General features: G+C 54.8%; 56 protein-coding genes (2 of these 56 cut by a window edge). 15 read left to right on the forward strand and 41 right to left on the reverse strand.

Going from position 1 to position 56327, the window contains the following annotated elements; translation table 11 throughout:
- The 10 genes from Q1A20_RS21715 to Q1A20_RS21760 form a co-directional block, all read right to left on the reverse strand.
- Positions 1-256 carry the 5' portion of a TRAP transporter small permease gene (locus Q1A20_RS21715; protein ID WP_299409910.1) on the reverse strand. The gene continues 248 nt to the left of window position 1, outside the view, so only the first 256 of its 504 coding nucleotides appear in the window; it begins with the start codon at positions 254-256; its stop codon lies off the left edge, out of view.
- A complete protein-coding gene (locus tag Q1A20_RS21720) occupies positions 253-1272 on the reverse strand; it encodes a TRAP transporter substrate-binding protein (protein WP_299409912.1) in 1020 nt (339 codons plus the stop codon). Before Q1A20_RS21720 ends, Q1A20_RS21715 begins: the two co-directional genes overlap by 4 nt.
- A gap of 143 nt (positions 1273-1415) precedes the next feature.
- Positions 1416-1916, reverse strand: a complete 501-nt coding sequence (locus Q1A20_RS21725) for a flavin reductase (protein WP_299918685.1) — start codon at positions 1914-1916, stop codon at positions 1416-1418.
- A gap of 11 nt (positions 1917-1927) precedes the next feature.
- Positions 1928-2884 carry a PDR/VanB family oxidoreductase gene (locus Q1A20_RS21730; RefSeq protein WP_299409917.1) on the reverse strand — a complete coding sequence of 319 codons (957 nt, stop codon included), beginning with the start codon at positions 2882-2884 and terminating at the stop codon, positions 1928-1930.
- 10 nt (positions 2885-2894) lie between these two features.
- Entirely contained in the window at positions 2895-3656 is a 762-nt protein-coding gene (locus Q1A20_RS21735; protein ID WP_299918687.1) for an SDR family oxidoreductase, read from the reverse strand.
- A complete protein-coding gene (locus Q1A20_RS21740; RefSeq protein WP_299409921.1) occupies positions 3656-4150 on the reverse strand; it encodes an aromatic-ring-hydroxylating dioxygenase subunit beta in 495 nt (164 codons plus the stop codon). Before Q1A20_RS21740 ends, Q1A20_RS21735 begins: the two co-directional genes overlap by 1 nt.
- Entirely contained in the window at positions 4143-5420 is a 1278-nt protein-coding gene (locus tag Q1A20_RS21745; RefSeq protein WP_299918690.1) for an aromatic ring-hydroxylating dioxygenase subunit alpha, read from the reverse strand. Before Q1A20_RS21745 ends, Q1A20_RS21740 begins: the two co-directional genes overlap by 8 nt.
- A 4-nt stretch (positions 5421-5424) precedes the next feature.
- Positions 5425-5796, reverse strand: a complete 372-nt coding sequence (locus Q1A20_RS21750) for a hypothetical protein (RefSeq protein WP_299409926.1) — start codon at positions 5794-5796, stop codon at positions 5425-5427.
- A gap of 12 nt (positions 5797-5808) precedes the next feature.
- Positions 5809-6948 (reverse strand): acyl-CoA dehydrogenase family protein, encoded by a 1140-nt coding sequence (locus Q1A20_RS21755; RefSeq protein WP_299918693.1) that lies wholly within the window; start codon positions 6946-6948, stop codon positions 5809-5811.
- Entirely contained in the window at positions 6945-8099 is a 1155-nt protein-coding gene (locus Q1A20_RS21760; RefSeq protein ID WP_299918695.1) for an amidase, read from the reverse strand. Before Q1A20_RS21760 ends, Q1A20_RS21755 begins: the two co-directional genes overlap by 4 nt.
- Before the next feature lie 189 nt (positions 8100-8288).
- Here Q1A20_RS21760 and Q1A20_RS21765 point away from each other — a divergent pair, with 189 nt between their 5' ends.
- The gene (locus Q1A20_RS21765; RefSeq protein ID WP_299918697.1) at positions 8289-8852 is read left to right on the forward strand and encodes a nuclear transport factor 2 family protein; all 564 of its coding nucleotides are present in this window, start codon (positions 8289-8291) and stop codon (positions 8850-8852) included.
- A gap of 36 nt (positions 8853-8888) precedes the next feature.
- On the opposite strand, the gene Q1A20_RS21770 is transcribed toward Q1A20_RS21765, so the two are convergent.
- Genes Q1A20_RS21770 through Q1A20_RS21780 form a run of 3 tightly spaced genes read right to left on the reverse strand, consistent with a single transcriptional unit; the run spans position 8889 to position 11818 of the window.
- Positions 8889-10217, reverse strand: a complete 1329-nt coding sequence (locus Q1A20_RS21770) for a TRAP transporter large permease subunit (RefSeq protein ID WP_299918699.1) — start codon at positions 10215-10217, stop codon at positions 8889-8891.
- A 2-nt stretch (positions 10218-10219) separates the two neighbouring features.
- Positions 10220-10738, reverse strand: coding sequence for a TRAP transporter small permease subunit (locus tag Q1A20_RS21775; RefSeq protein ID WP_299409933.1), 519 nt, complete (start codon positions 10736-10738; stop codon positions 10220-10222).
- A 54-nt stretch (positions 10739-10792) separates the two neighbouring features.
- Positions 10793-11818: a TRAP transporter substrate-binding protein gene (locus Q1A20_RS21780; protein WP_299409935.1), complete on the reverse strand. Its 1026-nt coding sequence runs from the start codon at positions 11816-11818 to the stop codon at positions 10793-10795.
- 260 nt (positions 11819-12078) lie between these two features.
- Here Q1A20_RS21780 and Q1A20_RS21785 point away from each other — a divergent pair, with 260 nt between their 5' ends.
- Complete coding sequence (locus Q1A20_RS21785) at positions 12079-13227, forward strand: muconate cycloisomerase family protein (protein WP_299409936.1); 1149 nt, start codon at positions 12079-12081, stop codon at positions 13225-13227.
- A 2-nt stretch (positions 13228-13229) separates the two neighbouring features.
- On the opposite strand, the gene Q1A20_RS21790 is transcribed toward Q1A20_RS21785, so the two are convergent.
- Positions 13230-14123 carry a LysR family transcriptional regulator gene (locus Q1A20_RS21790; RefSeq protein WP_299409938.1) on the reverse strand — a complete coding sequence of 298 codons (894 nt, stop codon included), beginning with the start codon at positions 14121-14123 and terminating at the stop codon, positions 13230-13232.
- 93 nt (positions 14124-14216) lie between these two features.
- A complete protein-coding gene (locus tag Q1A20_RS21795) occupies positions 14217-15086 on the reverse strand; it encodes a dioxygenase (RefSeq protein ID WP_299409939.1) in 870 nt (289 codons plus the stop codon).
- 262 nt (positions 15087-15348) lie between these two features.
- Here Q1A20_RS21795 and Q1A20_RS21800 point away from each other — a divergent pair, with 262 nt between their 5' ends.
- The 6 genes from Q1A20_RS21800 (at position 15349) to Q1A20_RS21825 (ending at position 22193) form a co-directional block, all read left to right on the forward strand.
- On the forward strand, positions 15349-15726 hold the full coding sequence (locus Q1A20_RS21800) for a hypothetical protein (RefSeq protein ID WP_299409941.1): 378 nt from the start codon (positions 15349-15351) through the stop codon (positions 15724-15726).
- Entirely contained in the window at positions 15716-16567 is an 852-nt protein-coding gene (locus Q1A20_RS21805; protein ID WP_299409942.1) for an alpha/beta hydrolase, read from the forward strand. The genes Q1A20_RS21800 and Q1A20_RS21805 overlap by 11 nt, the downstream gene beginning before the upstream one ends.
- Positions 16568-16570: 3 nt before the next feature.
- Positions 16571-17395: a 3-keto-5-aminohexanoate cleavage protein gene (locus tag Q1A20_RS21810; protein WP_299409943.1), complete on the forward strand. Its 825-nt coding sequence runs from the start codon at positions 16571-16573 to the stop codon at positions 17393-17395.
- Between the two features lie 575 nt (positions 17396-17970).
- The gene (locus Q1A20_RS21815; RefSeq protein ID WP_299918705.1) at positions 17971-18912 is read left to right on the forward strand and encodes a helix-turn-helix domain-containing protein; all 942 of its coding nucleotides are present in this window, start codon (positions 17971-17973) and stop codon (positions 18910-18912) included.
- Between the two features lie 138 nt (positions 18913-19050).
- On the forward strand, positions 19051-20460 hold the full coding sequence (locus Q1A20_RS21820) for an aldehyde dehydrogenase family protein (RefSeq protein ID WP_299918707.1): 1410 nt from the start codon (positions 19051-19053) through the stop codon (positions 20458-20460).
- Between the two features lie 89 nt (positions 20461-20549).
- Complete coding sequence (locus Q1A20_RS21825; protein WP_299918709.1) at positions 20550-22193, forward strand: GMC family oxidoreductase; 1644 nt, start codon at positions 20550-20552, stop codon at positions 22191-22193.
- A 224-nt stretch (positions 22194-22417) separates the two neighbouring features.
- Here the strand turns inward: Q1A20_RS21825 and Q1A20_RS21830 are convergent, their stop codons facing one another.
- The 3 genes from Q1A20_RS21830 to Q1A20_RS21840 all read right to left on the reverse strand — a co-directional run bounded on the left by Q1A20_RS21830 (position 22418) and on the right by Q1A20_RS21840 (position 24353).
- A complete protein-coding gene (locus Q1A20_RS21830) occupies positions 22418-23398 on the reverse strand; it encodes an NADPH:quinone reductase (RefSeq protein WP_299918711.1) in 981 nt (326 codons plus the stop codon).
- Positions 23399-23499: 101 nt separating this feature from the next.
- Entirely contained in the window at positions 23500-23904 is a 405-nt protein-coding gene (locus Q1A20_RS21835; RefSeq protein WP_299918713.1) for a nuclear transport factor 2 family protein, read from the reverse strand.
- 29 nt (positions 23905-23933) lie between these two features.
- Positions 23934-24353: a nuclear transport factor 2 family protein gene (locus tag Q1A20_RS21840; protein ID WP_299409952.1), complete on the reverse strand. Its 420-nt coding sequence runs from the start codon at positions 24351-24353 to the stop codon at positions 23934-23936.
- Between the two features lie 167 nt (positions 24354-24520).
- On the opposite strand from Q1A20_RS21840, the gene Q1A20_RS21845 reads away from it, so the two are divergent.
- The gene (locus Q1A20_RS21845) at positions 24521-24856 is read left to right on the forward strand and encodes a helix-turn-helix domain-containing protein (protein WP_299918715.1); all 336 of its coding nucleotides are present in this window, start codon (positions 24521-24523) and stop codon (positions 24854-24856) included.
- A 492-nt stretch (positions 24857-25348) separates the two neighbouring features.
- On the opposite strand, the gene Q1A20_RS21850 is transcribed toward Q1A20_RS21845, so the two are convergent.
- Positions 25349-25819 (reverse strand): hypothetical protein, encoded by a 471-nt coding sequence (locus Q1A20_RS21850; protein ID WP_299918717.1) that lies wholly within the window; start codon positions 25817-25819, stop codon positions 25349-25351.
- 98 nt (positions 25820-25917) lie between these two features.
- Positions 25918-26484 carry a carboxymuconolactone decarboxylase family protein gene (locus Q1A20_RS21855; protein WP_299409957.1) on the reverse strand — a complete coding sequence of 189 codons (567 nt, stop codon included), beginning with the start codon at positions 26482-26484 and terminating at the stop codon, positions 25918-25920.
- 101 nt (positions 26485-26585) lie between these two features.
- Between Q1A20_RS21855 and Q1A20_RS21860 the strand changes: the two genes are divergently transcribed.
- Entirely contained in the window at positions 26586-27179 is a 594-nt protein-coding gene (locus tag Q1A20_RS21860) for a TetR/AcrR family transcriptional regulator (RefSeq protein ID WP_299409958.1), read from the forward strand.
- A 253-nt stretch (positions 27180-27432) separates the two neighbouring features.
- Here the strand turns inward: Q1A20_RS21860 and Q1A20_RS21865 are convergent, their stop codons facing one another.
- The 3 genes from Q1A20_RS21865 to Q1A20_RS21875 form a co-directional block, all read right to left on the reverse strand.
- On the reverse strand, positions 27433-27648 hold the full coding sequence (locus Q1A20_RS21865) for a hypothetical protein (RefSeq protein WP_299409960.1): 216 nt from the start codon (positions 27646-27648) through the stop codon (positions 27433-27435).
- 370 nt (positions 27649-28018) lie between these two features.
- Positions 28019-28747, reverse strand: a complete 729-nt coding sequence (locus tag Q1A20_RS21870; RefSeq protein ID WP_299409962.1) for a hypothetical protein — start codon at positions 28745-28747, stop codon at positions 28019-28021.
- A gap of 579 nt (positions 28748-29326) precedes the next feature.
- Positions 29327-29854: a hypothetical protein gene (locus Q1A20_RS21875; RefSeq protein ID WP_299918720.1), complete on the reverse strand. Its 528-nt coding sequence runs from the start codon at positions 29852-29854 to the stop codon at positions 29327-29329.
- A 48-nt stretch (positions 29855-29902) separates the two neighbouring features.
- Between Q1A20_RS21875 and Q1A20_RS21880 the strand changes: the two genes are divergently transcribed.
- The 3 genes from Q1A20_RS21880 (at position 29903) to Q1A20_RS21890 (ending at position 32636) form a co-directional block, all read left to right on the forward strand.
- Positions 29903-31060 (forward strand): helix-turn-helix transcriptional regulator, encoded by a 1158-nt coding sequence (locus Q1A20_RS21880; protein ID WP_299409965.1) that lies wholly within the window; start codon positions 29903-29905, stop codon positions 31058-31060.
- A 188-nt stretch (positions 31061-31248) separates the two neighbouring features.
- Positions 31249-32031 (forward strand): DUF1403 family protein, encoded by a 783-nt coding sequence (locus Q1A20_RS21885; protein WP_299409967.1) that lies wholly within the window; start codon positions 31249-31251, stop codon positions 32029-32031.
- Positions 32028-32636, forward strand: coding sequence for an SMC-Scp complex subunit ScpB (locus Q1A20_RS21890; RefSeq protein WP_299409968.1), 609 nt, complete (start codon positions 32028-32030; stop codon positions 32634-32636). The genes Q1A20_RS21885 and Q1A20_RS21890 overlap by 4 nt, the downstream gene beginning before the upstream one ends.
- 193 nt (positions 32637-32829) lie before the next feature.
- Here the strand turns inward: Q1A20_RS21890 and Q1A20_RS21895 are convergent, their stop codons facing one another.
- Positions 32830-33981 carry a hypothetical protein gene (locus tag Q1A20_RS21895; RefSeq protein WP_299409970.1) on the reverse strand — a complete coding sequence of 384 codons (1152 nt, stop codon included), beginning with the start codon at positions 33979-33981 and terminating at the stop codon, positions 32830-32832.
- Between the two features lie 145 nt (positions 33982-34126).
- Between Q1A20_RS21895 and Q1A20_RS21900 the strand changes: the two genes are divergently transcribed.
- Positions 34127-35944, forward strand: a complete 1818-nt coding sequence (locus Q1A20_RS21900) for a PIN-like domain-containing protein (protein ID WP_299918725.1) — start codon at positions 34127-34129, stop codon at positions 35942-35944.
- Positions 35941-37590, forward strand: a complete 1650-nt coding sequence (locus Q1A20_RS21905) for an ATP-binding protein (RefSeq protein ID WP_299409973.1) — start codon at positions 35941-35943, stop codon at positions 37588-37590. The genes Q1A20_RS21900 and Q1A20_RS21905 overlap by 4 nt, the downstream gene beginning before the upstream one ends.
- Before the next feature lie 211 nt (positions 37591-37801).
- Here the strand turns inward: Q1A20_RS21905 and Q1A20_RS21910 are convergent, their stop codons facing one another.
- From Q1A20_RS21910 to Q1A20_RS21990, 17 genes are all read right to left on the reverse strand, one after another.
- Positions 37802-38422, reverse strand: coding sequence for a hypothetical protein (locus Q1A20_RS21910; RefSeq protein WP_299409974.1), 621 nt, complete (start codon positions 38420-38422; stop codon positions 37802-37804).
- Between the two features lie 35 nt (positions 38423-38457).
- Positions 38458-40005: an ATP-binding protein gene (locus Q1A20_RS21915; RefSeq protein ID WP_299409976.1), complete on the reverse strand. Its 1548-nt coding sequence runs from the start codon at positions 40003-40005 to the stop codon at positions 38458-38460.
- Positions 40006-40024: 19 nt separating this feature from the next.
- Positions 40025-41653 (reverse strand): radical SAM protein, encoded by a 1629-nt coding sequence (locus tag Q1A20_RS21920; RefSeq protein ID WP_299409977.1) that lies wholly within the window; start codon positions 41651-41653, stop codon positions 40025-40027.
- 154 nt (positions 41654-41807) lie between these two features.
- Positions 41808-42803 (reverse strand): ParB N-terminal domain-containing protein, encoded by a 996-nt coding sequence (locus Q1A20_RS21925; protein WP_299409979.1) that lies wholly within the window; start codon positions 42801-42803, stop codon positions 41808-41810.
- On the reverse strand, positions 42800-44278 hold the full coding sequence (locus Q1A20_RS21930) for a DEAD/DEAH box helicase (RefSeq protein ID WP_299409980.1): 1479 nt from the start codon (positions 44276-44278) through the stop codon (positions 42800-42802). Before Q1A20_RS21930 ends, Q1A20_RS21925 begins: the two co-directional genes overlap by 4 nt.
- A gap of 1 nt (position 44279) precedes the next feature.
- On the reverse strand, positions 44280-44687 hold the full coding sequence (locus Q1A20_RS21935) for a hypothetical protein (RefSeq protein WP_299409982.1): 408 nt from the start codon (positions 44685-44687) through the stop codon (positions 44280-44282).
- Positions 44687-45703 (reverse strand): ParB N-terminal domain-containing protein, encoded by a 1017-nt coding sequence (locus Q1A20_RS21940; protein ID WP_299409983.1) that lies wholly within the window; start codon positions 45701-45703, stop codon positions 44687-44689. Before Q1A20_RS21940 ends, Q1A20_RS21935 begins: the two co-directional genes overlap by 1 nt.
- 174 nt (positions 45704-45877) lie before the next feature.
- Positions 45878-46447, reverse strand: a complete 570-nt coding sequence (locus tag Q1A20_RS21945) for a PIN domain-containing protein (protein ID WP_299409985.1) — start codon at positions 46445-46447, stop codon at positions 45878-45880.
- Complete coding sequence (locus Q1A20_RS21950) at positions 46444-46908, reverse strand: helix-turn-helix domain-containing protein (protein ID WP_299409986.1); 465 nt, start codon at positions 46906-46908, stop codon at positions 46444-46446. Before Q1A20_RS21950 ends, Q1A20_RS21945 begins: the two co-directional genes overlap by 4 nt.
- A gap of 503 nt (positions 46909-47411) precedes the next feature.
- The gene (locus Q1A20_RS21955; protein WP_299918731.1) at positions 47412-47897 is read right to left on the reverse strand and encodes a hypothetical protein; all 486 of its coding nucleotides are present in this window, start codon (positions 47895-47897) and stop codon (positions 47412-47414) included.
- 20 nt (positions 47898-47917) lie between these two features.
- Positions 47918-49444, reverse strand: a complete 1527-nt coding sequence (locus Q1A20_RS21960) for a tyrosinase family protein (RefSeq protein WP_299409988.1) — start codon at positions 49442-49444, stop codon at positions 47918-47920.
- Positions 49434-50138, reverse strand: a complete 705-nt coding sequence (locus Q1A20_RS21965; RefSeq protein ID WP_299409989.1) for a hypothetical protein — start codon at positions 50136-50138, stop codon at positions 49434-49436. The genes Q1A20_RS21960 and Q1A20_RS21965 overlap by 11 nt, the downstream gene beginning before the upstream one ends.
- A 236-nt stretch (positions 50139-50374) precedes the next feature.
- Positions 50375-50758: a hypothetical protein gene (locus Q1A20_RS21970; RefSeq protein WP_299409990.1), complete on the reverse strand. Its 384-nt coding sequence runs from the start codon at positions 50756-50758 to the stop codon at positions 50375-50377.
- Positions 50759-50835: 77 nt separating this feature from the next.
- Entirely contained in the window at positions 50836-51258 is a 423-nt protein-coding gene (locus Q1A20_RS21975; RefSeq protein WP_299409991.1) for a hypothetical protein, read from the reverse strand.
- Between the two features lie 264 nt (positions 51259-51522).
- The gene (locus Q1A20_RS21980) at positions 51523-53799 is read right to left on the reverse strand and encodes a S8 family serine peptidase (protein ID WP_299409993.1); all 2277 of its coding nucleotides are present in this window, start codon (positions 53797-53799) and stop codon (positions 51523-51525) included.
- A gap of 11 nt (positions 53800-53810) precedes the next feature.
- Positions 53811-55037 carry a phosphatase PAP2 family protein gene (locus Q1A20_RS21985; protein ID WP_299409995.1) on the reverse strand — a complete coding sequence of 409 codons (1227 nt, stop codon included), beginning with the start codon at positions 55035-55037 and terminating at the stop codon, positions 53811-53813.
- Positions 55038-55062: 25 nt separating this feature from the next.
- Positions 55063-56327: the 3' portion of a hypothetical protein gene (locus Q1A20_RS21990; RefSeq protein ID WP_299409996.1), read on the reverse strand. 373 nt of this gene lie beyond the right edge of the window; only the last 1265 of its 1638 coding nucleotides appear in the window; the start codon falls outside the window, past its right edge; its stop codon occupies positions 55063-55065.

Genomic DNA, 56327 nt, shown 5'->3' on the forward strand with positions numbered 1-56327 from the left:
AGGTCAACACATCCACCGCGATATGATCATTGTCGATACTCGCGGCCGGTAGTCCCAAAAAGACGACCGCTGCCAGCAAAAGCTCAGTCAGTTCGGCAGCGCCGGGCACGGGAGCATTCATGATGTAGCGGCCCAGAACATCCGCAACTGTCAGGCACATCATGGCGATAAGACAGACCGCGCAAATACAGGCGATGACGATGCGCAACCGGTATGCATGCTTGCCGGTTGCGCCGTCCTGGACGAAAAGGCTCATTGAGCGCTCAGCTTCTCGATCTCAGCCAACAGCATGTCATAGGCTGCTTCTCCGTCAATGCCGGCCTCGCTTGCCAGTGCCACGTTGGCTTCGATTACAGGTGCAAAGCGGGATTTGAGCGCCGTGATATCCTCAGCCGTGGCCTTGTAAGTCTGCAACTGGCCGCCCAGAGTTTCGTTGGCGGACGCATCGGCGCGGTTCCACATCTCGCCCGCGCGTATGGCCAGTGCCTCGCCCAAAAGCGGTTCGATCAGGGCGCGATCTGCTTCGGAAATCTGGTTCCACTTGTTTTTGTTCATCACGACCATGAAGGCGGTGTTGTAGATGCCGCCATCCGCCATGAAGGCGGTGGACAGCAGATCGCCCAGACGGAAGAACTGCACCGACTCCGAAGGGAACATGATGCCGTCAGCGACTTTCTGGCTGAGCAACTCGTAGGATTTCGACGAGGGGCCTTCGACCGGTACAGCGTCAAAGGATTGGGCCAAATCATGCGCTACAACGGACCCGGTACGCAGCTTTTGGCCGCCCAGATCGTCAAGGCTGGAAATTTCGCGGGTCGAGAAGATATGCCCGGGGCCGTGCGTGTGCACGGCCATCACCTTGACACCTTGATATTCACCGGCCTCTTCCAACATGGCGTCGTGCACACGCTGAAACGCGACCGAGGTCACGACGGCGTCATCGCTCAGGAATGGCATTTCGGCGATGGCCGAGGTCTTGAAGCGGCCTGGGCTGTAGCCTTGAACAGTATAGCCGATGTCAGCGACGCCGTTCTTGACCAGATCAAAGGTCGCAGGCGGCGGACCAAGCGGAGCTGGCAGCATAGTTATGGTCACGCGGCCTTCCGTGGCCGCTTCGATGTCAGCCACGAGCGGTTCGATAAAGTCAGCCACATATGGGTGCGAGGGCGGCAGCCAACTGTTCAACGTCAAAGCCGTGTCCGCGAAGGCCGCACTGGCGGAAAGGACAGTGCACGCAACAGCACCGACAACTGCGTATGAGAAGTTTTTCATTGATATCTCCCTGTTGAATGGCAACCACGTTCGAAAAACGGCGGTTCGGCTGATTTTTGGTGTGGCTGAAGTGTGATTTTGGCCCGGCACCGGGACAAGACGCAGGCGGGTATCATCCGATACCGCGCTGTAAAGCCTGAATTTTAGGCGACTCCGATCTCCAGCTTGTGATAGTCGCGGCTGAAATAAACCAAGCCCCGATCAAGGTTCTGAGCCAAATGCACATCTTTGATTTCGCAGAACATGACCGAATGGGAACCCTGTTCCAGAACGGTCCCGATCCGGCAGTCAAAGGCGACATTGGCGTCACTGAGAACCGGGGATCCGGTCGAAAACGTCAGCCAATCGCCATGTGCAAACCGGTCTACGCCTTCGACATAGCGGGCGAAGACATCGCACAGGTCCTGATGATAGGCGGTCAAGACGTTGACGCAAAGCACGCCATTGCGCAGCAGCTTGTCATGTACAAACGCATTGCGGTTCACGCAGACCAGAAGCGTAGGTGGAGCATCCGTCACCGAGCAAACGGCTGAGGCCACAAGACCGTGTTTGCCCATCACACCATCGGTGGTGATCAGGTTCACGGCAGCCCCCATCCGGCTCATACCTTCGCGGAATTCCATCTGGATTTTCGACAGTTCCATTTGACACCCCTTTAGATATCCAGAACCAGCTTGCCCTTGCCGCGCGAGCAACAGGCACACATCTGATCCATGTCATTTCGTTCCTCTTCGGTCAGGAACTGGTCGCGGTGATCGATCTCGCCTTCAAGTACGTCGGTGATGCAGGTGCCACAGACGCCCTCCTCGCATTTGACCTCGATCCTGATACCTTGTTGCGCCAGCGCCTTGGCGATGGTGTCTGTGGGGCCGATTTGAACGGTGATGCCGCTTTGGGCACATTCGACCTCAAAGCTGTCGCCGACCGTATCCACATCGGACGAGAAGTATTCGCGGTGAACATTGGCGGTGGCATGGCCAGCAGCCTCGGCGGTGCCGATGACCCAATCCATGAAACCCTGCGGCCCGCAGACATAGAGGTGCGTGTTGGCATCCGGCGCAGGTATGTCGCGGGTCAGATCCAGCCGCTGCGCCTCGTCCAGATCGTCGTGATGGATCATGACCCGATCCGCGTACGGCGCCTGTGTCAGCTTGTCCTTGAAGGCGGTCACAGAGGCAGAGCGCGTGCAGTAGTGAAAGACGAAATCCTTACCTAAGGAGTGCAGCCGGTCAGCCATGGCGATCATGGGCGTCACACCGATACCGCCGCCCAGCAGGACAGTTTTTGTCGCTGTCTCGTCCAGCGGAAAGTGATTGCGTGGCCCTTCGATCTTGAGCTGCGCGCCCTCCACTGCCAGCCGGTGCACAGCCTTGGAACCGCCGCGCGAATTGGGATCCTTGAGCACGCCAATCTCGAAGTAATCGGTGTTGGCCGGGTCTGAGCACAGCGAATATTGCCGCCACATGTCCACATCCGGCAGGTAGATATCCAGATGCGCGCCTGCGGTGAAGGCAGGCAAGGCTGCGCCGTTTTCAGGCACCAGCTGGATGCGCGCAATGTCGCCGCGGTCGTTTTCGCGGCGGATCACCTTATAGGTCTGAGAGTCGCTCATCGGTCTTGCCTCATCGCATGTATAGGCCACCGTTCACGTCCCAGCATGCGCCGGTGACGAAAGCGGAGCGCGTCGTGCAGAGCATCGCGACCATCTCGGCTACGAACTCCGGATCACCAAGATTTCCGGTTGGAATGTTGGCCAGCGCCTTGTCGAGATCGTCGCCCAGAACCGCATGCACCATGGGGGTGTCCATTGGTCCTGGCGCAATGGCGTTGCAGGTTACGCCAAAAGGCGCGAGGTCGCGGGCGAAGACTTTGGTCAGGGTCAGGATTGCACCCTTGGACGCCGCATAGTGCGCGCCAGTCGCCGTACCACCGTTTTGACCCGCCAGAGAGGCAAGGTTGACGATGCGCCCATAGCCACGATCGCGAAAATGACGGCCAAAGATCTGGCACCCGGCAAAGGTGCCGCCGGCGTTGACGGCCATGATCTCGTTAAACTTGGCCGGGTCTATGTCCAGCACGGGCTGCGCTTCGGTGCAGGCAGCATTGTTGACCAGCACCTCGACAGAACCGTAACGCTCGGTGCATTCGTCTAGCACGTATTTCCAGTTCTGCGCGTCGGCGATATCCAGCGTTGCGGTCATGCAGGTCTTACCGGCAAGGTCCAGCTCGGATGCCAGCGCACTGGCTTCTGGCCCTGGGTCAACATCGGTGATTATGATCCGAAACCCCTCTTTGTGCAGGGCGCGGCAGATGGTGGCGCCGAATCCGCGCGCTCCACCTGTCACCACGGCTGTCTGGATGGCCTCGGGCAGAGGGGCGGCCATTAGAACAGATAGCTGAATGAATTCAGCGCCCCATCAGAGTTCAGGAGCCTCACCACCTTTTGGTGTAGCTTGAACCCGTCTTCTGTCTTGATCAGAGTGTAAAAAGCATTGCCTGCCCAGATCCGCTGACGGCCAAACTTGTCCTCAACCAGATGCTCTGCCGCTCGCACCTTGATCTCGTCGCCTTTGGCGCTGTCGATTACGATGCGGCTGATTGTGCGTACTGTGACCGCGGGCGGGGCCGAAGAGATCGAGAAACCGCGCTCGAACCGATCAACGCGCATACGGCGCATCTTGTCGTTGTCGTGGCACAGGTTGAGCTGGTTGGCGTAGTCATCGCCTTCGCCGATGGGCATGATGTAGAGACCTTCGGGATCCCATAGAGCAAGCCATGCCTGATACTCGCGAGCATCCAGGAGATCGGCTTCATGCCACAGGAATTCCGTGACATCGGCCAGAAGTGCTTTGGTGTCTATGTCAGTCATCTTATTCATCGCTCATCATCCGTTTCCACATCTGGTAGGCGGCGCGCATACCGGTTTCCGCACTGATGTGACCGCGAGGACCGGCGACGCCCGGCTCCTCATCCACCAGGCCGCGATTCACGAGGATTTTCAGATCTTCACCGCCCTGAGTGCCGCGCTGAACGCGTTCCCACACTTCTGCGTCGTCAGGCGAACCAAAGCCCATCGGGCCTTGGAAATGCTCGTGCAGACGCATGCGCGTCTGGTTGGCGATTTCCGGTCCGCCATCCATGCCAAGCGCAATGTGGCGGATATCTGTCTTGTCCACGGCTACTGGCGTCAGCACTCGGAAGAAAGACAGCGAAAGCGATACGTTTGGGAAGAGATTCATGTTGAAGCCGGGGCCACCCACGGCCAGCACGATTTTCTTGACCTGCTCTTCGCTGAAACCTTCCTCGCGGATCTCTTCGGCCAGCTCTTCAAAGCGCGGCTCGATGGGATCATCAAGACGCTCGTCCAGATCGGCACGGCTCGGCATCATCATCAAGATGGAGTGGCCGTTGCCCAGATCCTCGACCCAGCCTTCGTTCTTCTCCATGAAGTCGAACAGGTCTTCCGTCTTCTCATCCAGGGTCTGCATGAAGGACTTGTGCACCACCGGAAAGTGATACGCGTCAGTGGTGTTTTCCAGTTGCACTTTCCAGTTCATTGGCACCGAGAACTGGTGTTCGCCGAGCACCTTGACGGGGAAACCGCCGCCCTGCTTGTTGAACAGGTGGATGTATTTGCAGACCTCGGGGCCAAGGAAATCGACCAGTGGTTCGACATCGTCGTTGAAGGTGGCAAAAACCATGCCGCCATAGGCCTCGGTGCGTAGCTTCAGCAGACCGTGCTGCGATTTGTCGAAGTCGTCGCCGTATTGCTCGGGGTAGGGCAGGGCGCGTAACGATCCGTCGAGGCCATAACCCCAGCCGTGATAGGGGCATTGGAAGGAAGATGTCTTGCCCTTCTTCACCTCGCAAACTGTGGCGGCGCGGTGACGACAGCGGTTGACCATGCAGTGGAGCTTGCCCTTGCGATCGCGCACAACAATAACCGGGTCGAGCCCGACATTGGACAGCTTGAATGAGCCCTTGTCTGGCAATTCACTTTCGTGCGCGACAAACACCCAGGTGCGTTTGAAGATCTTTTCCATCTCTTCTTTGAAGAGCTCAGGATCTTCGTACATCGAGGTCGCAACTTCTGCATCGTCGCTGTAGAGCGCGTCGAGATCACTGAATCTTGGCGTATCGAGAGACATGTCTTCAGCTCCTGTGTTGTTGGGGGATTTCGAGAGCGCGGCCCATGCGGGCCTCGACTGTCATGTATTTCCAAAGGCGTTCGTTCTGATCGGCGACGGTAATGGTGCGCAGCAGGTTGCAGGCTGCCTGAACGGCCTCGCGATCAGGGAAGTCGGCCAGAATGTACCAGGTGAAGGGAAAGCCCTGCGAGGCGCCGACCATGGTCTGGTCATCGTCAAAGGTGCCGACGATCTCGACACCTTCCATCTGGTCGATGCCCATCATCAGCTCTTGTGTGGCTTTCCAGACCGTGCCGATCTGGTCAAAGGGCAGATCAAAGAATGTCTGGTGGTTGTTGAAGCACAGCAGCGTGCGCAGTGGCGTTTTGTCAGCCATTGTCATCGTTCCTTATGGGTAACCGGGCATCGTGGGTTCGTCGAAGAAGGCCGCGCCAGCGGCGGTCCATGTGCCTTCGGACAGGAAGGCATGCTGTGCGACGCCGGCCGCATCAAGCATGTGGCGCACCAGCGGGTGCCCCTCTTCGATCACGGTCGAGCCGCCAAGCGCAAAGGCCATGCGCGCGGCCTCGGCGCCGTCGCGCGCGGCCTTGGACGCCACAAGGCGCAGGCGAATGTGCGTGTCGCGCGAGACTTTGTCGTTGTGTTCTAGCTCCTCGTAGGCCTCTTCGAGCGTGTCGTAAAAAAGCGCCTGCGCACCGAGATAGACACCCTTGGCCTTGGCGTATTCGGTCTGCAAATAGGGGCGGGCACCGGGCTTGGGGGCGCCCGTGACCGATTTGCGCGAGCCGGACTCGTGCAGGAACTCCAGCGCCGCGCGCGCCGCACCCAACGCGACAACCGCGAGCACCTGCGACGCCAGCGCCATAGACGGGTAGCGGAAGACGCGGTCATCCATGGTGGGCTTGGAACCGCGGATAAAGGTCCATTCACGCGGTACGACAATCTTGTCGGCCTTGATGTCGTGCGATCCGGTGCCGCGGAGGCCAACCGTGTTCCATGTGTCGACAATCTCGATCTTGCTCTTGGGCATGACCGCGATTAGCGGCAGAGTGGTGCTTTGGTCTTCGACCTTGATGCCTGCGCCTGCCAGATCGGCGCCAACAACGCCGGACCCCCACGGCCACTGGCCCGAAACCTCGTAGCCGCCATCGACCGACTTCGCGGCTTGCGGCGGGAACATGGCGCCGGCAAAAACAGTGTCGGGGTTCTTGCCATAGATTTTGGCGTAGGTTTCCGGCGGCAGCGTGCTGAGATAGGTGGCCGAAACACCGAAGCTGGCCACCCAGCCAGCCGAGGCATCGGCGGTGGCGATGTCTTCGATCAGGCGGCAAAAGTCAGCGGGGCTTTTTTCGTCGCCGCCAAAGCGTTTGGGCACGAAAGCGCGATAGACGCCCAGCGTTTTGAACTGGTCGACCACATCCTGGGGGATATGGCGCAATTTCTGGAACTCGGGCGCGCGCTGTTTGATCTGCGCGAGCACATTATCTTTGGTTTCCGGCGCCATGGCCAGCGCGGCTTGAGCAGTCATGCGGTATCCTCCTTGGCAAATGCAGTTAGGGTTGAGCTCAGCCATTCGGCGACCTCGCAAAGCGCGGCATCCTCGTCCTTGCGGCCGATGATCTGGACGCCTGCAGGCAGACCCTCACAGCCCACCGGGATCGGAAGGACAATGGCTGGGTGTCCGCTCAGGTTGAACGGACGCAAAAACCGTGTGAGCGGCAGGAGGGTGGCGGGATTGCGCGCCTCAGCCAGCGTGGGTGGCACGACGGGCAGGGCGGGTGTCATCAACACGTCGAAATGCGTCAGCGCCTCATCTATCTGGGCCGTAAAATCGAGGCGGATCTTCTCGGCCTGCTGCACCGCCTTGGAGGTGATTTGCTCCGCGGCCCGCAGCCGTTTGCGGATATCCGAGCCCAGCTTATCGGGCTGCGCCATCAGGGGGGCATATGCCTGTGCAGCCTCATGACCGATCAGCGTCATGCCTGCCTCGAACGCCGCCTCCATCAACGGCAGCTCAATGTAAGAGGCGTCGCCCAGCCCCTCCATCACTGCATAGATCAGCGGATCGCCCACATCCTGATCGAGCGCGCATTTCACCCGCGCCACGCGCGGCGCGGCGGTCATGGGCTGGCGTTGAAAGCTGGGGTCGATGGCTTCCATGCCCTCGATCAGGGTCTTGGCGGTGCGGGCAAAGACCCCGACGCAATCCAAGGAGGACTGCACCGGATGGCAGCCCTTGCGGCTGATGCGACCGTGTGTGGGCTTGATGCCAAAAATGCCGCAACAGATGGCAGGTTGGCGGACAGATCCGCCGGTATCCGTACCTAGCGCGAAATCACACAGACCAGCGGCCACAGCAACAGCAGAGCCGGAAGAAGAGCCACCTGGAATCCTGTCGGGCCATCTGGGATTGATCGGCGTGCCAAAAGTGTCATTGACGCCGCTCATGCCATAGGCGAGCTCGTGCATGTTTGCTTTGCCAATTACGTGGCACTGAGTCGAAATCAGGTTTTCAACCACGTCCGCATGCGATGCTGCTGGAGCCGAATCTTTGAGCGCAGCCGAGCCGCACGCGGTCACTTCGCCAGCGATGTCAATGCAATCCTTGACGGCAACTGTTGCGCCATTCCCGCCAAAGTCGAGCGCTTTGACAATCGCGTTGTGATCCGGAAGTGCCACGATCTGACCCCCATTGGTTGATCTGGTTTCGGCAATTGCAGTAATATTACCGTATATCCGACCTACACTAATAATAATCACGTGAATATTACCATAAAGGTATCATGCCATACGGTGCGCGGCACCTATGCGATTGGATAGAATGTGGAGCGGTGCATGACACCAAAGCCATCTGAAGAGAGAACGAACATGACGAAAGCGCTTATCGCTGCGCTCGAAAACCGCGTGGCCATCCTTGAGGCGGAGTCAGATTTGCGACGTCTCCAGGCCCGGTACATGTTTCTGTGCGACACGCCGAACCCAGAATTTGGCTGCGCTGATGACGCCGAGCGCATCGACCGAATCATGGAGCTTTTCGCGCCAGAGGCTGTCTGGGAGGGCGTGGGCGAATTCTATGACGGCCAGTTTGGCAAAGCCGATGGCTGGGACGCCATCAAGGCGCACTTTCAACGGTTCTGGGGCGAAAAGAGCAACCCGGCACTGATCCTCAACTGTCACTACCTGACGGCGGAGCAGATTCGCGTTGCCGATGACGCGATGACCGCCGAAGGCAATTGGGTGCACATGCAACCCTGGCTGTTTTCGGATGGTAAGGCGATGCTGCGGTCATCCCGTCTGTTCAACAAGTTCCGCAAATGCGAGGACGGCATCTGGCGCTTTACACAAAATCGCACCGAAAACGTGTTCATCGCGCCCCTGCCTGCGACCTGGGCCTCAGATTACCCCAGCACATCGGTTTTGATGAAGACCTGACGGATTATCGGGTGGCCGCAGGCGCTACTCCGAATGTCACCAAATGACCATCTTTGGCAGGAAGAACGCCAACAACAGAACACCCGCTTGGATCGCGATAAAGGGGAACACCGCGCGATAAATCGTTCCTATCTCAACATTTGACACAGAGTTGCTGAGGTAGAACAGCGCCATCCCAACCGGCGGCGTCAGGAACGATGTTTGTAGGCAAATGGCCATAAGGATCGCTGCCCATGCAGGTTCATGCCCCAGCGACAAAAGAACAGGAAAAACTAGAGGTGCGATGATGAGGGTGATTTCCATCCAATCAAGGAAAAACCCCATCATGAAAACGATGAACAATATAAAAATCAATGTCCCATCGGCAGACAGTGGCAGCGCAAAAAGCGCGCCTTCGATCAGCTCGTCCCCGCCATATCCGCGCAGCACCACCGAAAAACAGGACGCGCCGAAGATCAGACCAAACAGGAACGCGGTGGTCAGGGCGGTCTCATCGCAAACTTCGCGGAAGGTCGCCCATGTGAGTTGTTTTGACGACAACGCAATCAGCGTCGCACCCGCCGCGCCAATTCCTGACGCCTCGGTTGGCGTTGCGATACCAAAAACGATCGAACCCAACACGGCGACGATCAACATGAGCGGACCGATCATGGTCGTCGTCAACTCTTTAATGAGCTGTCCCACGGGTTGTTTTTCAGCCCTTTCAAGGGCCGGGGCCGCATCAGAGTTCCACAGCGCATAGATCACCACATAGACCACATAGGCCAGCGCCAGCAGGAACCCTGGAATAATGGCCCCGCGAAACAGATCGCCGACAGGGATTTGCAACTGGTCGCCCATGACAATCAGCATGATCGACGGCGGAATCAGAATGCCCAGACATCCGGTGGCACCCACCACGCCCAGCCCAATCCTGTCATTGTAGCCGGCGGCGCGCATGGCAGGCATAGCAATGGTGGCCAGCAAAACAACGGAGGCCCCGATGATCCCGGTGGAGGCAGCAAGCACCACTCCAATCACCACAACCGCAACAGCCATTCCGCCGGGTACCGGGCGCAGCACCTTGTGCATTTGCGTCAAAAGTCGTTCGGCCGCCCCGGATTTCTCTAGCATCAATCCCATGAAAATGAACATCGACATCGGGATCAGCGAATAGGAGGACAAGGTATCAAAAATCCGGTTGGCCACAAAATTGACCATCCGGAGCGAGGCCATATCCGCATCGACCACCGCGAAACTCTCCAGTAGCGTGCCGAGCGCGGCAAAGGCCACGGCAACACCGCCTAAGACGAAAGCGACGGGAAAACCGGTGAACATCACCGCTATGAAAGCGCTGGCCAGTAGGAATACGAAAAGAGCGTCCATGACTAATCTTTCTGCACGCGGGCGGCGGGCCGCATCACGGTGCGGATCGAGGTCAGCAGGATCGCAAGCGCTTGAAGGCCCAGCAGGGTCAGCCCGGCTGCCATGACGAATTTGATGATGTAACGCGCAGGCAATCCCGATGGCATCGGGGAACCCTCTTTCAATGCCCAGCTATAGCCAAAAATGTTCCAGGCGCTGCGCCCGACCATCCAAAGAAACGGCAGTAATAGGAACAGGACGCCGAAGAGCTCGACCAGGGCGCGCGACCGTGGCGACATGCGGTTGTGAAAGATGTCAACGCGGACGTGGCGGTCCTTTTGATAGGCCCAGGCCAGGCACGACATGACGACAATCGCGTTCAGGTGCCATTGCAGCTCTTCTAACTCGATCGAACCGATGTTGAACGCATAGCGCAGCGTTACATTGACCAGAATCGTGAGCACAAGCAAAGGCAGGAAAAGCGCGCCGATCGTGCCTACGGCGCGAACGACGCGGTTTATGATTGTTTCGATGATTTCCATGATAGATACATACGTGCCGCAGCGGCGGTACTGATCCGGGCGGACGCTGATCCCTCAGTTGGCCGAACTAGCCGAACGGAAGGCCTCGAGCGAATCCCAGACCCGTTTGAAATCCTCATCCGCAGATGTTTGTTCCGCGATGACCTCGTCGAAGGCGGCTTTGAGCGAGGCAAGGACTTCGGGGGAGAAACTGCGGAACTCTACGCCTTCCGCTTCAAATGCGCTCAGCGCTTCCGCATTCATCGACACGGTGGACATGATAGATGTCAAGTTCACTGCACGGCAGCTAGCCTCAATCAACGCTTTGCTTTCTTCGGTCAAGCTGTCCCATTTGGCCATGTTGACGATCAACTCGTTCATCGCTGCCGGCTGGTGCCAGCCGTTCGGATAGTAGTATTTCCCAACTTGCTGCATGCCCAGAAGGGTGTCGATGGCGGGCATCGAAAACTCGGTCCCGTCAATGATCCCCTTTTCCAGGGATGGGTAGATGTCGCCCGCTGGCAGCAACACGACCGAAGCCCCGGCCTTGGCAATCGCTTCGCCTGCCAGACCGGCAAAGCGCAGTTTCTTGCCCTGCAAATCCTCAACAGTGTTTATCTCGAAATTGTACCAGCCGCCTGCTTCAGAGGTCATCAAACCACAGGGAATGGTTTTGACACCTTGCTTGGCATAGATATCTTCCCAGATTTCACGCCCGCCGCCCTCATAGATCCAGGCCGCATGTTCGACGGGATCCAATCCGAAGGGAATGCCACCAAACAACTGCACCGCTGGAAAACGACCGGCCACATAAAGCGGCGATGTGATCCCGGCGTCCAGAGACCCCTGCTGTACCGCATCGAAAATCTGCAAAGAGGGTACAAGCTTGCCCGCGCTATACACAGTCACATCAAGTTCGCCACCGGACGCCGCGTTAAGACTTTCCCCCAGATATTCAGCGTTGGCACCGCTGGCTGGAAGGTTCAGCGGCCATGCGCTCTGAATATCAAGTTTGTCTTGTGCATAGGCAGCACTGGTGGCGAGGGAAAACAGCAGAACCGCAGCAGTAGCGGTGCATGTAGATTTCAGATGATTTAGCATTTTCGATCCCCATATGAGTCAAAAAGTGCCTGATCAGATGAGCGCCAGGCCAAGTTTGATCTGCCTACGAAACGCGATTGACCTGTCCCTCTTCAATGGGGCGTGGGGTATTGCGTGATACTTTGAAACACGGGCGAGATCCAAACCGGGTCCGTGCGTTTTAAAAGAGAGTATTAGCCAAGACCCCGATCGTCATCGACAGGTTGCATGGGTCGCTGCATGGTCGAGGAAACACACTCTTGGATTTTAGGAGCGTTTGCGTGTCAAAAATTGATAAAGTTGAGGTTGTCGTCCTCGATATCCCGACGATCCGTGGGCATGTCTTATCGATGGCAACCATGCGGATGCAAACGGCTGTTCTGGTACGTGTGCTCTTTTCCGACGGTTCCGAGGGTTTGGGTGAAGGGACAACAATCGGTGGCATTTCTTATTGCCCCGAAAGCCCCGAAAGCATCGCATCGGTCATTGAGACTTATATCGCACCTGCTTTGGAGGGGCGCGACGGCGATCGCGTGAACGAGGCCATCCAGCTTATTGCAAGAACGGTAAAAGGCAATTTCATCGCCAAATCCGCCGTCGAAGGCGCGCTTTGGGACGGCCTGGGCAAACGGCTGGGCGTGCCGGTTTCGCAGTTGTTCGGCGGCGTTGTGCGCAGCAGTCTTCCCGCAGCTTGGACGTTGGCATCAGGCAATTCGGACACTGATATTGCCGAAGCTCATGAGATGATCGAGACCGGTCGTCACAACATTTTCAAGCTGAAGATCGGTAAACGCTCGGTACGCGACGACGTTGCCCATGTCGCACGAATCAAGAATGCTGTCGGCGACGACGTGAGCATACGTGTCGATATCAACCAGGCGTGGAACCTTCAGGAGGCCCGATGGGGGCTGAAAGGTCTTCAGGACGCGGGCTGCGAGCTTGTCGAGCAGCCGGTCGAGGCGCGCTACGTTCGAGACATGGCGGAATTGACCGCCGGGTACGAGATTGCCGTGATGGCCGACGAGGTTCTCAACGGTCCCGAAGATGCGCTGCGGGTTGTTGCGGCTCGTTCGGCGGATGTGCTTGCCGTCAAGGTGGCGCAATCAGGCGGACTGAAACGCGCATCAGAGGTCATCGCGATTGGAGAGGCGGCGGGACTGGGGCTTTATGCCGGCACCATGCTTGAGACCGGGCTGAGTACGGCCGCTGCGCTTCAGCTGTTCTCAACCGTGGACAAGCTTAGCTGGGGCACTGAACTGTTCGGACCGCTCTTGCTGGTCGAAGACATTCTAGCTGAGCCGCTGATCTACGAGGATTACCAAGTCAAAGTCCCATCCGGCCCCGGCTTTGGTGTGGCGTTAGATCCCGACAAGATCGAGAAATTCCGCCGTGACGGGTCCAAATTCACCCGTGCAGTGAACAGGGCCTGATATCACGGCATCTTGCGTGACACGGATTGAGCAATCCGAATGAAATTCTGGATATGAAGGCCCTGTTCATCCAGTCGGTAGTTGACTGATAGGGAGGTGTGGCCAAGCACGGGCTCGATCTGATGATAGCGCAGCCCGTTACGCTGCGAGGTGCCAACGGATTTGGGTACGATACAAATACCCTCGCCAATCGCCACGAGGCTCAACGCGGTTTGCAAGTCCATCGTCCAGACCCGGCGCGACGTATTAATGCCCTGTTGCTCGCAGAAGTCGAGCACTACATCCGCATAGCTTGGTCGGGGAAACTCCGGATAAAGGATAAGGTTTGGCTCGCCAAGCGATGACAGGTCCAGTTTCTTGCCGGAGTCTAGCGGGTGAGTGTCCGGAACCGCCGCGATCAGGGGCTCTTCTATAAGCGGGCGGGTCACGAATTCGCTGTCTTTCAGAGCGGGTCGCGCAAAAGCGATATCCAGCTCGCGCGAAACCAAGGCCCGGTGCAACCCGGCATTATTCATCGGGATCAGGCTCAGGTTTACCTGAGGGTAATTGGCGCGATAGGATTTGATGATATTCGGCAAAATCCCGTAGGTGGCAGAACCGACGAAGCCAATCCGCAACCGACCTTCAGCCCCTTGACCGAGACGGCGCACCTCTAAGTGGGTGTCTTCCAGCTGGGTCAGGATGGATTTGCTGCGCTCCAACAACCGCTCGCCTGCCTGGGTTAGGGTAATCGCACTGCGCCCCCGATTGAACAATATCGCCCCAATATCCGTTTCGAGCTGTTTGATCTGTCGGCTCAGTGGCGGCTGCGCAATGTCCAGCCGCTCTGCGGCACGGCCAAAATGCAATTCCTCTGCAACAGCAAGAAAATAGGTAAGTTGTTTGATGCTCAGCATTTCATACCCCTAGCCTTTGGTATGTCAGTTCAGAAGACAAAAAAAGGCCTCCGGAAGGGTCCCGGAGGCCAGTTTGGGGAGGAATAGAATGAGTCACTCGGCTGCGATTGCGCGCTCATCAGCTTGCAGCACGAAATCATATTCGAGGTGCAGGTCCGTACCCAAGCCTTCCGGCGCGGGCTTGAACTTGCCAATCAGACTTTCTTTGACAGCAAAGACGCTGTCATTTTCCAGCCAATCGCTGTCTGCATCGTAGATCTGGCTGATCAGCGGGCGAAAGCCATCTTTGGAGATGATAAAATGCATGTGGCCGGGACGGTTTGGGTGATGGCCCATAAAGTGCAACAGCTCGCCAGCGGTTTCATCTTCGGGGATCGGGTATGGCACGGGGCGCACGGCAACGAAGGCATAATGCCCGTTTTCATCAGTCTCAAACCGGCCACGCAGGTTGTATTCCGGCTGATCGGGGTCGAGGTTTTCGTAGATGCCATTGGGCGCGTCTTCCCAGACATCCATTGTCACACCGGCGATACCATTGCCGTCTTCATCCCGGATATAGCCCTCGTAATAGGCGGTTTCTTCGTTGTCGTAATGCTTCTGGATTGTGGAGGCACCTTTGGGCAGAACGGGTGGGTTTTCTCGGTAGAAGGGGCCAAGCACGGTGGATTCGCTTGCATTGCCTTCGACCGGGTTGGTCATCATATCGACGAGCACTTCGGCGCCGATGATATCGGCCAGCAGGATGAATTCCTGGCGGTTTTCGTTGCAAAGCTTGCCGGCGCGTTCCAGATAGCTGCACGCTTCTAGAAATTCGCTGTGCTGCAACTTCACATCTTTGATGAAGCCATGCATGTGCTTGATAAGCGATGTCATGATTTCGCGCTGACGATCAGTGATGTCGCCGTGTTTGCCGAGGCTCTCGGTGACCACGTCAGTGATGTTGTCCTCGTTTACGATGCCCATGGATCTCTCCTCTTGGCCTAGGGTCATGGAATGTCTTGTATATGATTTCATCATCCTCAAACGTGGCGCTTTCCCAATACCCGCGCTGATATGGAATGATACCTCGCGAGGCCAATGTGGCTAAGGTGGACATCAGGTCGAGAATTTGACCGCTTCTTCAAAGCGTGTGCCCGTACCAAGTATTGGGCGATACCCTCATAAGCATCGCGCCATTGCGAAAGAGTGTGACATCCCTAGCCAAGTTCTAACCGCAGGGTCCGCAATGATTCAGATTTTCACACAGCTCCAGCGGGGTCTTGATCAGAAGCCACATATCACCCGTCTCGGTCGTCTGTTCTCCGAAACCGTCCTGATCGAAGTGGATGGCGACGAATACTACCTGGTGTTCGAGAAAGGACGCATCGTGTCCGTCACAGAAGGCCCCAGCCGCAAGACCCCATGGCGCTTTGCGCTTAGAACGGATGCGGAGGCCTTGGAAAAGTTCTGGCAGCCCATCCCCGAACCTGGCTTTCACGACATCTTTGGTCTGGTCAAGATCGGGCGCGGACGGATTGATGGCGATATCCTGAGCTTGGTCAAAAATCTAAGGTTTTTCAAAGAGGTGCTGGCCCTGCCATGCGCGAAGCCGTATGAGCATTGAACCGATTATTGGCCGTTATGTGACAGTTGCAATTGGCGGCATTGAGCAACGCATCTACTTTGAAGAGGCCGGTGAGGGCCGTCCCGTTCTGTGCCTACACACCGCTGGGGCGGACACCCGTCAGTGGCGCCATCTTCTGAATGATGCAGAGATCACCAAGGTGAACCACCTTGTTGCCTTCGACATGCCCTGGCACGGCAAATCGCTACCGCCAGAGGGGTTTGAAACCCAGGAATACCTGCTGACGACGGATGCTTATATTGAGACGGTTCTGGCCGTGATCGAGGCGCTGAAGCTGGATCGTCCGGTCCTGGCCGGGTGCTCCATGGGCGGACGCATTGCTTTGCAACTCGCAGCGCTTCATGCTGATCGGTTCAGCGGGTTTGTTGCCATCGAGGCCTCGGACTTTCAACCGGCGTGGTATGACATTGACTGGTTCCACCGCCCCGACGCCCATGGCGGTGAAATGGGCGCGGCGCTGGTCTCGGCCAATATCTCGCCCTACGCGCCCAGTTCCGAGCGTTGGAACACGTTGTGGATGTTCATGCAAAGCGGTCCGGGTGTGTTCCGGGGGGATCTAAGCTTCTACACCAAAGACGACAGCCTGATCCGGCGGCTGTGCCAGATCGACACGACCAAGACACCGGTGCATATCATTGTCGGTGCCTACGACCTGACCTGCACGCCGGAGGATGCCAAGCGGACGGCCAGCGCGATCGACGGCGCGACACTGGCCGTAATGGAAGAGGTGGGCCATTTCCCGATGAGCGAACATCCTGAGGGCTTCCGACCGTTCTTCGTCGCAGCATTGGAGAAAATGCCGAAGACCGAGGCCACCTAACCCATGATCAAGCCCTGCATCATCTGTGTTGCCATCACCGGCTCTCTGCCCCGTAAATCCGACAACCCTGCAGTGCCGATATCGATTCTCGAACAAGTCGAGAGCACCCACGAGGCGTTCGAAGCCGGGGCGAGTATCGTCCATGCCCATGTGCGAAATAAGAATGAGTCGCCCAGCTCCGACCCCGAGAAATTCAGCCAGCTTCTGGAAGGCATCAGGAAGCATTGCCCCGGCATGATTGTGCAATTTTCCACCGGCGGACGCTCCGGCGCGGGGACTGATCGCGGCGGAATGCTGCCTTTGCGTCCCGACATGGCTTCGCTCTCGGTTAGTTCAAACAATTTTCCAACACGGGTTTATGAGAACCCACCAGATCTGGTGGATTGGCTCGCCTCGGAAATGCGAACGTATGACGTCAAACCGGAGATCGAGGCCTTTGACCTGAGCCATATCTTCCAAGCCAAGGCCATGGCAGAACGGGGTGCGCTTTTGGGAACGCCCTACATCCAGTTCGTCATGGGCGTGAAAAACGCCATGCCGGTCGACCGGGAGGTGTTTGATTTCTATATCAAGACCGTTCGCCGCCTGTTCGGCGAGGATGCGCCTTGGTGCGCCGCAGGGATTGGTCGACACCAGTACGAGGTGAACGAATGGGCGGTTTCTAGCGGCGGCCACGCGCGCACCGGACTCGAGGACAATGTGCGCCTCGACAAGACCACACTCGCGCCGTCGAACGCGGCGCTGGTTCAGCTCGTGGTAGACCTGTGCGAGAAGAACAATCGTCCGGTTGCGACGCCGGAAGAGGCGCGGGCGATGCTGGGCCTGTAAATGGCAATCTCAAGAGATGGAGGTGCGTGATATGAATCGAGCCCGTTCCAAAAGTGACCAGGAGAAGACGTTCCAAGAACTTTACTATGTCACGGAGACGGGTTTTCATCGCTGATTGTTCCGGGACATCAAGTTGCTCATCTACATCTCCAAGATGCTGTGGATGTGGTCGGTCGTCGGGGGACGCGTCCGACGCGATTTCGGATAAGAAGCAGATGGTGCGTGGGGAGCGCAAAGGGTACGTCGATTTTGACATATACATCCCCCTATTTCGCCAAAACGCGAGGATGTGGCATCTGCGTGCAGGTCTGTCCCTTCTCCGAACCGGGACGCGGGGGCAGCCTGTCCGAGATGCTCCTGAAAAAGCGTGAAAAGAAGAATGGTTGATAGAATCGGGATCGGCTGCTGCATCGCTTGCCATCCTGCAAACTTTCTGCGGCTTTCCCTGAAAGCGACTTCGCTGTTGGTATGTTCAGCCAAAACCTCGGAGCCAAAACCTCAACGGAACGGCATGTCACCATGCCCGTCCGTACTGAATGTAGAAATAGTCACGAAAATACATAGGATCCGCTTTCATGGAACTTGTCCCGCAGCCGCAGTATTATGAGTTAGACGCCTTTTCGCATGATCTACGTGGAATATGCGGTGAGTTCGAGGTTGTCTCTCGCGCATATTCGTCGCGCCTCGCGGGTCATTTGTCCGTTTGTAAGAGTGGTGACCTGGATATCGCGCGTGTGGGGATTGACGCAGACCGCGTTCAGCGTAGCGCGCGCCACATTGTGCAGGACCCCGGCGATCACTTTTTCCTGATCCTGCAATATAAGGGCAAAGCGGGAATTCTCCAAAACGATACAGAGAATTGGCTCACACCCGGCGACATGTGTATTGTCGATTCCACCGAGCCGTCAGCATTCGCATTCAATGACGGGTATAGCGCCCAAGTTTCGGTCCATCTGCCGCGCGCTGAGATGAACCACCGGTTTGGCCGTCGCATTGCGGGCGGTATTGGCATCGGCAGGGACGATCCTTTGGGCTTAGCGATGCGGTCTATCCTCGCCAAATTGGTTATGGAGGATACGATTGCTGAAAGCCATGTACGTGAGGCGTTTTTCGGCGTTTTGGGCGCATATCTGACCGATCGTGCTCAAGGGCAACGCAGCCTTAATCCTGATCGGGAACTGGTACGTCGCAGCCTTGCGTTAATGAGCGAAAACTTTCGGAACCCTGAATTTACGTCCGCGGCCCTCGCAGATTTGGCAGGGGTCTCGTTGCGACGCCTGCAACGGGCCTTCCGTCTCATTGATGAAACACCCCACAGCCGATTGCAAATGATCCGTACCGAACACGCCTATGAGGCGATTTGTGCACGCACAAGAATGGGCCGACCAGCAACGGTCGCAGCAATTGCCTATGACAGCGGCTTCAATGATCTCTCCACCTTCTACCGCAGCTTCAAGGCGCGCTATAGCAGTTCGCCCAAGGCCGCGTTGGACGCCATGCAAGATAATGTGCACTAGGCACAGACCATCGCGTCGAGACGTCTCCTGCAATGTTTTGTGACGCCAGATGCAAGGACCACCCCTCCAAACATTCGTAGGCTTCTCCCGAACGAATTGAGAGCTGTGCTCATGTTCTCATGCAGGAGGAAACGCAACGTGTCGAAACTTCATTCTATGACAATCGGCGGTCAGCCCTATGCGACCGCAAAGACCTTCGAGGTTACCAACCCGTCAACGGGCGATGTTGTCGGTCTTGCACCGAATGCAACAAAAGCCGATTTGGATAGCGCCGTCGCGTCCGCCGAAAGGGCCTTTCAAACCTGGTCAAAAACCTCCGAGGACGATCGCGCCGCTGCGTTGCAGGTTGTCGCAGCTAAGCTGGAGGATCATGCCGATGAGCTTGCCAAACTCATCACGCAGGAACAGGGCAAGCCGCTCAACGGTGTCGGGTCGCGGTTCGAGATGGGCGGCGTTGGCGCCTGGACCGAATACGCCGCGTCGATCTCGCTCCCGATGAAGGTCTTGCAGGACAACAACGAAGGCAAGGTCGAGATGTACCGCAAGCCTCTTGGTGTTGTCGGATCGATAACGCCCTGGAACTGGCCTGTTCTGATTGCGACGTGGCATGTGATGCCCGCGATCCGCACCGGCAACACTGTCGTCATCAAACCATCGCCCTTCACGCCACTTTCTACCCTGCGCATGGTGGAGTTGATGAATGAAGTGCTGCCGGCCGGTGTGATCAATGTGGTCACATCCGACGACACGCTCGAAAACATCGGCAGCGCGATGTCTGCGCATCCCGACATTCGCAAAATCGTCTTCACCGGGTCTTGCGCCACTGGCCAGAAGGTCATGATGTCCTCGGCCGAGACCATGAAGAGGCTGACGCTTGAAATGGGCGGCAACGACGCCGGTATCGTTTTGCCCGATGTCGACGCGGAAGCGATTGCCGAAGGTCTTTTCTGGGGCGGCTTCATCAACATGGGCCAGACCTGCGCAGCCATGAAGCGGCTCTATGTTCACGAGGATGTCTATGATGATGTCTGCGCAGCCTTGGTGAACTACACCAAGAATATCCCCATGGGTGACGGCATGGACGAAGGTTCGATCATGGGACCAATCGCTAACCAGATGCAGTTCGACAAGGTAAAGCGTCTGGTTGATGGTGCCAAAACGAAGGGTGAGGTGCTGTTGGGGGGTGAGCCCGGCGATGGCCTCTTCTTCCCCGCCACGATCATTGTCGGGTTATCGAACGATGATCCGCTGGTGGCCGAAGAACAGTTCGGGCCAGCTCTGCCGATCATTAAGTACACTAACATCGAAGATGCTATCGCACAGGCCAACGCCTCTGAGAACGGTTTGGGCGGTTCGGTCTGGTCAAACGATATCGAAAAGGCCAAGGAGATCGCCAGCCGCATGGAGTGCGGGTCTGTTTGGATCAATAGCCATGGCATGATCCAGCCCAACGTGCCGTTTGGTGGTGTGAAGAAGTCAGGCCTTGGCGTCGGATTCGGCGAGGAGGGGCTTCAGGAATACACCGATATCCAGGTGATCTTCAGTTAGCAAAAACTAGACAGGCCCGCTTGTTCGGCGGGTCCCAAATGAGTTTCATCGCAGGGTCCGAGTCTCCAGGCGATGAGAGGGAGACAAAAATGACTGACAAGAAATCCAAGCCGACACGCCGACAGTTTTTGAGAAACACTGCAGTTGCTTCGGGTGTCCTCACGCTCGGCGGTGGCCTTTTCGGAGCATCCGTCAATCCAGCGCACGCCCAGGACGCTAGCTATGACTACATTATATGTGGTGCTGGCTCGGCCGGATGTGTTCTGGCGAACCGGCTTTCCGCCGATGGCGCGTCGGTTTTGCTGATTGAAGCGGGCGGTCCGGACAATTCCGAAGCCATCTCGACGCCCCTGCGCCTCATTGAATTGTGGCAATCAGAGTTTGATTGGGGTTATGTGACCGAGCCTCAGAAGCATGCCAACGGCAATCAGGTCTATTGGCCGCGCGGCAAAACACTGGGTGGTTCTAGTTCTTTGAACGGAATGATCTACGTGCGCGGCCACGCGTCTGACTATGACCGATGGGCTTATCACGGAAATCCGGGTTGGGATTACGACAGTGTCCTGCCGTACTTCAAGAAGTCCGAAGACTTTGATCGCGGAGAAAACGAATATCACGGGTCCGGGGGGTTGTTGCACGTCACTACGAAATATGAACCGCACCCCACGACGAAGCGCATCGTCGAAGCCTGCGCAGAGGCCGGTATTCCTTTCAACGAGGATAACAATGGCGCCGACAGCGAAGGCTCCGGCTACACGCAGCTCAACACCAAGGACGGCAAGCGCCATTCGACCGCTGTTGCCTTCCTGCGACCGGCATTGGAGCGCGCGAACCTGACCCTGATCACGAATGCTCGGGTCAAGAACGTTGTGGTGGACGGTACGACGGCGACCGGCGTCACCTATATTCAGGACGGTGCCGAAGTGACCGTGTCTTCAAATAAGGAGGTCATTCTGTCCGGCGGCACCCTGGAGTCGCCCAAGATCCTCATGCTTTCGGGGATCGGAGAGGCCGCACAGCTGGCAGAGCATGGGATCGACGTGCGTGTTGACCTGCCGGGTGTGGGTAAGAACCTCCATGATCACACGCTTGTTCCAATGATCTATGAGGGATCGGTTGCGCTTGAGCCGCCCTCTGACCCGTCGCTGCAGCCCTTGCATGGTCAGGCGTTCATTCGATCACATCCGGATCTTCTGGCACCCGACATCCAGCCGCTGTTCTTCCACGTGCCGACCTACACACCGGCGATGGAGCAGGTGACGCCGAATGCCTATACGCTGAACGCTGCGGGTGTGAACCCGACAAGCCGGGGCGAGTTGCGCATCACCGGGCCGAGCGTCGATGACCCGCTGTTCATCGATCCGAACCTGCTTGAGACCGACTATGACGTAGAAATTCTTGTCGAAAGCATGAAGATCAATCGCAAGATCGCGGCGCAGCCAAAGCTTGCTGAGATTACCGCGCGTGAAATCTATCCTGGCCCCGATGTTCAGACAGATGAGGAGCTAGCCGATTACGCGAAAACCAATCTTCTCTCGTATCACCATCAGGTCGGCACCTGTAAGATGGGGCACGACGAAATGGCGGTGGTTGACCATGAGTTGAGGGTTCACGGAGTGGAAGGACTACGCGTTGTCGATGCGTCGATCATGCCAACGGTGACAACGGGCAACACCAATGCGCCCACGATCATGATAGCCGAAAAAGCTTCGGACATGATCCTTTCAGGTTGATCCACGACAGGCAGAGCGCGACTACCCGGTTCGCGCTCTGCGCCTTTCTCATGGGCGGCGACGAACATATGCACCACCAAAATGCTTGATGTTTGGGTCAGTATCGAGTGACCTGGCGCGCTGATCAAATTCGAATAGGGTGCATCAAGTCAAAGGTGCCCGACGTTCCACACGAGGTGTGTCGAACATCAGACAGCTTTGATCGTAGCGTCAAGAACCAGATATCACAGCCTCACTACGACATTTCCAATGGTGGACTTATCGTCAACGGCATCATGCGCTTGTGCAATTTGCTCCAGTGGAAAGTGTGCGTGTATAGGCGCTTTGATTTGACCAGCATCCAGCATGCGTGACAGATCGGCTGTCGCCATATCCAGCCTCTCACGCGGCAACATGAAGACAATGAAGAAGCCGATCCTCAACTGTTGGATGACCGAAGCGACCATCGGAAATTCACCCGTAAAGGCATCCGATCCATAGACGGCCACAAATCCACCATTCTTGATCAAGCCGGGTAGAAGGGTCGCATTTGCACCTAGATTGACTTCGATGATGTGATCAACGCCGGTGTCATCTGTGACCTCACGGACCCGCTCGATCACGTCGCCCTCCTTGTAGTTGATCACGTGATCCGCACCTGCTTCCAAGGCAGCCTTGGCTTTATCGGGCGAACTGACAGTAGCAATCACGGTCGCCCCTTTTTGCTTAGCGATCTGGATCGCATAATTACCGACTGCGCCCGCGCCGCCTTGCACCAGCAGGGTCTTCCCGGCGACCGGGCCGTCCATCGTCACAGCATGATATGCGGTCAGCAGCGGCACCCCGAAGGTGGCGCCAGCTTCAAATGAAATGTCGTCAGGCAGAACAATCGCGTTTTCGGCCGGTGCGACCACATATTCGGCCGCTGTGCCATCTGCGCCGCCCCATTGCACCGAGTGCAGCCAAACACGCTCGCCCACGCGTAGCTCCGACACACCCGACCCTACGGCTTCGATCACGCCTGCGCCATCATGATGTGGCATAACGTGGGTCCACTCGCCCTGAATCGGGAAAATCCCGGCACGGGTCTTGGTGTCCGTTGGGTTGACCCCAGACGCGTGCATTTTGACCAGCACTTGACCAGCGGCTGGTGCAGGCTTGTTCCATTCAATGATTTTTAGAACCTCCGCTGCCGGACCTGTTTGATGATAAATCGCAGCTTTCATTTGTCTTCCTTTCTTACGTTCTCATGCGGCACGATGGACCGGTCCGAGCAAGCGCTTTTCCGCACTTGCCCGCGCCATATTTCGAACCAACTCGGTGTTGGTTAGGTGCGGGCCGGCTTTGGCACGCTGATCGGGCAGTCGATGAAGTAGGTCCAGCCGCCGTTTTCAAGTTGCTTCACAACCTCGGTGGACACGCCGCCGCCAAGCGTATTGCCATCCCGGTCTTCGATCGTCCATTCGCCTTGCAGGATGGCCGTGTCGCCATTGACCATCTCCCCCGACACGGCGCCCTTCAAGTTGACACGGTTGGCAACGAAATCCTTAAAGATTTCGCGCACGCCCGCATGACCTTCCATCGGTGCACCGTCCGGATCCATCGCGACGCGGCAATCCGGATGGAACATGGAAACGACACCGTCCATGTCTCCGTCCTTGATGAATTCTGCGACGCGCTCAACGATCTGATGCGGGCGCTCGGCGATTTTACGTTTCGTGATAGTGCTCATGATTCTTGTCCTCAAAATTGCCGGATTGATTATGCGAACGTGGCGGGGGTAACGTCCGGTGGGGTATTGTCGATGTCGAAGAGCAACTTCCACTCCCCTGCGTCGTTGCGGCGATAGGCCAGCAACACACGCCCGGTCAGATGTGCATCCTCAGGCGGGGTCACACCGGCTGGCGGCTCGAAGTAATACGCCCCCAAAAGCAGCGCCATATTTCCCTCGATAAACGCTGCTTCTTCCTTGTGATGAAGCGTCCCCGCAATGGCTTGGAAGGCATGCTCATACCAGGGCTTGATCTGGTCTACACCGCGCATCAGGGAAGCGCCTGCATTTGCATAGATGCTTTCTGCGTCGTAGAGAGTGAACATTCTGTCGAGGTCTTTGGCATTAAACGCCGCAAGCCATGTGTCCAAGTTGGCGCGAACCTTATCGATCTCAGCGTTGTCGAGCATGCAGTTTCCTTTTTTCGATGTGATGCGAGATCGGAAGTGTCCGAGTCCCGCCGGTTGAGCGACTCATTTAGATGTGTCAGAAAACTAGGTAGCAACGCATATAACGGCCTTCTACATGCAAGAATGTGCGCTACTTACATATGTGTTAGTGATTTAAAGGATCGAGAATGATGACGATGCCATTCGATTTGGATCTGACCGTTGAAGAATGCCCCGTTGAAGTCGCAGTTGCGATGATCGGGGGGAAGTGGAAACCGGTTCTTCTCTTCCATCTCATGATGGGCGCAAAACGCTACTCTGAGCTGAAAAAGCTGGTGCCTCGCGCCTCGGATCGGATGTTGACGAGGTCTTTGCGGGAGTTGGAAGGAGATCGGCTCGTGAACCGTGATGTCTTTCCTGAAGTGCCTGTCCGTGTCGAATACTCGCTTACAACCGATGGCGAGACCCTTTATCCGATCTTGGCCGCAATGAGCCGCTGGGGCACCAACCGACAGAAAAGATAGCTCGTGTGCCTGGCAAACCAGTCGTTCACACCCTGCCAAAAACAGTAGGTTTGTTTTGCGTGTGAGACGTAGGTGCTGGATGGCTGGTCAGGGTCAGACATGCTTGACGTTTGGGTCAAAATTGAATGATGCGAAAGGCCTGTTTCTTGCGTTTTGGCTGCCAATTGAGTCAAAGGTCCATAACGTTCCACATCCATGATAGGCTCGAGGCCGAACAAGCTTGAGTAGAACCGTTGGACCTCGGCGACTGCGTCAGTCGCGATGTCCAATACTATGTGCTTCACGACCATTGAAAGCTCTCCCGGAAATCTAAAACTCTTCACCGAATTGCTAAGACTGTCAGGACCTTCACATGGAGTGAGTTCACAAACATTTGCATCGCAAATGCTTGAGAAGATACGTCTCTTGAATACATGTTCGCCGCCAGGACACCCATGCGCAAACACGCAACCCTTCGCTTGCGTTGTTGCAAGACTGTTTCTGTTGCTTCGCTTAGAGTTTTTGAAGGGCCGCATCACGGAGCCAAACGCGCGCGAATATGAACCCGACGATCAGGGTCATCCCAACATGCCCTACAAAGGAGGACTGCGTGTAAGCGCCGAACCCCATCATGAAATTGCGTCCCATAAGCGGCGCGAGGATACCTTGGGCCATGAACCAAAGTGCGACGCCGGTCACGACACCGGCGAGCACAAACCGTTGGTTAAGTACGCGTGCAATGATGTATACCGCCACCGGAAATACGACAGCCCCTATGAAGGCGTGCACACTAAAGCCTTGGACATATGACAGCTCGACCGACAGAAACCTCTGGAACAGCCCCATCACAAGATTTGCTGGCTCCAGCGTCTCACCAAAAATGATCGGCGAAATCAGCCACGCGTATAGCTCGAAAAGACCTTCAGCCAACAATCCCGCGAACAGGATGACTGGAAAAATTGATCGAAAGGCACTGCTTCGCATGAATCGCTCGCTTCTGTTTGAGATGGGATCGAAGGTGCTATTCTGTGGGAAAGGCCACTAGACTTACCTCAGCCTCAGATAGCCTTTCCCGATAGCGATTAGACTTCCAGCGGTGCTCCGCGACGTTCCCAAAGAAGCGAGTGGAACACTTCGTCGACGGGCGTTTCAGCCATGTGGTTGATGTAGTTCGACATGGTCTTCTGCGCGAGGCCGAGCACCACGTCGAGCACGGCGCGGTGGCCATATCCCGCAGCAAAAAACGCATCTATCTGCGCCTTGGATACATTCCCGCGCGTACGCACGACCTGCAGCGTGAACGTGCGCAGCGCTTCCAGTTTTCCGGTCGGCAGCGGCGTCTCATTGCGCAGCGCATCGGTGATCTCATCCGATACTTTCATCATCTTGGCGATGCCTGTGTGGGCCGGCACACAATAATGGCATTCATGCTCCACATTGATGGTCTGCCAGACCACGGTCAGCTCCTCGGCATCGAAGTCCGTCTCCGTAAACAGCTTGTGCAAAAGCTGATACCCTTCAAAGGCCTGCGGGCTTTCAGCCAGCACCTTGTGAAGGCCCGGCAACCGGCCAAAGGCCTTCTGAGAATTCTCAAGCAGGGCTTTTGAGCCTTCCGGCGCTGTTTCCAGATCATGGGACGGGAAAGTCATGGCGTGGTCTCCTTCATATGTGTGCTTTGATGCAGATTTAGGGTTTTTTGAGCAGTCACTCAAGTATATAATTGAGTGACTGCTCAAAAATATGTGACCTCATGCCCCGCAGACCGACATATGACCGAGACGATCTGATCGACCGCGCCCGTGACCTGTTTTGGCGGCAGGGTTGGGCGGGGACCTCTTTGAAGGATCTCGAGAGCGAATTGCAGATGAAACCTGGTAGCTTCTATGCCGCGTTCGGCTCCAAGGAGGGACTTTTTGCACTGGCGCTCGAAAGATATCTGCGGGACGGGACTGCCCGTCTGGCAGCGTTGGCATCAGAGGTTGGGGCGCTGAAGGCGCTGGAGAGTTTTCCGAAGCGGGTCATTGAGTCCGTCGATGCTCCGTCCAAGGCCTGCATGCTGTCAAAGACATTCCTCGAACTACAAGGCCATAGACATCCGCTCGCGCAAAAAGCCGATGCATATTTGTCAGAGATGGAAAAGTCTTTTGCCGACCTTTTCGCACAGGCGCAGTCGGACGGAGATATAGACCCATCCTACGACCCTCACTTGCTGGCACAAAAGTATCAATCCGATCTCCTCGGGTTACGCGCATCCGCCGAACGAAGCACGATCAATGCCATCGGCATCGCTGACGAAATAGCCGCAAGCATTGCAAGGCTTGGCCAAGCGATACCTCTGCAATAACCCGCGAACTCTTGGCAAAACTGGCTTTGGTACTCTTTGAGGCAATTCTTGAAATCGGTCGTCCGTGCATCGCGCAGCATGTGAAAGTATGGGCTCTTCGATAGCTTTCGCGGCGTGATGAACGAATGGCAGCAACTAGATCAAGGCGGCGAAAACGGTCCTTTCCGCCGGTGACAGAAACGGTTGAGTTTTGGCACGTTTTGATGAAGGCGCGCAGTGCGCGAGTACCTTCGGTCCAGAGCAGAAGAGGAGTTTAGGCACGTTTCGCTCGCAAGTAATTACCGTCGCCGTCCTTTTCGATCTCGCCCTTCGCCTCAAGCTCGTCCAAGTAAGTCATGACGTTTGTGCCATCCGGAAAATTCGATCGTTGCAAGGTAAAACTGTGCTCGATTACATACCAGCCAACCGGCTCCTTCCGACTGATTAAGTCCACCAGACGTCGGCTAATCTCCTCACGTATCTCGATCATTCAAAATGCTCCCACGTGTCTGTGTAGTAGAGAACTGGGTTGTCATTAATGTCAGCGTCGGAAAGCCCAAAGTCCTCAAGTGTGGCGGTTTGGGCATTGTTCCAGAGTTCTTAGCTTGGGTCTACACCATCAGGGACGCCCAAGGCTCTACAGCGCTCCAATTCTCGTATTTCGTGCGTGTAACACCGCAGATCATAATCTGTAAGGGTCAGGTCACCGGCGACGATCCGCTCCAGCCGCTCGACCATCATTTGGTTTGGCGGAAATTCGGCGTACCGGCTGATATGGGGCCGGACTGGACGACCGACCAGATCTGTCAGATGACCGCCTTTGAGCCCAAAAGTGTCGAATGCTTCGGCTCGAATGAAAGTCAGCTTTTGATAACTTTGAACAGGTTTGTAATTCTCGCACCTAATCCAACGCGTGTCCTGAGTGCATTGGGAGGTATCCGATACACTTGCAAATCGTAGACAGTTTCATCCGTCTCTCCCTGTCGCCCCTCGAATGGTAAAAAGGCATCCGACGGAATGAACCACTTTGGTTTGGCATCGTTGGCAGTGAGATCGGCTTCAAGCGCTTTGTACAGGATTTGTTTGCGACCAGCATCGAAAGCTATCTCTTGTTTGGATTTCTTCCAAAGCGATGCCAGAAGGTTCATGAACTCTTCGTCCCCGCAATCGAAGTCGGAAAAGCTTACCTGCCCGTCCTGAATGAACGGATGATAATTAGCGAGTTTGCAGGCCTTGGAGTAGTGGCCTTCCAGAACATCCGCGAACGCTATGAGATACGCGGCCAAGATTGTTGACCCATCAACAGGCGCGGCCTTCAAAATCCGTTTGAGTTCATAAGGGTCAAGATGTGAAAGGGGGGAATGAAATACGGCCACATGACGGGTATCGATGCTTGCGTCGATCAAATACTGAACTGTGTCTTCATCGTGCACGACGGTGTATTGGTCTGTGACCGCGCGGTGACTGATCGCCCACCAGTCGCGTTGTCGTGTATGACCATTTCGGGAACGTGCAAGTTCTATCTCTTCCTGCAGAGCTTTACGCGCTTCAGGAGAATTCGTGCGCGCCGCATAATCAAAAAAGTTCATCGGTCGTCCACTTCGTCGGAAGTATAAATTTTAGATTACCAGATAACTTCTGGCATGCAGCAACCCGAAACCGTCTTTCCAAGAGATGGCCTCCTTGCCAAACGGTTCCTCGCGACACCAAACCTGAGGTGATTGGAACAGAATGCGCATGTAGACATGCTGATGGAAAGAGGACAGTTTTCAACTGAATGCGAATGGCAGTAAAGTCCCGAAACTGTCAGTTTAGGGGCACTTGAAGTAGGCGGCCGCAGCGAACGACCGGTTTGACGGGCCGCGCCGCAGCATCTTGACGACTAGTGAAAGGTCCGGTTTGGGCCGTCTTTGATGCTGCGGCTTCCCCATCCGGATTGTCTTAAGACTGCGCGATCTGTGAATGGAGGCAGTACATAGTCAACCGTCCATGTTTGGCTATATGACCATAGGCGGAAACTGCGACGGCAGACACGCCAATGGAACGCAGTGGACGGCTTTGCCGGACGAGCGGCCAGCTAGCCACTCAGCAACTTTCGCAATTAATGTCTCCGCCCGTTGGGATGGACGACAATAGCGCCTCTATGGACAAGACATCGTTCCAAGCGATCAAGCAGGAGATGCCGATACGACCTCGTTCATAAAACACAAACCAACGAACCAACCACGAAATGCGCGCTGCGTTCGCCACATGGCGCGTCTCGACAGCGCGATCAGAATATCTAACAGAAAGAACCATACATGAAGAGACTTTTGATCCTGGCCGTTCTGGGGCTTTGCGCCTGCGAAACTCCCGCAGAGAAATCCGCCCGTAGTCAGCTTGATGCGGCTTGTGTTGAAGGAAACTTGCAAGCTTGCAGGGCTGTCCAAGAAAGGGTCGCAGCAGAAAACCAAGCACTCGCGACTACAGTCTCCGGGCTTTGAACATAGCGGCTGATACCTTCCAAACAGGTATTGGCCAAACAAAAGGACCTTATTTGATCGAAAATTGGTTGGGCAGCTGTGGTGATGAAAGGTCTCTCTTTCTGCTGCCCAGCCCTTGCTTTGAAACTGTCCTTGTTCGGCATCAAAGAGATATTCGGCGATGGCTGTCCACGCCGTCCCGGCGCTCAACGAGCGGGATTGCGGTTTCGTCAAGCACAAGGCACATCACCTTTTGAATAAAGAAGGCTAAACGGGCGCCGAATGACACTGGACACCTCCATCAGCATCATTACGACTGCCATTTGTCTGTTTTGCGGGCATCTTTTGCTGCTTAGGAGACGAGACACTGGCGTATATCTTCCCTTGGCATTGTTGTTCCTGTTCCAAGGGGTCTCAACCGGTGTCGCCACGATGGCCGAGGAGTATGATCCCAACGGCATGGGCATCCTTTTCCGTATCAGCATCCTTGTAGGTGGCTTGGAAACAACCCTTCCGTTCCTTCTTTGGGTCTATGTGCGGGCGCTGACAACGGAAGGCCAACCCGGACGGATCCCGAAACTGCGGTACCACGTGATCGCGATCATCTGTGTTGTGATGCTCTTCTGGTCCCTCCTGTTGCTTCCAGACGAATTTGACGCCGTAGAGCTGCAAGATGATGACCCGCGGGCGTTGGGATTTGTTGTTATTGCGCTGGCGGTTCTGCTTGCCGATTTTGTGTTCAGGGCGATGATAGCAACCTACATTTACCTGATCATCCGGCGGCTACTGGCCTATCGCACCCGTCTAAAGGATGTGTTTGCCAGCACCGAAAATCGAGAACTGACTTGGATATGGGTGATCTTGATCTGCATGGTGGTCTACTTCTGCGTGAGTATCGCCTTTACCGTATCGATTGTGTCAGGTTTCGTTGCAGAAGAGGCCCATGGCACATGGTTGCCGACCCTGAACGCTTTCGCGCTGCTTGGTCTATTCTGGGCCCTCGGCGTTTGGGGTTTGCGGCAGCGTCCTGGTATGACACGCCAATCCGTCGTGGCCACCCCGGAGCCCGACAACCCCAAGCCGCGAAAATATGAGAAATCCGCGCTTGATGACGATCGGCTGCAACGCATTGCTCGCAAGGTTGAGGCCGCAATGGCCAAAGATATCCTCTACCGTGACCCCAACTTGTCACTTTGGGATTTGGCAAAGCACATTGGCGTCACGTCTCACTATGTGTCTCAAGCGCTGAACACTCATCTGAACAAGAGTTTCTTCGATCTTGTGAATGGGTGGCGGATCAAGGATGCAATCGAACAGTTGAACGCGACAGACGAGACCATCTTGGCGATCGCCTACGACGTCGGCTTCAACTCCCGCTCTGCATTTTACAAAGCGTTCAAGCGCGAGACAGGGCAAACCCCGTCTGATCTGAGAAAATAGCGTGTCTGTGTCTGTTGGCACCGCTGAATGTCATAGACGTGAGTATACGCAATCCACCCAAGCCGATGGGATATCCAACCTCGTTCGGTGGCCTCTTCCCATGGGCAGCCCGTGGTTGTTCATCACGACTGCACTCTGAGGAGATGTCGAAGTATTTCACGGCTATGGACCTTCATTGCTGTAGAAATGTGGCGATTCAATTCCAATTGCAGCACGGTCGCGCGACCGCGACCTCGAAACTGGAAGGACGCCTGGCGCGCGAGGCCGATATTCGTGACGCCTTTCATCTGGCACCACCGGGAGAGGCGCGGGGTCCGGATGGCGATCTTCTGGCCTTCTGGCGTGCGGCAGCGCGCCTCCAGGCAGGCGGGACGGGTGAGATCGCTGATCTGGTTGGCGCGGATTTCGCGGGGGAGTTGGGCGACTGGCTGGCTGCCGGGCATGAACGTGCGCGGACCCATGGACCGCTGGCTGGCTGCGTTGCTGTCCTGCGGGCCGTTCTCGAGACCGACGACCGGGCGGAGCGGGTCGCCTGTCTGCTGTCGGATGTCGTTCTGGCGCGGGCTCTGAACTGGAAAACTGTGCTGCCGGTTTCGGCTCGGCGGCTGACCAAATCGATGCTGCGCGATCTGGCTGCGAAGGGGCAGGGGGCTGAGCTACTAGTCCAGATGCGGATTCTAGAGTCCATTGCAGAGACGATCCGATTGGCACGAGACTTGGCCAGCCGCGCGGAGGCCCTTCGCGCCATCGCCCCAAGACTGCGCGCGAAAGGATCGGACGCGGCCGTCGCACTATTCCTGTCTGAGGATGCCGTGGCGCCCTCAACGATGCTGTCCCCAATGATCCAAGGGACGAGTTATCCGATGACCGACCGGGCGGCACGGCGGTTCTGCGATAGGTTGGTCGAGCTTGGTGTGGCGCGGGAACTGACCGGACGCTCGACGTTCCGGCTTTATGGGATCGCATCATGACTGTCGCTGCCAAGAAGCGGAAGCTGACAGACGAGAGTGGAGCCGTCTTTGACCGGGAGCTCAACGATCTGCCACAGGAGCTGCGCTGGCGCGAATGGATGGGGCGGACCGAAGCGGTGCTCTTTGCCAGTGCGTCGCCGGTCAGCCGCGAAGACCTCGCGCGTGTGGTGGGGCAGGGGGCCTCGGTCGAGATGCTGATCGAAGATATCCAGGCCGAGTTGAGCGGAAGACCTTACGAGCTGGTTCAGGTGGCAGGCGGCTGGATGTTCAGAACCCGAACGCAGTTTGCCGATGCCATCAAAGCCGCCGCGGCTCTCGGCGACCAGTCTCTTGCCTTCACTGAGATGGAGATGGGCGTGCTTTGCGCCATCGCCTATCACCAGCCCATCGACCGGGCTGGGCTGAAGGACATCTTCGGCAAAGACGTGAGCCGCGATCTCTTGGCCCGCTTGCGCTACAAGGACCTGATCGCCAGCGGCCCGCGATCGCCGCGAGTGGGCGCGCCGCATACCTTCGTGACAACCGAGACGTTCCTGATGACCTTCGATCTGCAGAGCTTACGGGATTTGCCTGAGATGGATTTGACTGTTGGTTGTCTGAAATAGAATGTCAGGACTCAGAATTTTTGAGTACACTCAATTCCAAACCCATGAGCGCGCTGAACTGCCGTTCATCCAATCTAAAACACGCTGCAATGCTATCCGTCGTACTTGCGGTTCACTGCCAACCCACCGTCGAGTTGATGTCAGTGGACAAAATTGGACAAAGCGAAATCTAGGGATTCCGGTTCGACTTTCTTCAGAGGGCATCCACCAGCTTCTTTGCAGTTTCTATCACGGCTTCGAGTTTCTCTGGGTTCAGAGCGAGATAGCCGCCACCAGTCGGGATTGCCCATTTGATCGCTGTGTCTACGATCAGATCGCCTTTATTCAGGCACCATGCAAGTCCCATCTTCAATGCTTTGACTAATTCATGGATGGCCTTTTGCAGGCGTGTTGGGTCAGGATCGTCACTGGCCATTTCGAGTTTGATCTCTTCCAGTGGCTGCCAAACAATGACCAATTCCTGCGCGATTGGTACATTCTCAACTGGCTCTGGCGGCATATTGCCACCAATTCCGTGGCGGTTTACAGTTGCTCGCCTTAGGTCCTCCTCAAGCTCTTCGATGCGCTTTTCTAGGTCGAGCGTGGTTTGAATGTTCTCGATTTCCTTGGCGACGGCTTCAGATCCGGCCCGCCAAGTTGGGTCTTTGATCAGAACCACCCGACGCTGCAAATCCCAATCGAGCGGCTCGCCGTCCAAAAAGCTTTGATACCATGCGCGCCAGAACGACCAGCGTTTCTCCTCACCAAAGTAGTGTAGCAGAGCGAGACTATTCTCACGGCCGTGAGCAAAATGTCTTAAGCTTCGATGCTCATCTTTCTCCGCTTCGATCCATGCAGCGAAGGTGGCTCTGGCGGGATGGCCTGCTAGAATATCGAAACTTGCTTCAAACGCAATTCTTGCGAACGTGGTGCTATCTAGCGGAGGTGAGAATCGACTACCCGTCATGGACGCCAATAAGAATGCTAGAGAATCTCCTACCCCGAAGAACAATCGATTTTTCGCTTCTGCATAGAGCTCGGAGCGCTCCAACGCGTTCAGTTCTTTGCCTAAGTGAGTATCGCTTTGGGGGGCGGACGCGTGGTCGTGTTCGAGTGCAGCTGGCAAGTCCTGGGCACAATAGTGTGCGGCACTGAGCAGTTCTGCTTTCCTGTCAGGTTCTGCCAAGATGGCCGCCGCCGTAACCTGCGAGCGTAGAATTGACAGTAGGGTGTGATGTGCAAGTCGAAGGTCTTTGCTAGCCGCTTCGGCCCGGTAAGGTCCAGAGAGTACGAATGCGGCAAAGATGTGCTCCCAAGTAAGCCGGAGCTGACCAAGATGCTGCATGTCCCATTCTTCGTCCACCATCTACCACCACTCGAGTATCCTTAGATCTCTTTCATAATGGACGAGCCGTCGTTATTCCGCAATTTTCCTATCGTTGCCCATACCGACATACCAATCGAGACTCAGGGTTGAAGTGTTGGTGGCCAGGTGACTTACTGTGATAGAGATGAGCTTTGAACGTTCGCAAATAAGGTTTACTATCCGAATGCTTTTTCATGACGTAAGCCCCTCGCGAGAAGAGTGCATCGAGAAGATTTCGGCGGCATTGCAGGACGAGAAGGGTCGCATTTACTTAGACGCGAATGTTCTGATCCATTGCTTCGAAATGAGTTCGCGCGCAAGCGACGACCTACTGTCCGCACTCGGTCGATACGACAGCCGCGTTGGCGTGCCAATCTGGGCCGCAAACGAAACCTGGGAACACCTAAAGAAACGCGTTCCTAAGAAGCCGCTCCAATCTGTGGCTGGAAGTGTTCAAAAGCAGTTTGCCTCGCTCAAGTCTGAAACGTCTCGCTACGTGGACGACAATACAATTGACGGAATGACTCGAGACGAATTCCAAACGGAGTTGGGAAAAGCTCTCGGTAGCGTAGAAGAGCTGGTGAAGAGGATTAGCCATCACGAGCCAAGTATTAACGATACAACCGAGCGTTTGCTGCCGTTTATTGATCAGCGGCGCATTGCATCAAAGCTCCCAACCATCCTTTCTGAAGTTCAGGCAACGGCTAACTGGCGCACGGCACACCGCATACCTCCGGGTTACGCGGACGCGAACGTTGAGGTTGAACAATTTGGTACCGCTTCCATTAGTGGGCAAAACAAAGGCAAGCAGATCAATCCCAACGGAGATCTTATAATTTGGCTTGAAATTTTGGAGGACTGTGTCCGCCAAGAAGCAGAGCATCTTATTGTGGTTACCCGAGATATCAAGAAAGGTGACTGGGCCTACAAACCGGATCGGGTACGTGACAAGAATGGTCGCCCTCATCAGAACAAGACCGGCCTTACACTAGCTTCGCCATTGCTTGTGTACGAAGCAGAACAACGTTGCCCATCGCTAAAGGGCGTTCACGTGGTGACCGTGGAGCTATTGGCACAAATCTGGACGCAGCAGCGTGTGGACGTGCGGGACTTGGCAGCAGCTCTTCAGTCCGAAGAGGCGCCCGCCGATGATACAGGCGAAACGAGTACAAAGAGGGCCACATCTCCAACGTACGATGACGAATATGTCGCCAAGTTCAATTCTGAGGACATTGGTTTCGACCCCGACCCAGACAAGCCGCTTGACGTGATTATCAGCGATCTGGTTACCGAAGGTTGGCAAGGGCAAAATCAAGCCGTTCGCGATATCGAGCCCGAGCTGACAACGCTCGACCGTTCAAGGCGCATACAGGTGGGACGAGGGCTTGTTTCAGCGGCAAACCTAGGTGCCCTGGAGCCTGCAGAAATGCTAGCAAGGGCGTTAAATGATCCCGACATTGGACGCCCTTTGAGATCTGACCTGATAATTGGCGCTTTGGCTGAAGTTTATCTTGGCACATCTGGTGAGCCAAAGAAGCCAATAGCGAAGCCCAGTGTAGTCGAGGAATTGTTCAATCATAGCACTGCAGACGAGTTGACCGAGGCCTACAATGTGGTTCTAACGAGGCTCAAGCCAGTGCGGCGTGAATATTTGGCTTTGCCAAATGACTCAAAGAGAGTGATCGCGACTGAAGTTGTGTTAAATGACAACAACATACTCGTAAATGTTTTGGTTGATGGAAATGATCTCCTTGAGGAGGATGCTCCGAAGTCCCGAACACTCCATAGCTCGGGAAATGATATCGAACTAAGTATCGACGAAGTGTTCGAACTCATTGCGGAAGAGTTCGTTGTCCCATCAAACTGGCTGAAGCACGACCTAGATGCAAAATCCAAGATCGTAATTCCGGACCTGCTCGGCTTTATCAATTGGGGCCCAAAGACAGGAGTATTTCTAAGATGACCCCGAGGAAACCTGCGAGTCCGGTAAGTCCGGATAAGAAAAAGATCGAGGTCGGTTCGTTTTTCCTCGAAACACTGACGACAGGGATGTACGAGAATCCATTTCATAGCATCCGGGAGTACGTTCAAAATTCCTTTGATGCCATTCAGGATTCCATTAGAGCTGGCATACTTCCTGACAGTGAAGGGCGAATTCTGATTTCGGCCGAGGGAACACAGCGTTCGCCATCACTTTCCATTCGTGACAATGGTACCGGGATAGTCGAGAGCAAGGCAGTCTCGACGCTGATATCGTTGGGTGCAAGTAGAAAGACACCATCGCGACACGCGGGGTTTCGAGGAATAGGCCGATTAGCGGGCATTGCCTACTGTACCACACTGCGTTTTACGACCTCTGCCCAGGGTGAGCTGACTGCGACAGTCGTCGAGTTCGATTGCGGTATGATCCGAAGCTATTTTTCTCCTGGTGCCGAACCTGCCGACATTCGCGACGTTATCAGTTCGACGACAAAGACTTCTGTTCTTCCGGCAAAGGAAGAAGAGCATTTCACACAGGTCGACATGGTTGGGCTAGTAAACCTGGGTGTCGAATTCGCTGATTTCCAAGTTCTCGAACCATATCTGAGAGAAGTATCCCCAGTCGAATATCTGGACAGTTTTTCTTATGCCGACCGTATTCGAAGGTTTGTCGAGAGCTTTGGTGACGAACTTCCAACTGTACATGTCGAAACGAAACAGAAGCGTGAGAGAAAGGCGATACATAAGTCCTACAAGAACCACTATCCAGCGGGGAAAGGGGTGTCCAAGCTTCATGACATCGAACCTGTCTCGTCCAAGGAAAACGGTTGGTTCGGATGGATCGGCGTTTCGAATTTTCCAGGTGAAATCTCAGATGGAACGGTGGCTGGCATCCGATTTCGCTCACGAAATATCCAGATTGGGGGAATGTCGATTATTCAGCGTTTGGCCGAGGAGACTACAGCCAGTGGGTCAGACAGACGGCTAATGACCTACGCGGTGGGAGAGATCTTTGTTACAAATCCTCAGGTTGTCCCAAACGCGAGGCGCGATGGATTTGAAGACAGCGAAGCCTGGCGCATCATACGGAAAGAACTCAAGTCCGTCGTCGTAAAGCGCGTTGTGAAGCTTGTGAGAGCGGCATCTGGCACTCGGTCGGCGATCAAGAGAATTAGTGATGCAATCGATCAATTGACGAAACGAGCTGATGTGGAAGAGTTCACTGAAGAGGAAAAAACAGAGATTGAAGCAACGATAAGGGAACGACTTAAAGAGCTTGCGTCACCGACCAAACTGGTCGGCGCCGACCCTAAAGATGTCAGTCGACTTACTTCCAATTTGAAAGAGCTTGCGGAGACAGTCGCTAAAATTCCTGTAGCTGCAGCCAAAACGCAATCAACCGAAGATGACGACGACGCAGTCGGGACCGATACAGAAGGCGAAAATGAGGATGACAACCAGACCCCATCAAGTGGTAATGGCGACAGTCCTGATGGAGAAAATGACGGCAGTAGTGGGGACAAGGCAACTCCTCACGAAATCGTCTTTGGTATTCTCCGGGAGGAACTACCGGATGAACTGGCGACGAAACTGGCGCACAAGATTGTAGAGGCGCTGAAGAGTCCATGATTCAGAGAGAGTGGTAAGGGAAGGTCGCAATACTTATGGTTTGTAGAGGACTCTTCGTTCTATTTGATTCTTTCAAAATCGGGTAGATTGAGCCGTTGGTTGGGATAGCTTGGCCCTAAGTCTCTAAGGAAGAAGTCTTGCAAACAGATAGCTTTGAGAGCTTCAGTTATTGACTGCGAAACCACCAGCGGACCAATTATCGCTTGGATCATCAGAATCCCTTGTTCGCTTTGTCAGAAATCAAGCGGCACCGAATAATGGCTTGGACGGCCATTGCTCCCACAAACGATAGGGCGGCACCCACGGTTTGTGCTTCTGACACTACAATTGCGTCCAGTGGGGTGCCGTGGTCGATAGTCAGTACAACCACGCCAGCAGCGAAGAATGTTGAGTTCATAATCGCGCAGGCAAAGTACATGATGAAACCTGCCCCAAATCCATCATACTTTGGTCTGCTTCGCTCTCGCGGCAGAACGGACAAACCGAATTCATCATTCCCGGGTTTGTTGAAGAAATAGTCTCGGATCGAGTTTACGACCCGGGCATATAGTATCGCGTCTAACCTTAAGCCCTCAATGTAGGACACCACTGCCGCGCCCACTACGCTTAAGAGAAGAGCCGAAACGCCAAAGATGTACTGAACAAGCGCCCGGGTTTCTGGGCCTATACCGTCATCTGAAATGTTCATCACGGCTATAACGATCGTCGTGATTGGGATCGCCGTTATGAGCAGGAAGTATCTGTAGAAAGTGGCAAGGACCTCGTTGGTTTTGAAATGCGCCTGAGAAATATTCTCATACTCCTTCAGCTGAAACTGAGTAAAATCATCCATCAAATCAAACCTTAGCAGCTTGGAAATACTCTCGCTTATTTCCGCGAGAGACGGTTGAATATCCGGTCAATAAGACTTTTGGCAGCGACCTGATTGACTGAGCAGTCGTATATCAGATCGACAACTTCTTTGTAGGCCGCACGCTTATGTTTGGGCAGATTCTCAAAAATATCGCTACCGCGCTTAGTTGACTGAGTGTCGACTGCCTTTTCAATCTTGCGCAGCTGTCTTCGAAGCGCACCTCTTTCTTGCTCATCAAAAAGGTCGAACTCAATCGCTTTGTGCATTTCTGAGAGCAGCGTACCAGTTTCCGCCTTGATCGTCTTAGCATAACGGTCCGACACCGCGCCTTGTTTCAAGACCTCAAGCTTTTCGTAAACTTTGTCCGCCGCCAGTTCAAATGACTTAATCCTGTTCCGTTTCTGCGAGGACACACGGCACTCACGTGCGACCTCTGCGCCAATGGGGCGAAGGTGGGCGATGATATTGTCCAGATGCGCATTATTCTCAAATTCATCACGTCGACCGTTTGGAACAACACGCGGGTCCAGAATGTGAACCTCTCCCACGCACCACGATGAGAAACGATCCTCGGGGAAAATTTCGGCGAAGAGACGATCGTGTCCAATCTGGATGTTTCCAACGCGCGCGCGCAGTCCCCTGACACCCTGTGCAACTGGTATCGCACCTTGGTAGTCATGGTGCGCCAACCAGCCAACAGCCGCGGTCTCGCCCTCGATGCCCTCGATTTCGAATGGCCTCAGGTTGTGGAATTCAGATCTTTTGGTATCAGAAAACGCGAGCTGGTCGCGATGTGGTCGATATACCGGCGTCTCAGAACCATTGATGCAGATGTGGTATGCGCGCCCCGCCCCTCCATGGCCTTCCAAAAGGTTGGCGACTTCATCTCTAAGTGAGAACTCTGGCGAAAATGGACATGGGCAAACTTGTCCGATGAAGTTTTCGATCTCGATTTCGTTCAGCAGGCGATCATTCGCAATGCGTCGCGGTTTGATGAGCTCAACCTCAAAGAAGTGTTCTGGGTATTCGTCCGGGTCGAGATGCGTCAAAGATACAGCTTCCCGAACAATCGACTGCAGGTCACTCTCTTGGTCAGTTGCTGCAAGCAGTCTCTTTACAGCGCGACCATCCCATTTTGCTTCGATCACTTTGGAGTCGCCCTGGGCCCGTGAGCGGAAGACCAGCTGTTGTACATAACCAAGTGCTGACAACCGTCCGACTCCGCGAAATCCACGCGCATTTGTGCCGCGCTTCTTGCTGGCTCCAAATGATAGCATGCGGGATGGAAATTCGGCGTTCGAAAGCCCTACACCATTGTCGCGTACAACAACCCTGCGGTCGATGTGATCAAGGCTGACGTCAATCCGCCCATCATTTGTCGAAGGTAGAAGCCCGCTTGCAACAGCATCGTCGATTGCGTCAGTCGCATTCTGGACATACTCGCGGAAAATCGCGAGAGGATTGACATACATAGAGCTGCTCAGCAGCTCAAGTACGTCTTTTCCGACAAACACTTCGGCTTCTTCAAGCTGCCGCTCGATAATTTTTTCAGCGTTTGCCATAGCCGACTACTCCAATCCCTTAAGCATAAACTTGCTTGATTTTGTCAATGTTGTTCGCGGCTTTTGCGCTTGGTTGAATGTCTTCATCAGTAAGCGCCGCGTCTTCTACCCGTTCGTCATCAGGAACCAAATAGGCGCCGATGTTTTCGACCCGCCGCCGCTTCTGTGCTTCCCAGATTTTTGCTTCGTCAGCTTTGGCCATTGGTACAAAGTACCGTGCAGCATCCCGGAGTTTCCCAGGGGCGAGCTCGTTTAGGTCGTGCTGGTAGTCATGTTTGTCTCGACCGCAAAGATAGCCAACCAACTCGGTGCGTTCGTCATCTGCCAAAGAAGACATAACCGACTGAAATGCCTCAAACTCCGCTTTGCCATCGAATTGTTCATACCAGTAGCGATTGAAGATAAAATGGTGCGGACGAAGAAGGATGTTCTCAAATTCTTCGTACGTATCACCATAGGCAGTTCTAAAGAACTCCGGCGCGCCACTAACAACCCCATGTGTTGCCTGCAGGACGACTTGCATTGAACGCAGGTAGTATGAGTTCCATTTCTTCCCAACGTGTCCCCGGTCTGGTCGATTGACGGGTTGATACCGCATAGGGAAAGAGAAAATTCGAATGTTGAGCTCTTCGTTCAGCGACACATTAAGGCGCATACGCTCAAACAGGTCTTTCGGATCATCGTGAAAGTTATAGAGCATGTAATTGGACAGCTCCGTAATCCCGGCCTCCGCAGCGTAGCGAATGGCCTGAGCATAGGGTTTCTTGACCCCCAGGTGGTCGAACGCGATGCGCAATGGCTTGAGCGCGATGCGTGCAAGCTGCTGTAGATACATCGGATCCTTGCAGAGGATTCGGGCATCGACGCCCTGGTTGAAATCCACGCGCCGTTGTAGCTCGTAGCGCCCCCGCTTTAGCGTCGCCCCGCGCTGAAATCCCAGATCGATGATTTCAGCGATTGTCTCTTTGAAGTTTGCCGATGCAACAACGTTGTTGTCCATCAAAATGAGGTCGCGCCGTTCGCCATAAAGCCGGTTTACGCCTTCGACGACATGCGTCAGCGAGTGCGTATCACGCTGCATTCCCTCCAAAGCGGGCACGCCACAGAAAGCGCACTTACGCACGCACCCGCGCGACGTGTAGGTGAAGTAAGCATCGGAAACGGGATACTGGTACTCTATGTGATCAAGAATGCTGTAGTCGGGGACCAAATCCTCAATCGGCTGGCCATGAACATCGTCCGCATAGAGCTCCTCATCAAAAGGGTCTAAGCCTAGAGAGACTGCAGGTGCTTTACCGAGCAAACCCTTGATGAAGCGGATGCCGCGCCATTCTGGATTTGCATTGTAAGCGTCATGCATCAGAGACGCGGCAATCCCTCCAACAAAAACTCGATGTGCCTGACCGCCGACCAAATCTAATGCATAATTGATGCTTCGAGCCGTGCGCTCCCACTCGAACGAGAACAGTGTTGTAATATATACGCGGTCCCAAGCGGTTTCATAGGCAGATGGGTCTTCACCCTTTACGAAACGAACGTTGTCACGCTTGCCTTCGGGACCGTGATACTGTGCAATTTTCATCAGGCCTAGCGGGGGGTACTTGTTGCGGTACCCGGGTTCGATCAAAAGGATGTTCTTGTTGGCCATTAACTGCCTCGTTTCATTTTCTTAAAATCACCTTAGACCAAGCCGTCTCGGCGATCTACCTCAAACTAATGCTGACCCCTTATCGGCCAGAGGGTGCCAACCGCCATGTTTTTTGAGCCATCAGCGGCTTTCAATCCTTGTCATGTAACGGCGTTCATTGCGCCTTAGACTTCTCGAGTTGATCTCGTATCGTGGATATTCTTGCTTCGATTTTCTTGAGCTCATAGTCGATTTTTTGACGGACACCTGCATTGTGCTCTGCCATCTCATCCAGAATGTCCGGCTCGCAAATCCAAGATCTGAAGCGTTTGACTTTGCTCAACTCTACGCTGTCACCACCAGCGTGGCGTGCATCGGTGAAGGCGTCGTCCATTTGGAGGTCGCCCTTGGCAAATTTCTTTAGAATTTTCGGCGCTTGGCAGATCGTTGGCAACTGATCTCGAACATCGACAGCACGTATCGTTCCAGACTTAATCAGGCCAACAACGTGGCTCTCAAAATCTGCAATTTCATCTCGTGCTTTTTTGATCTTTCTTGACTTCAGGAACTCATCGTAGTGGCTCCAACGCTCGCGATTGTCGTCACCATTGTCTTTCATAAATTGAAAGACGTCGACGAGATGCCGAATTTGTTGTGGGCTTACACCGAGCTCCCGGGCCACGTCAGGAATATCAACCTTCTGGTCAACATGACGTCGGTAGACGAATCCAGCTTTCTCATACGGTGCCCAGTCTTTCTTTCCCTTTACGTGATACTGACCGAGCATCGCGTAGACGTCTGCATCTTGAATATTGGCCGGAAGGACGCGACAGCGGATTGTGTTCCAACTCGTCGGGTCATCGGATGCCAAAGAGCGATAGGCTGCAAGCCGGCTGTTGCCTTCGATGACGACGAAGTCACCGTCACGGACTATTATGGGGTCGATCAAGCCGCCATTGTCCAGAATGTCATGTCGTAGAGCTCTGACGTGTTCCAGCTTAAGCATGGAGCGAAAAATCGCATCTTGATCAGGTTCAGCGGTTCTTCGGTCTAACAGCGAGTACACACGTGGGTTATCTGGCCAGAACCTCAAGTCCGCATGCGGGATATCCCGTGCGACCGCCGGAATCCTCTTTTGCCTGATCAGAATATAGTCTTCGTCTTGGGTCATTTCGCTTCAGCCGTCGGATTTAGAATTTCGGTTACAGCACGGCCGAAGTCGTAGTTGGCCGCACTTTCATACTCACCTTGTGATACGTCTGACTGGACCAGCTGCGCAGCCAAGCGCTTGGCTTGTAGTAAGCTGTCGACCCAAGAGTCGATCGTGTCATCACATATTAAGTTCCAGATATAGCACTCTTTTTTCTGGGAAATTCGGTGGATTCGGTCCTGCGATTGCAGGTAGTCGTCCAAACTAAATGTCCTGTCGTAGTAAATGGCATGGTTGGCGACAGTTAAGGTCAAGCCCTCTTTGGCGGCACCCGGCGTTGCCACAAGAATTCTGACAGACTCGTCTTGCTTGAAATCGTCGATGGCGCGGTTTCGTGTCTCAATTGGGAGCTCGCCATGCACTCGCACCGCACCATATTCACTTAAGCGCTCGCAGAGCCAGTCTGCATTTTGCACAAACGACGTCCAAACGATGACTTTGCTCCCGTCCTCGGTTGCTTCGCGCACCAAGCGAAATAGCTCGGGTAGTTTCCCAGGGTCTTCTTTGTAGCCGTCATCGACCAAGGCTGGGTTCGATGTTACCTGCACCAGACGCAGAAGCCGCTTCAGTATGGCCTCTGCATCATCCTCAGACAGTATGCCATTTTTCAAGACTTCGGCGCGTGCCTCTTCGCGATAAGAGTTATATAGTTTGGCTTGATGCGGTGCCATGTATGTCGAAACCGTGCGAACAACCTTGTCAGGTAGTTCGATGCCAGTTGAGTCCTTGGTCTCGCGGACTGAAAATGCCCTTAGTTTTAAAAATACAGAACCAAGGGCTTCTGCAAAGGCTCTCTGGCGACCAACATCTTTGTGCAATTCGTTGTCTAATGACAGGTTCGACTTGAACGCATCAAAGTCTTCACCGAGTGATGCCCCTCCATCGAGGAAGAAGATTTGTGACCAGATGTCCTCCGGTCGATTAGCGACGGGCGTTCCTGTCATTATGACACGCCGCTGAAACCCGTCGCGAAGATCATGGAAGGCTTGCGTCAGGGATGCTAACGGGTTTTTGATTTTTTGCGCTTCATCAAGGATGATGCCTACTTTCCGCGTTTGTAAAAACATCTCGAGCCGCTGTTGCTCTGATTTGACAACTTCAAAATGTCCCAAGATGACTCTTGCAGCGGAGTTCATTACGAAGAAATTGTGCTTTCGGTCTTGGTTCAAAATACTTGGATTTATGTGGGTGTGTGCGGCGAACTCTTGCCTCCAATTTTCGACTAGCGCTCGCTTTGTGATAACGATCACAGTGTCGAGCGATTGCTCGGTCAGCCAGTACAGTATGAGGTCGATGGCAATTTTGGTTTTTCCCAATCCTTGTTCGTGAAACAAAGCCGCATATTCCAAGCCTCTTACAGCTTCAACCGCATCCAGCTGGTAGGGAAAAGCATCAAATCTTGCAAACAAGTTGAGTTTTGGGTCAGGGCGAAGCATATCAGTATTCAATTTCTACGGGGAGCACATGCATGTTTACACGCACATGTCTGTCGCCCAGTTCGCGCACAAAGGCGTTTGCTGCTGGCGTCGCGAGAACTGGGACCGCCAAGTAGAAGAATGCCGCTTTGTGGAGCGCGAGGTAGTCAACGAATGCACTTATCTGTTGACGCGAGCGGGACGTGATCAGATCAAGCCGCGTTTTGGCTTCTCCGATCACTACAAAAGTACGTGGCACGTCTTCGGCATAAAGGTCGGGTAGATGATTGCCAATGCGCTGAGGGCGCTCTCTGCCAAGCGCTTGATCGTCAACGTACAAAGCCAAGTTTCCTATGCCTCCATGCTGCTTTCTCACAAAGTCAGACAGCTGTGAGACCAGAATTGTGTGTTCTTCGGACTCACCAGACATTAGGTGTCGCCGGTTATCTGGGTTTGAAGAAAACGAAGCGCATCCATCGCGGCTTCGATATGGCGCAAGGTCGCGCCATCGTCTTCTTTGAAGGACCTCAGTTCAGCCATAGAGGTTTGATTTGCTTTGCTTTCAAGCGCAGAGGCCAGCTGTCCGAGAGTCGCTTTCTGCAGATCCACATTTTCAGTTTCTTGGTCGAGCGCCCTCACAGCCAGTTTCATCCCGTCTTTCAGGAAGATCGCTCTCGCGTTTTTGTCCTTCAACACAGCCGGGAGCTGCCTGACCTCTCGCAGTGGGCCTATGCGTTCGTCCTTTACCCATTCGGCGAAATCGACACCAGAAAAGCCACTTGTCAAAATGGCTTCTTGCACCCGCGGGTTTTGGTACTCCACGAAACCGGAAAACCTCTCGGTGTTAAATTCTCCGGGCTCGCATAACGGCCGGAAAAACTCTTCCATGTCTGAGTAGGCCTGAATTGATCGGGTCACATCGCGTTGATTGCCACCACATAGCGCGACAATACGTTCGAGGGGCATGAGTTCCTTGTTCTGAAGGTCATGGAGATAGCGCGCTTTTGAGTAGGCGTCCCAGGGCCTCGGACCAACCAAATGCGCCTGGAGCCTGATCGCATCGATGCTTTCATTTTCCAGCCCAGAGTGGACCAGTGCAGGAATTTTGGACCAGTCTCCTGTGGCACCCTTTTTGTGAAGGTCGCGGTATATCCAAAGTCGAGTGTTACCCTCGATGCAGACCAAAGTGCCGTCAGCCCGTTTGTTGACAATAACGGGCTGTCTTATACCTCTGTTGGCGATGATGGACTCGCGTAAGCGTTGTGGCGTGGTTGTATCTGCTAGGGCAGATGGTGCATCGCTTGAAGGTGCGTTCAAAGCGAGCCCTATCTGGCTTTCGCCAATTTTGTTCTGATCGTAAATTTCAAGAAATCTGCGAATTCTTGGGTTGCTCGTGTCCAATTGCACATCATTGATTGGCAGGTTCTCAAAACTTCCTGACGACATTTTAACTCCTTAAAGAGCGACTTATTAAATGCTATTTGCCCAATGACGTTCCGTGAGCGTATCTGTGGACACTGTATTCCTACGGTTGCGACATAGGCAACGCTCGTGAAATGAAACCGACCGATGTATCTGTTGCCGTTGCGTAACCCTGCATTGCGAGTAGTTGGCTTGGGATCAAAGCAGCTCACTGAATTGCTCCAACTGCGCAGCCGTTGCGACCAATCCCTGTTGCGTGAGTATCGCGAGGTAGTCCTCGGCTGTGTATGGTGGGTTCTGAAGGCGCGCTCGCACCTTCCGTATCGCTGAGCAAAACAGACCTGGCGCAAGGGCGAGTTGGTTGCTCAGGAAGTCATCCGGGTGTTGGGCCTCAATTCCGAATGGCTTGATGGCATCGTTAGGGAAGTCTTTTAGGTTCTGCGTGACGATCACATCGCATCGGCCGACAATGGCGGCTGCCAGCACATGTCGGTCATCTGGGTCAGGGAGGTCAAGTGATGCGACTAGGGTTTCGTAACCGGTCACAAGGCAATCTCGTGTCGCCTTGTTCATTAGGTCCCGTGTGCGTTCAAGTGCGGCTCGGTCCCGATGAGGTTGATTGCGCATCAGTGCCTCGATCCATTCGCGATGGACATCCTCAGACCACTTGGCTTTGAAGATATCTGTCACTGCAAGTTGCATGACCACGTCACGCATCGGAGCCGGGTAAAGAACATTGGCATCAAGCAGAGCCGTGTAGTGGCTCATGGGTTGTTGTAACCCATATCTTGTTCTTGAGCCTCGGCGGCCAGTTGGTCGAGTACGCTTTCACGTTCAGCATCAATAGAAGCTTTGTAAGCCATCATATCTTCCATGCGGATACGACGATGCTTTCCTACCTTCCGGTGCGGAATCTTTTGTTCGTCCAGAAGCTTGATCAGGAACGGACGAGACACATTCAACACTTCCGCAGCCTGAACGGTCGTTAGTTCGGCATTCTCGGGCATAATCGTGACGCCTTGCCCCGCTGCCATAGCTTCCAAGATGTCCATGAGAAGAGCAACTGCACCCGCCGGTAGTTCGATAGGTTCGGCCTGCTCCCCATCCGTAACGCGCAGCTTGAGCGGTGCTTTGTCGCGTGCATAGCGCGACAGCAACTGTCCAGATGCGCGCGCGACTGCGGCCTCCTGAGCGCTCGGTGGCAATTGTCGATGTGCCATCATGTTCATGGGTGGTCTCCTATCCTACAAAGTGCAATATAGGCGTAAATGTAATAAATGCAACAAGTGAATTAAGTGCATTTTCGTATCTAAGTGCGGTTTGGGCTATGATCAACCGGTGACAGGTGCCAACGCCGTTCGCTCAGGTCCTTGGGCATAGGCCCGAAGCGTCTGATGTCCGGAGCCGCGTTTATCGCGGCAGGCATTGACGAAAGCTGTGTGATTGAGATGGGGTATGGAGGTGTCCTGCCAGTCCATCACAGCTTCCAGAATGATCGAAATCCGTCCCGTGCGCGGTAACGACAATGGGACCCAAAATAAATCGTCACGCACTGCGCAGTGACCGGCCACTGAGATTAAGCCGGGCGAATTCATTAGGCGGATAAAACATCAATCTGTAGGTCGTTTCGGCATCCATCACGCGGTCGAACAGCCTTGCGGCCGCCTGGGGCTCTCTGTCTTCTCGATCGATAGCCTTCCGCCGGCGATAATAACAGCCCTCGAGCCGTCAATCATTTGAGCGGTATGATGCGGGCCGATATGATCGAAACTGTACTGGGAAGCGCCTCCGGCACCTTTGCGGAGGGATCAAACATCACTTCTACTATGGCGCTGCGCGACCCTGATACCGACAGCTGTGTCATCACGATATCTGGCAGCTGAACAACAACCCTCCTGATCCCGCTTTCATCCGCGGGCTCGAATGGCACAAGTCGTTGTACATAAAGCCGCTGTTGGCGTTGATCGGCGCGTAAGAACAGATCAATCGCGGCTGGGAGCTCGCCTCTTTCTGTTCTGACTTGGTAGACGAGCTCAATGGCTGCGCCATTCAATGCTGCATTTGGCCAGTGAACTCGGTACTCAGTGTCTTTGAGATCAGTCGCAGTTTTGCTTTCCTGTTTTTCATCGGAGGCGCATTTTGCATGCAGAACACCATGCGGAACTGCCACTATCAGTGCCGCAGCAAGCAAGGAGGTCCATTGGCAGAATTGTCTCATAGACTGCACATATGGCTTGTTCACGCACCAATCAACTCAACTGAACCTACGTCGGCAACGTCTTTACCTGTCAGCCGACCATCACCGGTCACGGAAAGCAACTGCAACTGCAAGCTGTCTGGTGTTAAGGAACCATTGGTTGCGAGGTAGTTCAGAGGCTCTGTGATATCGACGGAGAAGCTTCTCGGACCACAGAACTCGGGGTTGCAACCAAAGAAGCTGAGCATCCCAGCGAAATGGGGGTCCGTAGAAGGCGTTGCGTCCGAGAGGTACGGGCAATTGACAAAGACTTTCACCGAGTTGCCGTCTGAAGCTGCGAGTGGTTTTACGTTGTTGAGGCGCGCGTAGACACGTCCGGTACCAATTGCAAATGCACTATCGAGAATACTCAGCTGGCGCGGCACGAGTGCTTGCGAACTGATCACGTCAATCACGCCCTCGGACTGGATGTTCAGACGCAGGATCGCGCCAGCAGCAATGGTGCGTTCCACCGGAGCGTTGGCGAAAGCCGACGCGGATCTGCCGAGTTGGAGCTCATCAAAGCCCCTCTGCTCAGCAAGTGACAGTATTTGCGACTGGGCTGCCGCGATTTGCTCCTCCTGAGCTCGCTGCTCCTCGGAGAGCAGTTCCGGTAGCATGAAATCGTAGATGTAGTCATGCTTACTGAAATCGAACTGGTCTGCCATCGCGGGCCTGACGGGTGCTCCATTCTCATCATGGAAAATGCCCTCATAGATCTTGTTGGGATCTGGCATTGTCGCAAGTTGGTCGCTCAAAGGAATCTGGGATTGTGCCCAAATGCGGTCGACGTTTGCGTGGTGCAGCCAAAAACATGGGTCCAGCGGGGAGAGCCCGTCTCGAAAGTGTCCGCGTCGGGTCCCCAGGTTGAAATCTGAGTCTCCACCAGTGAAGACGTGAACTACACCATGAGGGTTTTCAGTCAGATCGGAGAGCAGTTGATAGTCTCGCGCGTCCTCCATTGCCTGAAGGCTTGACGGCGAGAACACACCCGCAAAGCCCGGGTGATCAGCTGCGCCAAGATCTGCGCGGCCATATCTGTGAGGCACACTGTTGATCGGCCCCCAGTTTTGGCCAAAATATCTACCGTCATCATTCCAGGAAGCAACATCAAGGGAGCCGCCGAAGAAGGGAGCAGGCAGACGGACTTTGTTATCTGCCCAATCCCAGTAAGGCAGCGCAAAGTCCGGATCTCCTATCAGCGCTCCACAAATACGCTCAAACAGCACCAGATATGGTCGGTGCCAAGGGAAGAATTCAAGCGTCCCATGTGCACAGAAATCTCCATGCTTTCTTGCCTGTGCAATCCAGGAGATAGGGCTGCTCTCGGGTTGCTCATGCATAAGTTCGACTGCACGACGATAGGCATCAAAGAAGGGATCATCGTTCGCGAGTGATGAAAGCTTCCGGCGCACTCGTTTACCATCTGCTACGGGTGTTTGCGAACTGACTTGAGCACTCATGATTGCGGGGGCACTAAGCGCCGTGGCGACAAAGGCGGTTCCAACTAGAAAATCTCTACGATCCATCCGTAGCTCCTTCCAATCTCTTGTTGATCTTGTTGCGGGTCATAAATGAGTTCTCGACATGGCCCCCTAGACAGCTTTCAGGAGGTCCACCGGTATCTTGGAAATGCGGCGGTGTTTGCGCCAGGAAATCAGTCGTCCAATCGGGATTGTTGGTTCTGGAGACATGATCAGAGAGAATGGAAAGAAACTCGCTTTTGAATTCCAGTCTTGGAAGTGCGCTTTCGATTTCTTGAATCTGCGCGTCCGAAAGCTCTTCAGGCTTAGGACCCACAACATCCTGGCGCGCACCATGCATGACGAATTCAATATCTGGTGAACGTCCGGCAGCTTTGCCGGCGTGCAGTAGAATGGCTTGATAGATCCTTTCAGCGCGTCGATCCGAGATTCCGGAGGCTCTCGCGAACGCAGCTGCGAACTCGCCCGAATTCTCCTCGAACGTCTTTTCAGGATTGCCAGGGTAAACCGGTGACAGGCACAGATCATGCAGTATCGAGGCTTGAAAGACGACGTCGACATCGACGTGAAGCCCTCGCCTGCGCGCATCAATCATTCCTAGTACAAACGTTCTGAGGCAGTAGTTAAACAAGGTTTGCGGGACAGACCTCAACATGATCAGGACGGCATCTTTTGCGAGCTCCGTGTCGGGCAGGCGCACACCTGCAATGGTCTTCGGCAACGAGTACTCAAACACCATTCCTCGCCCACTAGCGGAGACTGAACCAGTTGCATGGTCGGCCGGCCGCATCACGCGCGATCGTTGGAACGGGGCTGGAGGGCAAAAAGAGTACATGCTGTTTTTCCACGACACTGAGGTTGACGCACGGTGTTCGAGCGGACGTTGCCCGGTCTTCGGGCTGTTTCAGTGCAAGCAACTCTGGCATTCACCGGATTGCCGCAAATTAAGGTGAGCCAGTTCGATGGCCCGAAATCTCAGTCGCGCGGGAAGAATGGGACGATAAAAGTGTCATCCTCGAAGGTGACCGTGATGCCATAGGGGCATTGATCAAATCCGGCGTTTTCGTAGGTGACCGGGACGGGCGTCAATACCTGAAGGACATTGCCGCTTGGAGGTGTCGCGGTCATATCAAGACCATAGGTGGTAGGCGTGCCAGTCTGGGACTTGGCCTCAGATAGAGATATCCGGTAACCTGGTGTTGGAGCCATGAACTGACCGGTCATAAGCAGGCCCAGACACCCTGTGTCCGTGGCGACGTAGGTCGCACTGAAGGTCTCTGGCAGGGGGCCAGTATCCTGGGCAACAGCCTCGCTGCTAAGAAACAGGGCCATTGGAACTGCGATCACGATATGTCTCATTGGTACAAACTCCCATATTTTTTCGCTTATGAATTGTGGCTCTGTAGCCAGTACGTCGTGTTGGAGATCAAATGATTTCAGTTGGCAAACCAGCTTAGTGCCTGCTGCCGCTCCGGGGGAGATACACCCAGCTCAGAACCATCGAAGAAATTCTTCTTGATCGCTGCACGGTAGCCGGTTGTATCATAGATGTGCGCTTCAATTGCGCGTGGGGAGTCGAACGTCCGAGCTCCCCCGCCGTCGGTAGTATCGAGCACTTCCTGAATGTAGCAAGAAACTACGCCGCCATAGATCGAAACGCTCGGGCAAGCCCGGTACCAGGTGATACCGCCGCTTGTGTAAGAAACCGTGATGCTTTCGCCGCGCTGAACTGCTTGCCTCAGATCGGCGAGGCTTCCGTCTTTCGCATTCCCAGCTTCATCATGAGAATAGACAGGACCTGCAACTGCGAAGTGCGGGGCCAGAGCTATGAAGACCGCGGTAGTTACTCTGATTAGCATAGTGAATTCCCATTAATCTGCTGCATTGCTTCAATTGTTCCGCCAACGATCTGGAGCTCAGGCCGCGGCTACTCGATACGCAATTTGACTATAGGTGATGTCTCTGCGATCCTGGTGTGAGTTAAGCGTGAAAAGGCAGTCGGTCTCTCGCGATATCAAGCGGGCGCACAGAGAAGTTGAACGGCAGCGGCCGCTTAACTCCTGGTCTTGATGTGTACGAACCGGAATTGGAGTGCGCACAACCGGTTGGTCGGCGTTGCGCCTTCAGAGTTTGCGTTCAGTTCCCCGAGAGATTTGAGTCTCAAGATCCGGGTGAGCCTTGATCAACCCGTTTTTGTACCGGACCCGCTCTTCGCGAACCCGACGATTGCCAGCGCGTTCCGGGTTTTCCGGGTCCGGTCTCAAAACGGGCCGTGCCTTTCTCTGCGGACTCTCAGGATCAGCTATTGTATCGTCTTTCAGGAACTCTCGAGCATTGAAGCTAGCGTACGATGCGGGATCGATGCTGTTCAGCTTGTCGGCTAAGCACCTTACAACCTGCGGCGCTGCCACACTGGTCCCGCCCATGGCCACTTGCCCGCCATTTCGGGTTGCAGCAGCATTGATCCCAGTAAGGATCCTGGAACTGTCTGAAGGGGCGAGGAAGTGTGGTGCACTCAGCTTCTTATCATTGCCCGCTGAGCTGTAGACTGCAGCTCTATCGCTGTCCCAGAGTGCGCCTCCTATGGTGAGAAGTGGGCTGGCATCGTTTGCTGGATTCGTTGCGATGCCGGAGACGGTGCCATTCCGTTTGACAATGCTTTCAGGCTGGCCATGATCTGTCACCATAACGTCTCCAAGCTGATCAAAGCGGTTGTTCTGATGGTTGGCATCCTCAATGTAGGCTTGCCTGCCACGCACTCCGAAGCCTCCAACCGCTTCGTCGCGTTGGACCCAGGCCTGCACCGAACCTCTACCGTCCAAATGTCCTTTGCACGCGACCTTCCAGATGCCATGCGGACAGGGCAGCTGGTTGGTCTTGAGGCATTTGCTTGGTCCGAGTGCAAGGACAACACGCCAGAACGGGGTACAGTCTTCGTCTTTGGGTGGCTTGTGTGGTTTTCTTGCTGCGGGCGGCGTCTCGTTCGGTCGGTCGAGTGAAAGTCTCGCGATGACTGTCCCGGCCTCAAAGCTTTGGCCGCCGTCGCGTCTTCTTTCTGCCAGTACATAGTCGCTATCAAGCGAGGTCTGGTTGGAGTATGGCCCAGACAGATCAAACTCAAAGGACCTCGATCCACCGTCAGGCGGTGTAACAGTGATGACGACCTCCTTTGTCTTTGCACTGAACCATATCTCTACGAAACTAGAGCTTCGATCGTCGGGTTGAACACGTAGTTGGAAGTCCAGTTCAGGCGCAGTCCCCACCGCTGGCCGAGGTCCGACCGCGTGGGTTTGTGACAGATGGCCATTGCCCGCAGGCAGGACGAGTTCGGCAGGGGCTCGAACTCCGCCATGCGATGAGGATTGAATCAAGGCGGTTTCGCGTCGGTATGCTTCAGCTTGCTTGCGCAACGCGCGCTCGACGATATGTTTGCCGATCCTAGGACCTCCGCCAAATCCGTAGCTGAAGTTCACAACGACCGGAATGGGCACTTTGTAGTGGTGGCTCATCTGCAGTGCTCGGGCGAAGATATAGCCTGACGCAGCTATGATGGAAGTCATCAACGACGTTCCCGAGGTATCCTGTGATGCGAACACCGGCAGTTGCACCGCCACAATTCTGCGGTGCAACGCATCCGAGTGATGCGGCTCGTATCCCGCCGCGAGATCGGCGACATGAGTTCCATGGGATCCATGCAGTCTGAGCGATGTAGGAAGATAAGGCCGATCTTCTTGCGCGATCAGACCCAGCTCACGCATCAAGGCATCATCATCGTTTGGGTTGTTCTCGATGGCGAGGGACGTGAGAAAGCCGGGTATCTCTCGCCCGAATGGCACGCTATTCTGACCGGCCCAGGGAGCATCGTGTATCCAGGCAAAGTCAACACGGGATAGACCGTCCTGATCGCGAAACCTGCGATGTCCGATATGGATTGCATCATCTATCAGGCCGACGATGACGAGGTCTTCAGGTCGCTCGAAAGCGAGCAAGAAATTCAGATTTCGGAAGCCTTTGACTGACCCTGATGAGACCTGGTCACCCGCACTGATTGCTCGTATCGGGAGACGGCCAAAGAAGACATTCTCGATAGGATCGGGCTGTGGAGACTGTTCTGGGACAAACGGCGGCTGAACGAAGTTAAACTCCTTTGTCAGAACTGTGATGTCCTGACCGCGCTCGACGACCACGAGAGCGAAGTTGAAGTCTTTTTCCTGATCTTTCGGGATCTCATTGGTGAAGGCATATTGCGCACCGTAAGTTGAAATCCATTGGGAGTACGCGTCAACAATCCGCACGGGGCCGGTGACATCCCGGCCTGCAGGGTTAGCCGCTGGGATGGTTATGTCTTCTTCTGTCAGGAAGGTTACAGGATCGGGAAACCACTCTCTGATCTTTGCCATGATCACCTCCTTTAACGCTTTTTCCATTCAAGCACTGACTTGTCCCAGAGAAGCTTCAGCGGAGCGCTGATCATCGCTGGTGATGCTTGTAGCGGTTGTCCAAGATCGGTCACTATCCCGTCGTGGGCGGGCGGGCGGATGAGCGGATCTGCGTTATCGGTCAGATATACCTCTGTTTTGAAGTCGATTGGGGTGGGGCCACCTGTTCCTGCGGACGGCTGGCTCACCACTTTGGTACCGTCAAAGCCAACAGGGTAGAGACACCCGGCGCCTGTTGCTCGTACGATCATGTACTGGCCAATCAGCAAACCAAGCATTGCGCCGGCCATGGAGTCTGCAGGGAAGTGAACGCCTGCGACTGTACGATTGATGGCAATGCGGGCGGCCTGACGCATCAGTTGATCAACAAATAGAGATGTTACGTTGGTCCGATTTTGATCACCGCGTTCTGCTTCCACAAGTCGCGCCAAAACAACCGCCATAGCAAAGGCTTCCGTCGCATGACCGCTGGGCAAAGTGCCATGACCAGGCGTTGGAATGACAGGCTGGACCTGTGGTGAGAAGGCGTCCGGGCGGTGGCAGGCAAGGGCTTGTTTAACGGAAAGAACAATGTTGGTCGCGAAGACCTGCGTTACGCCGAGGAGTTCATGAGTGAATTCTTTCCGACCTGGGTGAAGATCGGCAATGCTTGTCATGAACGGGACGGGGTATCCCGCCTGCGAGAGGATCTCGGGCAAACGATCAGCCCGCAGATCGGCATAAGCACGCACCAGCTCCAGCTGGGTCTTGAATGCACCGTGATCAGGTCGGGTGAAACCGGCAAGTCTATGAGCCTTGATATCAAAGGTCTCGAGTGTCGCGGTCGCATCGCAAGGTTTGTTAAAGTGATAAAATGCGACTTCGGGGCTGCACCCCGAGGCGCTTGCTGAAACGCCCGTGCTTGCCAGCAAATCCTGCAAAACGACCATCGTCCTGACTATCTGAGACCAGTCCTGGAGGTTTGCAGGGTCACTGAGGGTCCGTTCTTCGGGGTTCAGTGTCGCCCCACTCCATTGACCGACAATTCCATCCCTGGCCAACAACAGACCAGCAGCTGTGGTTCCGTCATAGTTGCCCGCGGCGGCGGCGTTACCGGACATGGCCGTCATAGCCGTCATGGCAGTCGAACCACTCATTGCCGTCATCGCTGTCATAGCCGTCATGGCCGTCATCGCAGTTCCAGTTGCTTGGCTTGACATCAGTCCGTTCTCCCAATGGTTTAAACTATCGCGCAGGCACGCCTGCTTCTTTGAGGGCTTCTGCCCATTTTCGGGTCATGGGACGATCACCTGCTGGGTGATTTCTGAGGTATCCTTCAATAGTCAGTCCCGGCTCAAGGCGCGTCAGCAGTTTTGCGGCTGTGGCGGCTTCCTCGTCTCTGCCCATCAGAGCAAGAGCGATGACTTTCACGCGATGCGATGAGGTATGTCGCGGATTCGCGCAAATCGACTTTTCGGCCAGATCAAGGGCACCAGCGTAGTCTTCGCAGATTGACAGCGCACTGGCCCGAATGATGTCAAAAAAGTAGCTGTAGGGGTCAATGGGTGACAGCTCACAGGCTCTTTTGGCAAAATGCAGGGCCATCTCTCCGTTTCCATCAAACATGTGGAGACGTGAATACATTAGCCATGCAAGTGAGTTGTTAGGATCAATTTCCACCGCCCGATCAAACTGCGCCTCAACTTTGGAAAGGCTCGCCAGATCACTCGACCGGATCATGCCGTCAAACGTCAGGGACAAGGGGCAGTGAGGGTTGCTATCCAGCGCACGTTTCGTGCAATCGATGGCGTTTCGCCCATCCTGCTGGGGATCCGTACTCCAACCCTGCGCAATTGAAAGAACGTACCATTTTCCAAGCCAGGCGTGCAATTCAGAGTTGCCGGGGGTTCGCGAAATCAGTTCTTCCAAGTGACGTCTGGCGCGCGCGAAGCCAGCAAGCCGATGTTGATGCATGTTCGACACGGCCGACATCAGCAGCACGTGGCTCTCCACGTCGCCAGGCGGTCGGCCCTGGGCCATTTCGACCGAGGCTGCGAGAATGCCGTGCCCAATTTGAGAGCACAGATCAAGAAGGTCATGGGAGCCTGCAAGCAGATGAGCTACACGCCCTGAGATCTGCCGCGTCCATTCGATGTGTCCGTTCGCTGTTTGAATCAACTCCGTGTCGATCCGGTATCGACCTTCGTTCAGTCCCACCGATCCATAAACGATGTAGTCGACGTTGAGGGCTTGGCGTATCTGGGTGATGTCCAAGAGTGTTCCATCGACTTTCCGGCTGGAAAGATGCGAGATTACACGTATTAGTCGTGAGCGCGAAAGTGATCGGGAAATCTCTTGGGCAACGAGATCACTAAGGTGTCGTTCTTCTTTAGAGAGGTGACGCGTAGCGAATGGAACAATCGCGATTTTTGGTGCAATGCGACTATGAGGAGTATGCGACGACAGCAAGAAGTCGTTATTTAGCAGCTTTCGTTTCTGATTTACCCACT

Origin of the sequence: uncultured Roseobacter sp., from assembly GCF_947501835.1 — a bacterium.
In the GTDB taxonomy this organism is placed as follows: Bacteria; Pseudomonadota; Alphaproteobacteria; order Rhodobacterales; family Rhodobacteraceae; genus Roseobacter.

Excerpts from the sequence above, each read along its gene's own strand:
- Q1A20_RS21740 (WP_299409921.1), bottom strand. The coding sequence starts at position 4,150 with ATGAATAAGATGACTGACATAGACACCAAAGCACTTCTGGCCGATGTC.
- Q1A20_RS21770 (WP_299918699.1), bottom strand. The coding sequence starts at position 10,217 with ATGGACGCTCTTTTCGTATTCCTACTGGCCAGCGCTTTCATAGCGGTG.
- Q1A20_RS21975 (WP_299409991.1), bottom strand. The coding sequence starts at position 51,258 with ATGCTAATCAGAGTAACTACCGCGGTCTTCATAGCTCTGGCCCCGCAC.
- Q1A20_RS21855 (WP_299409957.1), bottom strand. The coding sequence starts at position 26,484 with ATGACTTTCCCGTCCCATGATCTGGAAACAGCGCCGGAAGGCTCAAAA.
- Q1A20_RS21950 (WP_299409986.1), bottom strand. The coding sequence starts at position 46,908 with ATGAACATGATGGCACATCGACAATTGCCACCGAGCGCTCAGGAGGCC.
- Q1A20_RS21780 (WP_299409935.1), bottom strand. The coding sequence starts at position 11,818 with ATGCTAAATCATCTGAAATCTACATGCACCGCTACTGCTGCGGTTCTG.
- Q1A20_RS21790 (WP_299409938.1), bottom strand. The coding sequence starts at position 14,123 with ATGCTGAGCATCAAACAACTTACCTATTTTCTTGCTGTTGCAGAGGAA.
- Q1A20_RS21945 (WP_299409985.1), bottom strand. The coding sequence starts at position 46,447 with ATGAGCCACTACACGGCTCTGCTTGATGCCAATGTTCTTTACCCGGCT.
- Q1A20_RS21920 (WP_299409977.1), bottom strand. The coding sequence starts at position 41,653 with ATGGCCAACAAGAACATCCTTTTGATCGAACCCGGGTACCGCAACAAG.
- Q1A20_RS21765 (WP_299918697.1), top strand. The coding sequence starts at position 8,289 with ATGACGAAAGCGCTTATCGCTGCGCTCGAAAACCGCGTGGCCATCCTT.
- Q1A20_RS21935 (WP_299409982.1), bottom strand. The coding sequence starts at position 44,687 with ATGTCTGGTGAGTCCGAAGAACACACAATTCTGGTCTCACAGCTGTCT.
- Q1A20_RS21815 (WP_299918705.1), top strand. The coding sequence starts at position 17,971 with ATGGAACTTGTCCCGCAGCCGCAGTATTATGAGTTAGACGCCTTTTCG.
- Q1A20_RS21865 (WP_299409960.1), bottom strand. The coding sequence starts at position 27,648 with ATGATCGAGATACGTGAGGAGATTAGCCGACGTCTGGTGGACTTAATC.
- Q1A20_RS21730 (WP_299409917.1), bottom strand. The coding sequence starts at position 2,884 with ATGAGCGACTCTCAGACCTATAAGGTGATCCGCCGCGAAAACGACCGC.
- Q1A20_RS21965 (WP_299409989.1), bottom strand. The coding sequence starts at position 50,138 with ATGGTGTTTGAGTACTCGTTGCCGAAGACCATTGCAGGTGTGCGCCTG.
- Q1A20_RS21905 (WP_299409973.1), top strand. The coding sequence starts at position 35,941 with ATGACCCCGAGGAAACCTGCGAGTCCGGTAAGTCCGGATAAGAAAAAG.
- Q1A20_RS21735 (WP_299918687.1), bottom strand. The coding sequence starts at position 3,656 with ATGGCCGCCCCTCTGCCCGAGGCCATCCAGACAGCCGTGGTGACAGGT.
- Q1A20_RS21800 (WP_299409941.1), top strand. The coding sequence starts at position 15,349 with ATGATTCAGATTTTCACACAGCTCCAGCGGGGTCTTGATCAGAAGCCA.
- Q1A20_RS21960 (WP_299409988.1), bottom strand. The coding sequence starts at position 49,444 with ATGGATCGTAGAGATTTTCTAGTTGGAACCGCCTTTGTCGCCACGGCG.
- Q1A20_RS21980 (WP_299409993.1), bottom strand. The coding sequence starts at position 53,799 with ATGGCAAAGATCAGAGAGTGGTTTCCCGATCCTGTAACCTTCCTGACA.
- Q1A20_RS21795 (WP_299409939.1), bottom strand. The coding sequence starts at position 15,086 with ATGGGCATCGTAAACGAGGACAACATCACTGACGTGGTCACCGAGAGC.
- Q1A20_RS21970 (WP_299409990.1), bottom strand. The coding sequence starts at position 50,758 with ATGAGACATATCGTGATCGCAGTTCCAATGGCCCTGTTTCTTAGCAGC.
- Q1A20_RS21755 (WP_299918693.1), bottom strand. The coding sequence starts at position 6,948 with ATGACTGCTCAAGCCGCGCTGGCCATGGCGCCGGAAACCAAAGATAAT.
- Q1A20_RS21840 (WP_299409952.1), bottom strand. The coding sequence starts at position 24,353 with ATGCTCGACAACGCTGAGATCGATAAGGTTCGCGCCAACTTGGACACA.
- Q1A20_RS21825 (WP_299918709.1), top strand. The coding sequence starts at position 20,550 with ATGACTGACAAGAAATCCAAGCCGACACGCCGACAGTTTTTGAGAAAC.
- Q1A20_RS21880 (WP_299409965.1), top strand. The coding sequence starts at position 29,903 with ATGACACTGGACACCTCCATCAGCATCATTACGACTGCCATTTGTCTG.
- Q1A20_RS21775 (WP_299409933.1), bottom strand. The coding sequence starts at position 10,738 with ATGGAAATCATCGAAACAATCATAAACCGCGTCGTTCGCGCCGTAGGC.
- Q1A20_RS21915 (WP_299409976.1), bottom strand. The coding sequence starts at position 40,005 with ATGGCAAACGCTGAAAAAATTATCGAGCGGCAGCTTGAAGAAGCCGAA.
- Q1A20_RS21890 (WP_299409968.1), top strand. The coding sequence starts at position 32,028 with ATGACTGTCGCTGCCAAGAAGCGGAAGCTGACAGACGAGAGTGGAGCC.
- Q1A20_RS21925 (WP_299409979.1), bottom strand. The coding sequence starts at position 42,803 with ATGACCCAAGACGAAGACTATATTCTGATCAGGCAAAAGAGGATTCCG.
- Q1A20_RS21750 (WP_299409926.1), bottom strand. The coding sequence starts at position 5,796 with ATGGCTGACAAAACGCCACTGCGCACGCTGCTGTGCTTCAACAACCAC.
- Q1A20_RS21900 (WP_299918725.1), top strand. The coding sequence starts at position 34,127 with ATGAGCTTTGAACGTTCGCAAATAAGGTTTACTATCCGAATGCTTTTT.
- Q1A20_RS21895 (WP_299409970.1), bottom strand. The coding sequence starts at position 33,981 with ATGGTGGACGAAGAATGGGACATGCAGCATCTTGGTCAGCTCCGGCTT.
- Q1A20_RS21955 (WP_299918731.1), bottom strand. The coding sequence starts at position 47,897 with ATGAGACAATTCTGCCAATGGACCTCCTTGCTTGCTGCGGCACTGATA.
- Q1A20_RS21985 (WP_299409995.1), bottom strand. The coding sequence starts at position 55,037 with ATGTCAAGCCAAGCAACTGGAACTGCGATGACGGCCATGACGGCTATG.
- Q1A20_RS21810 (WP_299409943.1), top strand. The coding sequence starts at position 16,571 with ATGATCAAGCCCTGCATCATCTGTGTTGCCATCACCGGCTCTCTGCCC.
- Q1A20_RS21910 (WP_299409974.1), bottom strand. The coding sequence starts at position 38,422 with ATGGATGATTTTACTCAGTTTCAGCTGAAGGAGTATGAGAATATTTCT.
- Q1A20_RS21830 (WP_299918711.1), bottom strand. The coding sequence starts at position 23,398 with ATGAAAGCTGCGATTTATCATCAAACAGGTCCGGCAGCGGAGGTTCTA.
- Q1A20_RS21805 (WP_299409942.1), top strand. The coding sequence starts at position 15,716 with ATGAGCATTGAACCGATTATTGGCCGTTATGTGACAGTTGCAATTGGC.
- Q1A20_RS21940 (WP_299409983.1), bottom strand. The coding sequence starts at position 45,703 with ATGTCGTCAGGAAGTTTTGAGAACCTGCCAATCAATGATGTGCAATTG.
- Q1A20_RS21745 (WP_299918690.1), bottom strand. The coding sequence starts at position 5,420 with ATGTCTCTCGATACGCCAAGATTCAGTGATCTCGACGCGCTCTACAGC.
- Q1A20_RS21720 (WP_299409912.1), bottom strand. The coding sequence starts at position 1,272 with ATGAAAAACTTCTCATACGCAGTTGTCGGTGCTGTTGCGTGCACTGTC.
- Q1A20_RS21725 (WP_299918685.1), bottom strand. The coding sequence starts at position 1,916 with ATGGAACTGTCGAAAATCCAGATGGAATTCCGCGAAGGTATGAGCCGG.
- Q1A20_RS21860 (WP_299409958.1), top strand. The coding sequence starts at position 26,586 with ATGCCCCGCAGACCGACATATGACCGAGACGATCTGATCGACCGCGCC.
- Q1A20_RS21845 (WP_299918715.1), top strand. The coding sequence starts at position 24,521 with ATGATGACGATGCCATTCGATTTGGATCTGACCGTTGAAGAATGCCCC.
- Q1A20_RS21930 (WP_299409980.1), bottom strand. The coding sequence starts at position 44,278 with ATGCTTCGCCCTGACCCAAAACTCAACTTGTTTGCAAGATTTGATGCT.
- Q1A20_RS21835 (WP_299918713.1), bottom strand. The coding sequence starts at position 23,904 with ATGAGCACTATCACGAAACGTAAAATCGCCGAGCGCCCGCATCAGATC.
- Q1A20_RS21850 (WP_299918717.1), bottom strand. The coding sequence starts at position 25,819 with ATGCGAAGCAGTGCCTTTCGATCAATTTTTCCAGTCATCCTGTTCGCG.
- Q1A20_RS21870 (WP_299409962.1), bottom strand. The coding sequence starts at position 28,747 with ATGAACTTTTTTGATTATGCGGCGCGCACGAATTCTCCTGAAGCGCGT.